The 57,671-nt window shown below is 72.0% G+C and carries 48 protein-coding genes (2 of these 48 cut by a window edge); 40 read left to right on the top strand and 8 right to left on the bottom strand.

Annotation, left to right across the window (positions count from 1 at the left end; genetic code table 11):
- Window positions 1-212, bottom strand: the beginning of a protein-coding gene (locus tag ACFVTX_RS13240; RefSeq protein ID WP_386900815.1) for an Lrp/AsnC family transcriptional regulator. It extends 271 nt beyond the left edge of the window; only the first 212 of its 483 coding nucleotides appear in the window; its start codon is at window positions 210-212; its stop codon lies beyond the left edge, outside the window.
- A gap of 153 nt (window positions 213-365) precedes the next feature.
- On the opposite strand from ACFVTX_RS13240, the gene ACFVTX_RS13235 reads away from it, so the two are divergent.
- From ACFVTX_RS13235 to ACFVTX_RS13175, 13 genes are all read left to right on the top strand, one after another.
- Entirely contained in the window at window positions 366-1,406 is a 1,041-nt protein-coding gene (locus ACFVTX_RS13235) for an FHA domain-containing protein (RefSeq protein WP_386900813.1), read from the top strand.
- A complete protein-coding gene (locus tag ACFVTX_RS13230) occupies window positions 1,403-2,242 on the top strand; it encodes a PP2C family protein-serine/threonine phosphatase (protein WP_386900811.1) in 840 nt (279 codons plus the stop codon). Before ACFVTX_RS13235 ends, ACFVTX_RS13230 begins: the two co-directional genes overlap by 4 nt.
- A 124-nt stretch (window positions 2,243-2,366) precedes the next feature.
- Window positions 2,367-3,767 carry a serine/threonine-protein kinase gene (locus tag ACFVTX_RS13225; RefSeq protein ID WP_386900809.1) on the top strand — a complete coding sequence of 467 codons (1,401 nt, stop codon included), beginning with the start codon at window positions 2,367-2,369 and terminating at the stop codon, window positions 3,765-3,767.
- On the top strand, window positions 3,767-9,643 hold the full coding sequence (locus tag ACFVTX_RS13220) for an Ig-like domain-containing protein (RefSeq protein ID WP_386900807.1): 5,877 nt from the start codon (window positions 3,767-3,769) through the stop codon (window positions 9,641-9,643). The genes ACFVTX_RS13225 and ACFVTX_RS13220 overlap by 1 nt, the downstream gene beginning before the upstream one ends.
- Complete coding sequence (locus ACFVTX_RS13215; RefSeq protein ID WP_386900805.1) at window positions 9,640-10,611, top strand: AAA family ATPase; 972 nt, start codon at window positions 9,640-9,642, stop codon at window positions 10,609-10,611. The genes ACFVTX_RS13220 and ACFVTX_RS13215 overlap by 4 nt, the downstream gene beginning before the upstream one ends.
- Complete coding sequence (locus tag ACFVTX_RS13210; protein WP_386900803.1) at window positions 10,608-11,921, top strand: DUF58 domain-containing protein; 1,314 nt, start codon at window positions 10,608-10,610, stop codon at window positions 11,919-11,921. Before ACFVTX_RS13215 ends, ACFVTX_RS13210 begins: the two co-directional genes overlap by 4 nt.
- Entirely contained in the window at window positions 11,918-14,206 is a 2,289-nt protein-coding gene (locus ACFVTX_RS13205) for a transglutaminaseTgpA domain-containing protein (RefSeq protein WP_386900801.1), read from the top strand. Before ACFVTX_RS13210 ends, ACFVTX_RS13205 begins: the two co-directional genes overlap by 4 nt.
- Window positions 14,203-14,835, top strand: coding sequence for a hypothetical protein (locus ACFVTX_RS13200; RefSeq protein WP_386900799.1), 633 nt, complete (start codon window positions 14,203-14,205; stop codon window positions 14,833-14,835). Before ACFVTX_RS13205 ends, ACFVTX_RS13200 begins: the two co-directional genes overlap by 4 nt.
- A 94-nt stretch (window positions 14,836-14,929) precedes the next feature.
- On the top strand, window positions 14,930-17,947 hold the full coding sequence (locus tag ACFVTX_RS13195; RefSeq protein ID WP_386900797.1) for an FtsK/SpoIIIE domain-containing protein: 3,018 nt from the start codon (window positions 14,930-14,932) through the stop codon (window positions 17,945-17,947).
- 129 nt (window positions 17,948-18,076) lie between these two features.
- Complete coding sequence (locus tag ACFVTX_RS13190; protein WP_386900795.1) at window positions 18,077-19,291, top strand: PotD/PotF family extracellular solute-binding protein; 1,215 nt, start codon at window positions 18,077-18,079, stop codon at window positions 19,289-19,291.
- A gap of 2 nt (window positions 19,292-19,293) precedes the next feature.
- Window positions 19,294-20,493 carry an ABC transporter ATP-binding protein gene (locus tag ACFVTX_RS13185; RefSeq protein WP_386900793.1) on the top strand — a complete coding sequence of 400 codons (1,200 nt, stop codon included), beginning with the start codon at window positions 19,294-19,296 and terminating at the stop codon, window positions 20,491-20,493.
- A 2-nt stretch (window positions 20,494-20,495) separates the two neighbouring features.
- Complete coding sequence (locus tag ACFVTX_RS13180; RefSeq protein WP_386900791.1) at window positions 20,496-21,407, top strand: ABC transporter permease; 912 nt, start codon at window positions 20,496-20,498, stop codon at window positions 21,405-21,407.
- Between the two features lie 119 nt (window positions 21,408-21,526).
- Complete coding sequence (locus ACFVTX_RS13175; protein WP_386901144.1) at window positions 21,527-22,309, top strand: ABC transporter permease; 783 nt, start codon at window positions 21,527-21,529, stop codon at window positions 22,307-22,309.
- Window positions 22,310-22,411: 102 nt separating this feature from the next.
- On the opposite strand, the gene ACFVTX_RS13170 is transcribed toward ACFVTX_RS13175, so the two are convergent.
- Both ACFVTX_RS13170 and gabT read right to left on the bottom strand, forming a co-directional pair.
- Entirely contained in the window at window positions 22,412-23,401 is a 990-nt protein-coding gene (locus tag ACFVTX_RS13170) for an asparaginase (protein ID WP_386900789.1), read from the bottom strand.
- A 3-nt stretch (window positions 23,402-23,404) separates the two neighbouring features.
- The gene (gene gabT / locus ACFVTX_RS13165; protein WP_386900787.1) at window positions 23,405-24,778 is read right to left on the bottom strand and encodes a 4-aminobutyrate--2-oxoglutarate transaminase; all 1,374 of its coding nucleotides are present in this window, start codon (window positions 24,776-24,778) and stop codon (window positions 23,405-23,407) included.
- Window positions 24,779-24,870: 92 nt separating this feature from the next.
- Between gabT and ACFVTX_RS13160 the strand changes: the two genes are divergently transcribed.
- Window positions 24,871-25,353, top strand: coding sequence for an OsmC family protein (locus tag ACFVTX_RS13160; RefSeq protein WP_386900785.1), 483 nt, complete (start codon window positions 24,871-24,873; stop codon window positions 25,351-25,353).
- An 11-nt stretch (window positions 25,354-25,364) separates the two neighbouring features.
- On the opposite strand, the gene ACFVTX_RS13155 is transcribed toward ACFVTX_RS13160, so the two are convergent.
- Together ACFVTX_RS13155 and ACFVTX_RS13150 are read right to left on the bottom strand one after the other, a co-directional pair.
- Window positions 25,365-26,315 carry a hypothetical protein gene (locus ACFVTX_RS13155; RefSeq protein ID WP_386900783.1) on the bottom strand — a complete coding sequence of 317 codons (951 nt, stop codon included), beginning with the start codon at window positions 26,313-26,315 and terminating at the stop codon, window positions 25,365-25,367.
- 46 nt (window positions 26,316-26,361) lie between these two features.
- Entirely contained in the window at window positions 26,362-27,126 is a 765-nt protein-coding gene (locus tag ACFVTX_RS13150; protein ID WP_386900781.1) for a lysophospholipid acyltransferase family protein, read from the bottom strand.
- An 83-nt stretch (window positions 27,127-27,209) separates the two neighbouring features.
- Between ACFVTX_RS13150 and ACFVTX_RS13145 the strand changes: the two genes are divergently transcribed.
- The 6 genes from ACFVTX_RS13145 (at window position 27,210) to ACFVTX_RS13120 (ending at window position 32,873) form a co-directional block, all read left to right on the top strand.
- The gene (locus tag ACFVTX_RS13145; protein ID WP_386900779.1) at window positions 27,210-27,848 is read left to right on the top strand and encodes a hypothetical protein; all 639 of its coding nucleotides are present in this window, start codon (window positions 27,210-27,212) and stop codon (window positions 27,846-27,848) included.
- 56 nt (window positions 27,849-27,904) lie between these two features.
- Window positions 27,905-28,999 carry a 1-deoxy-D-xylulose-5-phosphate reductoisomerase gene (dxr, locus tag ACFVTX_RS13140; protein ID WP_386900777.1) on the top strand — a complete coding sequence of 365 codons (1,095 nt, stop codon included), beginning with the start codon at window positions 27,905-27,907 and terminating at the stop codon, window positions 28,997-28,999.
- Window positions 29,000-29,044: 45 nt separating this feature from the next.
- Window positions 29,045-30,370 (top strand): M50 family metallopeptidase, encoded by a 1,326-nt coding sequence (locus ACFVTX_RS13135; protein WP_386900775.1) that lies wholly within the window; start codon window positions 29,045-29,047, stop codon window positions 30,368-30,370.
- Window positions 30,371-30,425: 55 nt separating this feature from the next.
- Entirely contained in the window at window positions 30,426-31,730 is a 1,305-nt protein-coding gene (locus tag ACFVTX_RS13130) for a sensor histidine kinase (protein ID WP_386900773.1), read from the top strand.
- Window positions 31,727-32,392, top strand: coding sequence for a response regulator (locus ACFVTX_RS13125; protein WP_386900771.1), 666 nt, complete (start codon window positions 31,727-31,729; stop codon window positions 32,390-32,392). Before ACFVTX_RS13130 ends, ACFVTX_RS13125 begins: the two co-directional genes overlap by 4 nt.
- A gap of 178 nt (window positions 32,393-32,570) precedes the next feature.
- Window positions 32,571-32,873 carry an SHOCT domain-containing protein gene (locus ACFVTX_RS13120; protein ID WP_386900769.1) on the top strand — a complete coding sequence of 101 codons (303 nt, stop codon included), beginning with the start codon at window positions 32,571-32,573 and terminating at the stop codon, window positions 32,871-32,873.
- Window positions 32,874-32,934: 61 nt separating this feature from the next.
- Here the strand turns inward: ACFVTX_RS13120 and ACFVTX_RS13115 are convergent, their stop codons facing one another.
- Together ACFVTX_RS13115 and ACFVTX_RS13110 are read right to left on the bottom strand one after the other, a co-directional pair.
- Entirely contained in the window at window positions 32,935-34,185 is a 1,251-nt protein-coding gene (locus ACFVTX_RS13115) for a low temperature requirement protein A (RefSeq protein WP_386900768.1), read from the bottom strand.
- A gap of 117 nt (window positions 34,186-34,302) precedes the next feature.
- Window positions 34,303-35,487: an acetyl-CoA C-acetyltransferase gene (locus tag ACFVTX_RS13110; RefSeq protein ID WP_386900766.1), complete on the bottom strand. Its 1,185-nt coding sequence runs from the start codon at window positions 35,485-35,487 to the stop codon at window positions 34,303-34,305.
- Window positions 35,488-35,623: 136 nt separating this feature from the next.
- Here ACFVTX_RS13110 and ACFVTX_RS13105 point away from each other — a divergent pair, with 136 nt between their 5' ends.
- The 15 genes from ACFVTX_RS13105 (at window position 35,624) to ACFVTX_RS13035 (ending at window position 49,052) form a co-directional block, all read left to right on the top strand.
- On the top strand, window positions 35,624-36,820 hold the full coding sequence (locus ACFVTX_RS13105) for a substrate-binding domain-containing protein (RefSeq protein WP_386900765.1): 1,197 nt from the start codon (window positions 35,624-35,626) through the stop codon (window positions 36,818-36,820).
- Window positions 36,821-36,926: 106 nt separating this feature from the next.
- Complete coding sequence (locus ACFVTX_RS13100; RefSeq protein WP_386900763.1) at window positions 36,927-37,682, top strand: ABC transporter ATP-binding protein; 756 nt, start codon at window positions 36,927-36,929, stop codon at window positions 37,680-37,682.
- Window positions 37,679-38,446, top strand: coding sequence for an ABC transporter ATP-binding protein (locus ACFVTX_RS13095; protein WP_386900761.1), 768 nt, complete (start codon window positions 37,679-37,681; stop codon window positions 38,444-38,446). Before ACFVTX_RS13100 ends, ACFVTX_RS13095 begins: the two co-directional genes overlap by 4 nt.
- On the top strand, window positions 38,446-39,321 hold the full coding sequence (locus ACFVTX_RS13090) for a branched-chain amino acid ABC transporter permease (RefSeq protein WP_386900759.1): 876 nt from the start codon (window positions 38,446-38,448) through the stop codon (window positions 39,319-39,321). The genes ACFVTX_RS13095 and ACFVTX_RS13090 overlap by 1 nt, the downstream gene beginning before the upstream one ends.
- Window positions 39,318-40,430 carry a branched-chain amino acid ABC transporter permease gene (locus ACFVTX_RS13085; protein ID WP_386900757.1) on the top strand — a complete coding sequence of 371 codons (1,113 nt, stop codon included), beginning with the start codon at window positions 39,318-39,320 and terminating at the stop codon, window positions 40,428-40,430. Before ACFVTX_RS13090 ends, ACFVTX_RS13085 begins: the two co-directional genes overlap by 4 nt.
- Complete coding sequence (locus ACFVTX_RS13080) at window positions 40,423-42,060, top strand: class I adenylate-forming enzyme family protein (protein ID WP_386900755.1); 1,638 nt, start codon at window positions 40,423-40,425, stop codon at window positions 42,058-42,060. Before ACFVTX_RS13085 ends, ACFVTX_RS13080 begins: the two co-directional genes overlap by 8 nt.
- Window positions 42,057-42,791, top strand: a complete 735-nt coding sequence (locus tag ACFVTX_RS13075; RefSeq protein WP_386900753.1) for a TetR family transcriptional regulator — start codon at window positions 42,057-42,059, stop codon at window positions 42,789-42,791. Before ACFVTX_RS13080 ends, ACFVTX_RS13075 begins: the two co-directional genes overlap by 4 nt.
- Entirely contained in the window at window positions 42,788-43,534 is a 747-nt protein-coding gene (locus ACFVTX_RS13070) for a 3-hydroxybutyrate dehydrogenase (protein WP_386900751.1), read from the top strand. The genes ACFVTX_RS13075 and ACFVTX_RS13070 overlap by 4 nt, the downstream gene beginning before the upstream one ends.
- Window positions 43,531-44,445: an alpha/beta hydrolase gene (locus tag ACFVTX_RS13065; RefSeq protein WP_386900750.1), complete on the top strand. Its 915-nt coding sequence runs from the start codon at window positions 43,531-43,533 to the stop codon at window positions 44,443-44,445. The genes ACFVTX_RS13070 and ACFVTX_RS13065 overlap by 4 nt, the downstream gene beginning before the upstream one ends.
- Window positions 44,442-45,215, top strand: coding sequence for a CoA transferase subunit A (locus tag ACFVTX_RS13060; protein WP_386900748.1), 774 nt, complete (start codon window positions 44,442-44,444; stop codon window positions 45,213-45,215). The genes ACFVTX_RS13065 and ACFVTX_RS13060 overlap by 4 nt, the downstream gene beginning before the upstream one ends.
- Before the next feature lies 1 nt (window position 45,216).
- Window positions 45,217-45,858: a CoA transferase subunit B gene (locus ACFVTX_RS13055; RefSeq protein WP_386900746.1), complete on the top strand. Its 642-nt coding sequence runs from the start codon at window positions 45,217-45,219 to the stop codon at window positions 45,856-45,858.
- Between the two features lie 73 nt (window positions 45,859-45,931).
- On the top strand, window positions 45,932-46,981 hold the full coding sequence (locus ACFVTX_RS13050; protein WP_386900744.1) for an alpha/beta fold hydrolase: 1,050 nt from the start codon (window positions 45,932-45,934) through the stop codon (window positions 46,979-46,981).
- A gap of 158 nt (window positions 46,982-47,139) precedes the next feature.
- Window positions 47,140-47,592, top strand: a complete 453-nt coding sequence (locus tag ACFVTX_RS13045; protein WP_386900742.1) for a GNAT family N-acetyltransferase — start codon at window positions 47,140-47,142, stop codon at window positions 47,590-47,592.
- 73 nt (window positions 47,593-47,665) lie between these two features.
- On the top strand, window positions 47,666-48,796 hold the full coding sequence (gene ispG, locus ACFVTX_RS13040; protein ID WP_386900740.1) for a flavodoxin-dependent (E)-4-hydroxy-3-methylbut-2-enyl-diphosphate synthase: 1,131 nt from the start codon (window positions 47,666-47,668) through the stop codon (window positions 48,794-48,796).
- A gap of 76 nt (window positions 48,797-48,872) precedes the next feature.
- The gene (locus ACFVTX_RS13035) at window positions 48,873-49,052 is read left to right on the top strand and encodes a hypothetical protein (protein ID WP_386900738.1); all 180 of its coding nucleotides are present in this window, start codon (window positions 48,873-48,875) and stop codon (window positions 49,050-49,052) included.
- Window positions 49,053-49,082: 30 nt separating this feature from the next.
- On the opposite strand, the gene ACFVTX_RS13030 is transcribed toward ACFVTX_RS13035, so the two are convergent.
- Window positions 49,083-50,513 carry an RNB domain-containing ribonuclease gene (locus ACFVTX_RS13030; RefSeq protein WP_386900736.1) on the bottom strand — a complete coding sequence of 477 codons (1,431 nt, stop codon included), beginning with the start codon at window positions 50,511-50,513 and terminating at the stop codon, window positions 49,083-49,085.
- 77 nt (window positions 50,514-50,590) lie between these two features.
- Between ACFVTX_RS13030 and ACFVTX_RS13025 the strand changes: the two genes are divergently transcribed.
- The 5 genes from ACFVTX_RS13025 to nusA form a co-directional block, all read left to right on the top strand.
- A complete protein-coding gene (locus ACFVTX_RS13025) occupies window positions 50,591-52,354 on the top strand; it encodes a proline--tRNA ligase (protein WP_386900734.1) in 1,764 nt (587 codons plus the stop codon).
- A gap of 360 nt (window positions 52,355-52,714) precedes the next feature.
- Window positions 52,715-53,446, top strand: coding sequence for a hypothetical protein (locus ACFVTX_RS13020; protein WP_386900732.1), 732 nt, complete (start codon window positions 52,715-52,717; stop codon window positions 53,444-53,446).
- Between the two features lie 269 nt (window positions 53,447-53,715).
- A complete protein-coding gene (locus ACFVTX_RS13015; protein ID WP_386900730.1) occupies window positions 53,716-55,806 on the top strand; it encodes a PhoX family protein in 2,091 nt (696 codons plus the stop codon).
- 165 nt (window positions 55,807-55,971) lie between these two features.
- Window positions 55,972-57,057, top strand: a complete 1,086-nt coding sequence (locus tag ACFVTX_RS13010) for a TIGR00730 family Rossman fold protein (protein WP_386900728.1) — start codon at window positions 55,972-55,974, stop codon at window positions 57,055-57,057.
- A 100-nt stretch (window positions 57,058-57,157) separates the two neighbouring features.
- Window positions 57,158-57,671, top strand: partial view of a transcription termination factor NusA gene (gene nusA / locus ACFVTX_RS13005; RefSeq protein WP_386900726.1) — the 5' portion only. 485 nt of this gene lie beyond the right edge of the window; 514 of the gene's 999 nt are visible here — the first part of the coding sequence; it begins with the start codon at window positions 57,158-57,160; its stop codon lies off the right edge, out of view.

Genomic DNA, 57,671 nt, shown 5'->3' with positions numbered 1-57,671 from the left:
TGCATCGGATCGGTGACCGCGACGATCTGCATCACGCCCGACTCGGTCAGGCGTTGCACCCGCTGGCGGACGGCGGCCTCGGAGAGACCGACGGCCTTGCCGATGTCGGCATAGGAGCGTCGGCCGTCGGCCTGCAGCTGTTCGATGATCGCCTTGGAGACGTCATCGAGCTGCACCGGCCGCTGCCCGTTGGAACGGCTTGCGTTCGTCATGCCCTCGATTGTGACAGTGAAGGATGCCTCTGGCAAGCGATTCCGTTGAATTCTGCTCTTCTCGCAACGGATTCCATGCATTCGAGCCCGAACCACCGTGCGGATCCGCGCGCGTCACCCCGCGGAGCCGGACGGAGTGGAAGACTGAACGACATGCTTCCAGGGTCGGTCACGAGCCGGGCGACCGCCGGTGAGCCCGCATGGGATGTGATCGTCGGCGAGCGTTTCATCGCGCTGCTCGGTGCGCCGGCGGAACGCGAGGTGCTCGACGCGCTCGCCGCGGCCGCCGCCGATCCGCGGCCGTCGATCGAGCGCCTCGTGTCACTCATCCCCGCCCCGCTCGACGAACCGACCGGATCGTTCGGCATCGTGTGGTGGGGCGGCGACGACCAGGAGGTGACGGCGGTCGTGCGCGGCGACGCCGTCGTCGACCTCGACTCGCCCGGCGGGAGCCGCCGCTTCGACGCGCGTGGCATCCGGCCCTGGCATCTCGCGGAGTTCCACGAAGTCACCGCACTCCGCCTGACCGCGGCCGGCTCACCGCTCGGCCCGCTCGGCGGTGGCGAGGTCGTCGGGCACGCACGGGCGAGGCTTCGGGCCTCCGCGATCGAATGGAGCTCCGCGCGGCGCGAGCACCCCGCGGCGGACGCGAGCACGGGGGAACCGCAGCGGCACGACGTCGACACGATGCTCTCGAGGCATCCGGTCGTCGACGTCGACATCGACACCGTGCTCACCGCCAGCGCGGCCACGTCCGCCGGGCCGCCGAGCGGACCGAACGCGGTCGTCCCGGTCGACCCGACGGCGGTGCTGCCGAGCGTGCGCATCGCCGGGGGCGACCCGTTCACCCCGTCGGCGCCCGTGTTCATCGGTCGGCGCCCCGCCGCACCGCGAATCGCCTCGGCGGCCGTCGTCGCGCCGCAGCTCGTGCGCGTCGACTCGCCGGGCAGGGTCGTCTCGTCCACCCACCTCGAGCTCCGCGTCGAGGGGGACCGCCTCGTCGCGAGCGATCTGCGGTCGACGAACGGCACCACGGTGTCCGGGCCGAACGGCACGCGCCGGATGCGCGCCGGCGAGTCGATCGTGGTCGTCCCGGGCATGAGGCTCGACCTCGGAGACGATACGATCGTCGAGATCCTCCCACCCCCAGGAGTCGATCCGACGATCAGAGCAGACGGCAGGCCGAACACGTGACGCAGATAGGCAACGGCAACGCCCGCCATCGGGTCACGCTGCCCGACGGCACCGACGTCACCCTCGCGTGGGCGGCCATCACCGACACGGGGCTCCGCCGCGAGGTCAACGAAGACAGCTACGTCGCCCAGGCTCCGGTGTTCGCCGTCGCCGACGGGATGGGCGGCCACGCCGCAGGCGACTTCGCGAGCGCCGCGGTCGTCACCCGGCTCGCGGAGCACGGCGGCAAGTCGGCGATCGGCACCCCCGAGATCGACGCCTCGCTGCACCACGCCGTGCAGGACATGGGGCGCGGCGCCGGGGTCACCGACGAGGGGAGCGGCACCACGGTGACCGGGGCAGCCCTCGGCACGATCTCCGACGAGCCCGCATGGATCGTGTTCAACATCGGCGACTCGCGCGTGTACCGGCTCGTCGGCGGGGTGCTCGAGCAGCTCACCGTCGACCACTCGATCGTGCAGGAGCTCGTCGACGCCGGGCAGATCACCCGCGAAGAGGCCGACACCCACCCGCACTCGAACGTCATCACGCGCGCGGTCGGGTTCCATGAGGCGCCGATCCCCGACTACCGGGCGATCGCGGTCGAGCCCGGGATGCGGCTGCTGATCTGCTCCGACGGACTCACCAAAGAGCTGACGAGCTACGGCATCCGGCACTTCCTGCTCGCCAACCCGAGCGCCGAGAAGGCGGCCGCCCAACTCGTCGACGCCGCCCTCGGCAACGGCGGTCGCGACAACGTCACCGTCATCGTGCTCGATGTGCTGAAGGTCTCGCGGCCCGAGCCCGCCACCGATCCCGAGCTCGACGGCGAAGGCGGCGAAGCGGCGCGCGCCTGATCCGTGCTCGAAACGTCATGACGGCGCCCGGGGCCGCGACGGCGCCGGACGCCTACAATGGGGCTCACCGGGCCCCCGTCTCCACGACCCCGCCGAAGACGCCCCGAGGAGCACAGGGAGGATCGTGACGCGACGTCTGCCGTCCACCCCGCCGACGCTGCCGGGCTTCGAGTTCATCCGCGTGCTCGGTTCGGGCGGTTTCGCCGACGTGTTCCTCTACGAGCAGAACATGCCGCGCCGGCTCGTCGCGGTGAAAGTGCTGCTCGCGGGCGTCGTCAACGACGACCTCCGGCAGATGTTCCAGGCCGAGGCGAACCTCATGGCCCAGCTCAGCTCGCATCCGTCGATCCTCACGGTGTACCAGGCCAGCGTCGCCGCGGACGGACGCCCCTACCTCGTCATGGAATACTGCTCGGCGTCGATCGGCCAGCGCTATCGCGCCGTACAGCTGCCCCTCGGCGAGGTGCTCTCGATCGGGGTGCGCATCGCGAGCGCCATCGAGACGGCGCACCGCTCGGGGGTGCTGCATCGCGACATCAAACCGTCGAACATCCTCACCACCGCCTACGGGCACCCGGTGCTCTCCGACTTCGGCATCGCGGCCACTCTCGGTCAGGCCGAGAGCGCCGATCCGGTCGGGCTCTCCATTCCATGGTCGGCTCCCGAGGTGCTGCGCGACGACGTCGCCGGTTCGGTGGCGAGCGAGGTCTGGTCGCTCGGCGCCACCGTCTACTCGCTCCTCGCGGGCCGGAGCCCGTTCGAGGTGCTCGGCGGAGACAATCAGGCGCAGGCCCTCATCACCCGGATCTCGAAGGGCAAACTGCCGCCGACCGGTCGTGTCGACGTGCCGCCGAGCCTCGAGCGGGTGCTCGCCCGATCGATGTCCAAGCAGCCGAAGGCGAGACAGAGCGGTGCGCTCGAGTTCATCCGCGACCTCCAGTCCGTCGAAGAGGAGCTCGGTCTCCCGCAGACGCCCATCGAAGTCGCGATGGACGACTGGGCCCTCGCGACCGCCGTCGACCTCGACGAACGCACCCGGGTGAACCCGGCCCGGCCTGCGGCCGACGTCGCGCGACGTCGTCGTCGCGCCGCGGCCCAGCGCACGGCGCCCTCGTCGCGATCGGGCCTCGCTGAGACGACCGGGTCCCGCGGGCGCAGCGCGCCGCCGACGGCACGGCGACTCGCCTGGGGCATCTCGATCGCGGCCGTGCTGCTCCTCGGCGTCGTCGGCGCCGGTCTCGTCACCGTCATCCAGAACACGCGTTCCATCCCGGTCGTCGCCGAACTCGTCGGGAGCGCCGTCGGCGCGGAGGTCACCTTCGAATGGGTCGACCCCGGCCTGCAGGCCGGTGACGCCTACATCGTCAGGGTCGACGGCGCCGCCTCGCCGTTGCAGCACGAGACCCGCTACTCCATCGACGCCGGCGACCGCGACCGCGTCTGCGCGAGCGTCACGGTCACGCGCGACGGCAAGTCGGGTGCGGCGAGTCCCGAGCGTTGCGTCGAGGTCGAAGGAGTCGGCTGATGCGGCTCGCGATCCCACGTCGTCACCGCTCGGCGGTCGTGACCGGTGTCGCCGTGGCCGCCACCGTCGCACTCGTCGGCACGATCGCCGTCACGAGCGGCGGGTACGCCGCACAGCGGGTCGACCTCGGCGACGCCGCCGTCTGGGTTGCGAACGTGGGCGTCCAATCGGTGGGCCGTGCGAGCACCGCGGCGCTCGAACTGAACTCCGTCGTCGAGACGGGCGGCGGCGCGACCATCGTCCAGCGCGGCTCGACGGTGTTCGTGCTCGACGCCGATCGCTCGAGCGTCGCGATCGTCGACGCGGCCACGAGCGAACTCACGCAGCCGGTCGCCGTGCCGCCCGAGGTCACGACGCTCGCGCTCGCCGGGTCGCAGCTCGTGCTCGCCGCGGGCGGCGACGTCTGGCGCACCCCGATCGACGGGTTCGCCGAGTTCTCCGCGGGTGAAGAGGCCTCGCTGAACTTCGGGGCCGACGCGGTGATCTCGGTCGACCCCGACGGGCTGATGTTCGCCGTCACCCCCGCGACGGGCGAGGTGGCCGAGGTCGACGCCGCCGAGTCCGCCACGGTGTCGGCCGAGTGGCGCATCGATCCGGCACCCGGCGACGAGGTGCAGGTGACTTCGGCGGGCGGGCGCTGGGCGGTGCTCGACGTCGACGCCCGTGCGCTCACCATCGAGAACCGACGGATCGACCTCTCGGACGAGATCGCCGTCGGCGACGAGCCCAGACTCCAGTCGGCGTCGTCGGCGCCCGGTGAGATCTGGATCGCGACTCGGCGCGGGCTGCTCGCCGTCGACCTCGACAACGGGGAGCTGCGGCGGGTGCTCGACGATCGCGCCGGGATTCCCGTCGCCCCGATCGTGCTGGGCGGATGCGTGCACGCCGCGTGGGTCGGCGACGGTGCCTGGCGCTCGTGCGGCGACGGCCCGGGTGAACGGTTCGAACTGGCGGGTGCGACCGGCGACGACCTCGCGTATCTGGCGAACGGCAGCGCCCTCGTGCTGAACGACCGGGGCAACGGGCGCACGTGGGCGGCCAGCCGCGACTACCAGCGCATCGACAACTGGAGCGACCTCGTCCAGGACGAGCGCGATGACGAGCAGCTCGAGCGCAACGACTCGGAGGACCGGCCGACGATCGAGAAGCGCAGCGTCGACCCCGTCGCAGAGGACGACGTCTTCGGCGCGCGCCCCGGGCGCTCGACGCTGCTGCCGGTGCTGCTCAACGACTACGACGCCAACGGCGACGTGCTCGTGATCGCGCCGTCCGACGAGCGGCTTCCCGAATGGGCCCGTCTCGACCTCGTCTCGGACAACCAGCAGCTGCAGCTCACCCTCGCCGAGGAGGCGACGGGCGTGCTCAGGTTCTCGTACTCCGTCGGCGACGGACGAGGCGGCACGGCGACCGCGGGGGTCGAGGTGACGGTCCACGGCATCGACGAGAACGCGCCCCCCGAGCAACGGCGCCGAACCCGCGCCGACGTCGCCATCGACGGCCGGGTCGCCACGCCGGTCCTCGGCGACTGGGTCGACCCCGACGGCGACCCCATCTTCCTCCGCGAAGCCTCGACCGACCTCCCCGACTCGGTCTCGTGGACGGCGGAGGGCGCCGTGGTGTTCCGCGAGCGACAGCGTTCGGCAGGGGAGCGGACGGTCGCGCTCCTCGTCTCCGACGGGCGGGACGAGGGCTCGGGCGCACTCGAGATGACGGTGCATCCACCAGGGGAGGTGCCGATCACCGCCGAACCGTTCATCGCGCTGGCGACCGCCGGCGAGGAGATCCGGATCGACCCCCTCCGCCATGTGCGCGGCGGGACCGGGCAGATCAAGCTGACCGCGGTGCCTGCGAAGGCCGACGTCAAGCTCACCGCCGACTACGCGGGCGGCACGTTCCGGTTCCTGAGCACCGTGGTCGGCACCCATCACCTCGAGTACACCGTGAGCGACGGCGGGCCGCCCGTGACCGGCATCCTGCGCGTCGACGTGCAGCCACCACCCGATCGCGACCCGACGCCGATCACGGTGCCGCACACGGCGTACCTCCGCGTCGGCGAGCCCGCCGACGTCGACGTGCTCGCCACCGACATCGACCCGACCGGGGGAGTGCTCGTCATCACCGAGGCCGGACAGGAACAGCAGGGCGTGCGCGTCGAGGTCGTCGAGCACCGCCTGCTGCGCGTGACGCTCACCGCGCCGCTCGAGTCCGGTTCGACGAGCTTCGCCTACCGCGTGAGCAACGGCCACGCCGATGCGGAAGGCGAAGTCACCCTCGTGCAAGTGCCCGAGCCCGTGCTCGCGCAACCGCCGATCGCCGCCGACGACGTCGTCTCGGTCCGCACCGGGGACGTCATCGACATCCCCGTCCTCGAGAACGACGAGCACCCCGACGGCCTCCCGCTGCTGCTGTCGTCGGAGTTCGACGAGGAGCCCGCTGCCGGGCTGCTGTTCGCCTCGGGCGGGCATCTGCGCTACTTCGCCCCGACGAAGCCCGGAACCTACACGGCGGTGTACCGGATCGACGACGAGCACGGCCAGTACGCGAACGCGACGGTGACGATCGCGGTGAGCGAGTCCGATCCCGACGCGAACACCGCCCCGGTGCCCGAGACGGTCGACGCGAGGGTGATCGCGGGCGCGACGGTGCGCATCCGGATCCCGCTCGGCGGCATCGACCCCGACGGCGACTCGGTGCAGCTGCTCGGGCAGCAGTCGAACAGCGAGCTCGGCAGCATCGAGGCGACGGGGCCGGACTGGCTCGACTACACCGCGGCCGACTACTCCTCAGGCACCGACACCTTCGCCTACGCGGTCATCGATGCGCTCGGCGCGCGGGCGGAGGGCACGGTGCGCGTCGGCATCGCGCCGGGCAGCGAGCGTCCGGCGGCCCCGGTCGCGGTGGAGGACGTCATCACGGTTCGACCCGATCGCACGATCACGGTGCCGGTGCTCGACAACGACTTCGATCCGGGGGGCGAAGCGCTCGAGCTCGTCGCGGTCGATTCGGAGGGCGCCGGCGATGCGCGCATCGTCGGCGACCGGGTGGAGATCGAGGTGCCCGCCGCGGAGGGCGACTACGGCTTCGCGTACACGATCGAGAACGAGTCGCTCGGCGAGTCGTCGAACTTCGTGCGGGTCGTGGCGAGGCAGGACGCGCCGCTGGCCCGCCCCGAGGCATCCGACACGGTGCTCACCCTGACCGACATCCTCGGCGAGGAGTCGGTCGTGGTGCCCGTGCTCCGCGGGGTGTTCCTCGCCGACGGCGACGAACGCGATCTCGGGGTCGACCTCGTCGACGGCTACCGGAGCGGGGCGACGGTGCTCGCCGACGGTTCGATCCGGGTCGAGGTCGGCGACCGCCGCCGCATCGTCCCGTTCGTCGTGTCGCATCCCGAGGACCCGTCGATCACCGCCTACGCGTTCGTGTGGGTACCGGGCCGCGACGACGCGCTGCCGCAGCTTCGCGCCGACGCCCCCGACGTGAAGGTGCCGAGCGGCGAGGAGATCGAGCTCGAGCTCGAGGACTTCGTGATCGCCGCCTCCGGGCGCCCGGTGCGCATCACCGACGCCGCGAGCGTGCTCGCGTCGCACAGCGACGGCTCCTCGCTCGTCGTCGACCGCGACACCCTCCGCTTCCGGAGCGAGCCCGGGTACGTCGGTCCCGCGTCGATCTCGTTCACCGCGACCGACGGCGAGTCGGCCGAGGACGTCGACGGCCGCACCGGCACGGTCGTGATCCCGATCGAGGTGCGATCGAACGACGACGCGCCGCCGGCGTTCGCCGGGGGCGTCATCGACTTCGAGCCGGGCGAGCGGCGGACGCTCGACCTGATCCGGCTCACGCGCTCGTCCGGATCCTCCGGTTCGATCGATCCCGACGAGGTCAGCTACGAGGTGCTGCCTCCCGCCGCCGAGGGGTTCGACGTCGAGCTCGACGGCTCCGACCTGACGGTCACGGCTCGCAGCTCGACCGCCCTCGGGAGCTCGTCGACCGTGACGATCAGCGTCGTCGACGAGGCGGGCGAAGGCACCGCCGGGCGCATCGTGCTGCGTGTGGTGCCCTCGACGAAACCCGTCGCGCGGCCCGGCGACGACACCGCCGTCGCCGCCCGCGGGCGCACGACGACGATCGACGTGCTCGCGAACGACGAGGCGACCAACCCGTTCCCCGACGTTCCGCTCCGGGTCGTCGACGTCGAGCTGGGCACGCTCCCGAAGGGCGTCACGATCTCGCCGAGCTCCGACCGGTCGACGCTGACGGTGACGGTCGCGGGCGATGCGGCACCCGTCAACTCCACGGTTCGATACCAGGTCGAGGATGCCACGGGCGAGCCCTCGAGGCGCGCGTGGGCCGCTGTCACGGTGTCGGTGCAGGACCGCCCCGAGCCGGTGCTCTCACCGATGCTCACCGGGTTCGGGGACCGCACGATCGACGTCGCGTTCGCCGCAGGCGGGTTCAACAACTCGCCGATCTCGGGCTACGAGCTCACGCAGATCGATCCGTCGACCCGCGAGACGCTGTCGACGACGCTCTGCGCGGCGACGAGTTGCACGGTCGCGACACCCGGCAACGGGCAGGTGAACGCGGTGCTCGTCGAGATCCGTGCGCGCAACGGCATCGGGCTCTCCGATCCGGTGCAGGTGCCCGGGTCCGTCTGGTCGGACGTCGTCCCGCCGCCCCCCGAGGGGCTGCGCGCGCTCCCGCTCGACGGCAGGCTCCGTCTCGAATGGCGCCCCGTGGGCGCCGGTTCGGGCAGCCCGGTCGGGTCCTACATCGTGACCGTCGCCGGCGTCGCGGGCGAGGTCTCCGCCGCATCGGCGTGCACCGCGTCGCTCTGCAGCACCGACTCGCCGCCGCTGGCCAACGGCAGCCGGGTGCCCGTCGCCGTGAGCGCCCGCAATCAGGCCTACCCCGCGCTCGCCGCATGGACGGAGGCGACGAGCGAGGGCACTCCGTTCGGTTCGCCGGTCGCCGGCGGCATCGAGGTCGTCGGGGATGCCGCGGCCGGCACCGTGACCGTGTCGTGGGCGCCGTTCTCGGGCAACGGCGACCCGATCGCCGGCTACTTCGTGCAGCGGCTCGTGGTCGGCGAGGAGTCGGTGCCCGGGGGTGCGCAGGCCTGCTCAGTGACCGCACCGGCACCGGGTACGGTCGTGCCGCCCGCGACGGGCGGCACCGTCGCCGAGACCGTCGGTGTGGGCCCCGACACCTCCAGCGTCCGCTTCTCCGGGACGGCGACCGAGTCGGCGCGGTACACCTTCGTCGTCTGGGGGTACAACCGGGCCGGATGCGCGAACACCGCGGTGGCCGGGACGGTGGTGCGGCCGGCGCCCGGGGGCGTCGGCGGCGTCGACAGCGGGATGGCATGGAACGGGACGGAGACCTGGGATCGCTACGTGGCCGGCGTCGACGTCAAGGCGCCGCGCGTCGAGATCGTCGCGGTCGATGAGAACGGGGTGCAGATCGCGGGTTCCATTCGTGAGTTCCGCGGTTCGGGATGGTTGCGCGAGCTGCTCGGCGGGCGCTACGACTTCGGCGAGACCGGCCGCTTCCAGGTGCGCGGCTGCAGCCCGTGGGGGAGCTGCGGCGCATGGTCGGACGTGCTGCCCTCAGGGGCCTCGCCGTCGCTGACCTTCGCGCTCCCGAGCCGGATCTGGGACGACCGGAGCGCCGCATGGTCGTGGACGAGCCCGCCCGACAACTCGGGGCTGCCGGCGACGTTCAGCTGCGGGGCCGACGGCGACAGCGGTCGACGCGCGCAGACGGCCACCAGTTGTCAGATCCCGGGCGTCCGCCCCGGGCAGCAGGTCTGGTTGGATGTTGAGGTCGCCGGCGTCACCGCCCGGTACCTGGCGACGAGTAAGGAGCCGTCATGACGATGTCGACCGATGAGGCCGCGCGGTTCGCCGCGACCCTCGACCGCCTCGTCGGGGCCGTGGAGGAGGTGCTGCTCGGCAAGAACCGGGTCGTGCGCCTCGCGTTCACGGCACTGCTGAGCGAGGGCCACCTGCTGCTCGACGACGTCCCGGGCACGGGCAAGACCTCGCTCGCGCGGGCCATGGCGCAGTCCGTCTCGGGTTCGAGCAACCGGGTGCAGTTCACCCCCGACATCCTTCCGGGCGACATCACCGGGGTCACCGTCTACGATCAACGCTCCGGGCTCTTCGAGTTCCATGCGGGCCCGGTGTTCGCCAACATCGTCCTCGCCGACGAGATCAACCGCGCATCGCCGAAGACGCAGTCCGCACTGCTCGAGGTGATGGAGGAGGGGCAGGTCACCGTCGACGGGCAGACCCACGAGGTGGGGCATCCGTTCATGGTGATCGCGACGCAGAACCCGGTCGAGCAGGCGGGCACCTACCGGCTGCCCGAGGCGCAGCTCGACCGCTTCCTGATGCGCACCTCGATCGGCTACCCCGACCATGCCTCGACCATCCGCATCCTCGAGGGAGCCGACCAGCGCGCGCACCACCACCGCGTCGAACCGCAGATCGACGCAGCCGAGGTCATCGAGCTCGCGGCGCTCGCGCGCACCGTGTTCGTCGACCCCACGATCCACGACTACGTCTCGCGTCTCGTCGACGCGACGCGCACCGCCCGAGAGGTGCGCCTCGGGGTGAGCGTGCGCGGAGCGCTCGCCCTCATCCGGACCGCGAAGACGCACGCCGCCGGACGCGGCCGGCACTACGTGGTGCCCGACGATGTGAAGGCGCTCGCCGAGCCGGTGCTCGCACACCGGCTCATCCTCGACCCCGAAGCCGAGTTCGACGGCGTCACCGCGTCGAACATGATCGCCCAGGTGCTCATCGAGACGCCGCCGCCCTCGACGAGGCAGGTGGTGTGACCCTCAGCCAGACCCGCACCACGATCCCCGAGGAGGCCCGCAATGAGGGTGTGCTCGCGGTCGTCATCGGGCGCGCCGTCCGCGGCGCCGCGGCCGCGGGGGCCTTCGTCGCCCGTGCCGCGCGAGCCGTGCAGGGCGTCGTCACCCCGCTCGGGTGGTGCGTGCTCGCCGCCGGGGCGATCGCGTTCACGACGGGCTACGCCTTCGGCCTGTTCGAGGTGATCCTGCTCGGGTGGGCGTTCCTCATCCTCATCGCGGCGGCGGCGTTCTGGCTCGTCGGCCGTGGGGCCGGGCAGGTGCGGCTCGTGCTGCCGACGCCCCGCGTCGTCGTCGGCGAGCACGCCGAGGCGCGACTCGTCGCAGTGAATCCCGGTCGGCGCAGGTTCGGCGGGGTGCAGCTCGAGCTTCCGGTCGGTTCGGCGGTCGTCGAGCGCGTCCTGCCGGGCCTGCCGCGCGGCGGCGAGTACGAGGTGCAGTTCCGCATCCCGACCGACCACCGCGGCATCGTCCCCATCGGACCGGCGCGGACCGTGCGTGCCGACCCGATCGGGCTCATGCGCCGTGAGATCGTCTGGTCGGAGACCGCCGAGCTCAAGGTGCATCCGCGGACCGTGCCGATCGCGGCGCTCTCGAGCGGGTTCATCCGCGATCTCGAGGGCTCGCCGACCCGCGATCTCACGACGAGCGACATCGCCTTCCATGCGCTGCGCGAGTACGTCCCGGGCGACGATCGCCGCTTCATCCACTGGAAGAGCTCGGCGAAGACCGGCACCTTCATGGTCCGCCAGTTCGAGGAGTCCAGGCGGAGCCGCCTCATGGTGGTGCTCGACCTCGATGCGGGGGCGTACGCGGACGACGCCGAGTTCGAACTGGCCGTGAGCGCCGCGGCGTCGGTCGGCTCGCGTGCGATCCGGGACGCACGCAGCGTCTCCTTCGTCATCTCCGGTCGTCAGTCCGGGCGGACCGGGGCGATGCGCGAACTCCCGACGGTCTCACGCGACCGCCTCGTCGATGCATTGTGCGTCGTCGAGCGCGACGAGCACGTCGTACCCCTGGCCGACGTCGCCCGCAGCGCCGCGGAGTCGCTCCACGGGCTCTCGCTCGCAGTGCTCGTCACCGGCACGGCGCGCGGCATCGCGCCCCTGCGCTCGGCCGCGAGCCGGGTCCCGCCAGGGGTCGACGTCGTCGCGGTGCAGTGCGCCCCCGAGGGCGAGCCGACCGCGCGCACCGTCGCGGGCCTCACCGTCTTCGGGATCGGGTACCTCGAAGACCTCCGCGCGATGCTCGCGAGATCGGCGTCGGTCGCATGAGTCGCGTCGAGCCGAACCGGGTGCTGCGACTGTGGCCGACGGTCATCAGCACGGGTCTCGTCGTCGCGATGCTCGCGGCGGCGATGATCCCGTGGTGGTCGACGTACGAGAGCCCGGCGTTCTTCATCGCGGCGGGCACCGCCATCGCGGCGGGTACGGCGATCGGCGTCGTCGGCGCCCGCTTCGTGTGGCCCGCATGGATGGTCGTGCTCGCGGTCGTCGCGGCGTATCTCGTGCTCGGCGTGCCGGCGGCCGTGCCCGATCGCGCGCTGTTCGGGGTGCTCCCCACACCCGCGGGGCTCGTCGAGCTCGTCGCGGGCGCCGCCCTCTCGTGGAAGCAGCTCGTCACGATCGCGGTGCCGGTCGGCTCGTATCAGGCGCTCCTCGTGCCGCCCTTCCTGCTCGGCCTCGTCGCCGCGACGAGTGCCGTCACGATCGCGCTCCGATCCCGTCGACCGGCGTTCGCGGTGCTGCCGCCCGCGGTGCTCCTCATCGCGGGCGTCGCGCTCGGGACGGTGCACGCGACGTTCGCCCTCGAGGCCGGCCTCGCATTCTTCGTCGCCGCGGTCGCCTGGCTCGCACGGATCCGGATCGCGCAACGTCGTCGGATCCCGAGCGGCCGCCCCGTCGAGGCGACCCTCGCCGACGCGCGGCGCGTGGTCGGGGCATCCGCCCTCATCGCCGTGGCCCTCGTCGGCGCGACGGCGGCCGCCTTCGTCGTGCCCATGCCGCCGCGCACCGTGGTGCGCTCCGAGTTGCAGCCTCCGTTCGAACCGCGCGAGCACGACAGCCCGCTCGCCGGGTTCCGCACCGCGTTCGCGGACGAGGTCGCGGAAGAGCCGATGCTCGAGGTGCGCGGACTTCCCGCGAAGGCGGGCCTTCGGGTCGCGGTGCTCGACAGCTACGACGGCATCGTCTACTCGGTGGGCGGCGACGACGGCAACGGGGTCTCCGGACGATTCAGCCGAGTGCCCTACCGCCTCGATCAGCCGGCCGACTACGGCGAGCAGCTGCTGATCGAGGTCGCCGTCCTCGGCTACGACGAGGTGTGGGTGCCCGGCCTCGGGCGGCTCGAACGCATCGACTTCGCCGGCCCTCGCAGCGACGAGCTCGCCGAAGGCTACTTCTACAACGACGTCACCGGGACGGGCGCGGTGCAGCAGGGGCTTCGCGAGGGGGATCGGTACACGATGCTCGCGATGGTGCCGGATGCGCCGCGCGACGTCTCGACCCTGCGGCCCGGCACGAGCGTGCTGCCGCCGATGCCCGAACTCCCCGACGAGCTCGAAGACCTGCTCGACGAGTGGGCGCCGCCCGCCGATGCCGAGGGGGTGCGGCTCGCCGCCATGATCGAGGGCCTCCACGGGGGGTTCGTGAGCCACGGCCAGGACGGCGAGCAGAGCCGGTCGGGGCATGCGCTCGACCGGATCGCGGAGCTCGCCGCCGAACGGCCCATGGTCGGCGACGGCGAGCAGTACGCGGTCGCCGCGGCGCTCATGGCTCGTCGGATCGGCTTTCCGGCCCGAGTCGTCGTCGGGTACCTCCGCCAGCCCGGGACGGACATCGACGCGGAGGCCGGGATCGTGCGCTTCCGCAGCGAGGACCGTCAGGCGTGGATCGAGGTGCAGACCGCGGACGGCGAGTGGGTCGCGATCGACCCGAACCCGCCGCTGCGACCCATTCCCGAGAAGGAGCCCGACCAGCCGCAGAGCATCTCCCGGCCGCAGTCGGCCCTGCCGCCGCCCGCCGAGCCCACCCCCGTCGACGAGGACGCGGCGCGTCCCGACGCGAGCGGCGACGACCGACCCGACGACGAGCCCGACTGGCTCGCCGCGCTCTTCGGCGTGCTCGAGATCTCGGGGGTCGTGCTCCTCGGGCTCGCCGCGCTCATCAGCCCGTTCCTCGCGGTCGTGCTCGCGAAGCTGCGACGCCGTCGGCTGCGGCGCCGGGCCGCCACCGCCGTCGAGCGCATCGAAGGCGGGTGGAAGGAGTTCGCCGACTCGGCCAGCGATCACGGTTACGTGATCGAGCCGAACGCGACGCGCGCCGAGCAGGCCGCGATGGTCGGCGGGCTCGGCCCGCTCGTGCTCGCCTCGGTCGTCGACCGGGCGGTCTACGCGCCCGGCGGGCCCGACGACGGCGACGACCGCCGCGTGTGGGCGACGGTCGACGAGCTGCAGCGGCGGTTCGATGAGACGCGCGGACCGATCGATCGGCTGCGGGCGGCGATCTCACTGCGCTCGCTCGGCGGGTACGCTGTCACGCGGAGAGGAGCACGAACGTGAGGTGCCGGATCTGCGAGGCGGAACTGCCCGCCGAGGCGATGTTCTGCGGCGAATGCGGCAGTTCGACGAGCGCGACGCCCGAGTCGCGCCGACGCGCCGACCCGCGTCCCGGCGACACGACCGTGCTCGACCGGCTGCGGGTCGCGCAGCGCAACAGCGGCGTGATCAGTGTGCCCATCGAGGGATTCGCTGCGCCGGTGCCGATCCTCGACGCGCCGGCCGAACCGGCGGCCGGATCGCCGTCGGTCGCGGTCGAGACCCCGGCGGCCGCAACGCCCCCGCTCGCTGCCCAGTCGCCCGCCGCTCCGCGGTTCACCCTGCAGTTCAGCACCGGTGAGACGCTGACCGTCCACGGCACGGGTCTCGTCGGCCGGCGCCCGCTGCCGCAGCCCGGCGAGGAGTTCGACCACCTCGTGCAGATCGCCGACCGCACGCTCTCGGTCTCGAAGACGCACCTCGAGTTCGGCGAGCACGACGGCACCCTCTGGGTCGCCGACCGCTTCTCGGGCAACGGCACCGTCGTGCGCCGCCCCGACGACGGAGCGCTGCGCTGCGAACCGGGTCGGCGCTATCTCGTGCCGCGCGGCAGCCGCGTCGAACTGGCCGAGCAGTACTTCGTCGTGGCCTGAGCTCTCCTCCTCCACAGGAGCGGCGCGGCCGGTGCGGCGCACGGAGCCGGCGTCCACGGCCCGTCCGCCGTGAACGGGGTGGTCGGATGATCCGGTGCATCCACTCGACGACGCCGACCCGAGCTCGCTGCAGCTTCCGCTGTCGCTGCCCCCGGCACCGCCCGAACCCGAACGGCCCGGCTTCCCGCTGCTCGCGACACTCGCCCCGGTCGGCGGGGCGCTCGTGCTCTGGGGCATCACGGGCTCGCCCTTCTCCCTGGTCTTCGCCGTGCTCGGCCCGGTCGTCGCGATCGGCTCGATGCTCGACACCCGGCGCCAGCTGAAGCGTCGGATGCGGCGCCTCGGCGCCGAGCGCGAGCAGCGCCTCGACGAGCTGCGCGCCGAGATCGCCGCGCGCCACGACGAGGAGCGCCGGGCCGCGTGGCGGGTGTCGCCGGCGCCCTCGGCGATCGTGGCGGCGACGGCGCGTCCTGCCTGGTCCGATCCGGCTCCGTCGCCCGTCGTCGTCGGCGCCGGCGACCGGCGCAGCTCGGTGCGCGTCGACGGTGCACCCTCCGATGCCGACGACCGCCTGGTGCTCGAACGGGCGGCACGCCTCGCGGGAGCGCCCGTGCTCGCCGAACTCCCCGCCGGAATCGGATTCTTCGGGCCGCTCGCACTGGCACGTTCGGCGGCACGGGCCGCCCTCGTGCAACTCCTCGTGAGGGCCGACCCGCGGGCGGTCTCGGTCACCGCGTCATCCGGGGCCGAGTGGGACTGGGTGCGGCGGCTGCCGCATGCCCGGCCGGGGGGAGCGGGCGGTCCCGGCGAGGTCGGCGTCGTCGTCATCGACACGGTCGCCGAAGCGGATGCCACGGCGCGGGCGCCTACGGTCGGCGGCGCCGCCTCGGGCACGGTCCGCCCGGCGCAGCTCGGCGGGGCGACGGCGGCACGCCGTCCGGGTCGTGGCACGCCGAACCGGCCCCGCGAACCGCTGCGGATCGTCGTCGCCGCCGAGCTTCGGCACCTTCCGCCCGGCCTCGCGACGGTGATCAGGCTCACAGGCCCGCGCGCGGCGGTGCTGCACCGCGACGGCGCGGCGCCCGCAGCGATCGAACCGGCGCTCGTGGGCCTCGCCGAGGCGAACCGTTGGGGCGATGCGCTCGCCGAGATCGCCGAGCGGCTCGATCTCGCGGGCGACGCCGGGATCCCGCGGCGGGTGGCGCTCGCCGAACTGCCCGCGGCGATCGACGGGGCCCATCCCCGTACCTCGCTCGCCGTCGTCGTCGGCCTCGCGGCCGACGGCCCGCTCGCGATCGACCTCGTCGAGCACGGTCCGCACGCGCTCGTCGCCGGCACGACCGGCAGCGGCAAGAGCGAGTTCCTCCTCGCCTGGCTCGCCGCACTCGCTCGGGCGTATCCGCCGGCACTCGTCTCCTTCCTGCTCGTCGACTTCAAGGGCGGTGCGGCATTCGAACCGATCAGAGAGCTTCCGCACGTCGCGGGCATCGTCACCGATCTCGACGAGGCCGAGGCGCTGCGCGCGGTCGAGAGCCTGCGCGCGGAGCTCCGCCATCGCGAGTCGGTGCTCGCCGCTGCGGGAGCGCGCGACCTCCGCGAGCTCGGAGACGAGGTGCCGCTCGCGCGGCTCGTGATCGTCGTCGACGAGTTCCAGGCGATGATCGAGCGGTTCCCCGAGCTCGGCGGGGTCATCGCCGACATCGCGGCGCGCGGCCGGTCGCTCGGAGTGCATCTCGTGCTCGCCTCGCAGCGCCCGAACGGCGTCGTGCGCGAGCAGGTCACCGCGAACTGCGCGATCCGCGTCTCGCTTCGGGTCATGCAGCGCGTCGACAGTCTGGCGGTGGTCGGCACCGAAGAGGCGGCCGAGATCCCGCCGGATGCCCCGGGGCGGGCGATCGTCGATCGCGGCGACGGGCGCCCGGTGCGGTTCCAGTCGGCGATCGCCGACGAGGCGGCGGTGCTCGGCGCCCGGGTGGCCTGCGCCGCGCTGTCGCGGGCGCGACGGCCGTGGCTCGATCCACTGCCGACGCGGGTCGCGCCCGATGATCTCGCGCGTCTCGCGGGCGATGCCTCGGCGGTCGGGTTCGGACTCGTCGACGAGCCCGAGCAGCAGCGGCGCTCCGCCGCACGCTGGGATCCGGCGGTCGACGGGCATCTGCTCGTCGCCGGGATGCCGGGCAGCGGCCGCTCGACCGCGCTCGAAGCGATCGCGGCCGCCGTGCGCGCGAGCCACGGCGACGCGACCGTCCTCCGACTCGACGGGCCGCGCAGCGCGGTCTGGGATGCGATCGAGCGGCTCGGCGCGACCGCGCGAGCAGATCGACCGGATGCCTCGGGGAGGCCGCCGCACCCGCGACTGCTGCTCATCGACGACCTCGACGCGCTCTTCCGATCATGGCCCGACGACTACCGCGCCCTCGCCGTCGAACGCCTCGAGACGGTGCTCCGCGAGGGGCGCTCGCGCGGGCTCGCGGTCGCGGCGTCGACGGCCCAATGGCTCGGGGTCCCGCATGCGCTCCGCGACGGGTTCGGCAGCCGGCTGCTGCTGCGGCACGCGACGCGCGCCGAACTGGCTCAGGCCGGGGGAGCGGGGGAACTCTGGCGGGCGAGCGAGGTGCCGGGCTCGGGGCAGTGGCACGGGCGACGGGTGCAGATCGTCGAGGCCCGGCGCACGGCGCGGCCGGTGGGCGCGTCGCTCGCGTCGCCGCGCCTCGAGCTCGCCGCGGTCGCGCGGCTCGCGCTCGTGACGGCGAGCCCCGCGGCCGACGCCGAGCGACTGCGCCGGCTCGGACTCGCCCCGCGCGTGCTCGGCACGGCGGCCGACGTGGACGTGATCGCCGCGCTCGCCGACCCGGCGGCCCCGGTCGTCGCCGTCGGCAGCGCCGAGGCATGGGCGGCGCAGTGGTCCCTCGTGCCCACGATCCGGGAGAGCGCGACGATCCTCGTGCGCGGCGGGGCATCCGAGTATCGTGCGCTCGTCGCCGATCGTGCACTGCCGCCGCTGCTCGACGAGGGCGCTGCGCAGCTCTGGCGGCGCGATCCGGGCGCCGCGACCGCTCGATATAGCTGGCCGACGTCGCTCGCGCAACCGATTCCGCCGTGCGAGGCCTGATCCGGAACGGATTCCGTACAGAACGTTCCAAGAAATTAACGATTCGGACATCACTGGGTGCAGGAGCGCCCTGCAGTGTGTCAGTATCTTCCCACCCCGCATGCGCTTGCAACCGAAATGGAGTCCCTCGTGAGCACTCGGCCCCTGCCTCAAGACCCGATGATCCGCTCGCTGATCGCACAGGCGCGCCAGTCACAGCTGAATCGTCGCACCCTCCTCGCCGGCGCCGGTGCCGGCGCGACCGCCCTCGCGCTCGCCGCCTGCTCCACCGGCGGCGGACAGGCGAAGCCCACCCCCGCGGCTGACAAGTCCGAGACCGACAAGACCCTCAACTGGGCCAACTGGGCCGCCTACATCGATGAGGATGAAGACGGCAACTACCCGACCCTCGTGCGTTTCACCGAAGAGACCGGCATCGAGGTCAACTACGAGGTCGCCGTCGACGACAACAACACGTACTACGGCAAAGTCAAGGACCAGCTCGCCCTCGGCCAGGACATCGGCGCCGACACCGTCTGCCTCACCGACTGGATGGTGGGCCGTTGGATCCGCTTCGGCTACACGCAGGAGCTGAACCACGACAACATCCCGAACCTCGCCAACCTCACCCCTGCCCTCGCCGACCCCGACTTCGACCCCGGCCGCAAGTTCTCGGTGCCGTGGCAGGGCGGCTTCGCCGGCATCGCCTGGAACAAGGAGGCGATCCCCGGCGGCCTCTCGAGCGTCTCCGACCTGTGGGACTCCTCGCTCAAGGGTCGCGTCGGCGTGCTCTCCGAGATGCGCGACACGATGGGCTGCATCATGCTCGACATGGGCGTCGACATCGCCGGCGACTGGGGCGACGAGGAGTACACCGCCGCCATCGAGGTGCTCCGCCAGCAGGTGGAGGACGGCCAGGTCCGCAACATCAAGGGCAACTCCTACCTCGAAGACCTGAAGAGCGAAGACACCCTCGCCGCGATCGTCTGGTCGGGCGACATCACGGTGCTGAACGCCGAGGCCGGCGACAAGTGGGAGTTCGCCCTTCCTTCCGCGGGCGGCACGCTCTGGAACGACAACTTCCTCGTGCCCGTCGGCTCGCCCCGCAAGACGAACGCCGAGACGCTCATCAACTACTACTACGAGCCCGAGGTCGCAGCCGAGGTCGCGGCGTGGGTGAACTTCATCACGCCCGTCATCGGCGCGAAGGAGGCCGCAGCGGCGATCGATCCCGAGCTGGCGGAGAACCAGCTCATCTTCCCGAACGAGGAGACCCTCTCGCAGGCCCACATCTTCCGCACGCTCTCGGGCGCCGAGGAGCAGAAGTACCAGGCCGAGTTCCAGAGCATCCTGCTGGGCGCGTGACGATGTCGGTACGCGAATTCGCCGAGCGTGGCGCAGATCTCGAGCTCGTCGGCATCCAGAAGCGCTTCCCGGGCTTCACAGCGATCGAAGAGCTCGACCTCACCATCCCCGCCGGGTCGTTCTTCGCCCTGCTCGGCCCCTCCGGCTGCGGCAAGACGACGACGCTGCGACTCGTCGCGGGCCTCGAGGAGCCGAGCGCCGGCCGCATCCTGATCGGCGGTACCGACGTCACCGCGACGAAGGCGCACCAGCGGCCGGTGAACACGGTGTTCCAGAGCTACGCGCTCTTCCCGCACATGTCGATCCTCGAGAACGTGGTCTTCGGCCTCAAGCGTCGGCGCATCGCCGACGCCGAGGCGCGCGCGCACGAGGCGCTCCGGCTCGTCGAGCTCGACCACCTCGCGCAGCGCCGCCCGGCGCAGCTCTCGGGCGGTCAGCAGCAGCGCGTCGCGCTCGCCCGTGCGATCGTGAACCGGCCGGCGCTCCTGCTCCTCGACGAGCCGCTCGGCGCGCTCGACCTGAAGCTCCGTCGCCAGATGCAGCTCGAGCTGAAGTCCATCCAGGAAGAGGTGGGCCTCACCTTCCTCCATGTCACGCACGACCAGGAGGAGGCCATGACCATGGCCGACACCGTCGCGGTGATGAACAAGGGCGCGATCGAGCAGATGGGTGCGCCCGAAGAGCTCTACGAGCTGCCCCGCACGGCGTTCGTCGCGAACTTCCTCGGGCAGTCGAACCTCTTCACGGGCGAGGTCGTCGGCACGACCGACACGGCGATCACGGTCGACGTGCAGGGTTCGCCCCTCATCGTGCCGACGGCACGCGCCGCACGGCATCAGGGCGAGGTCACGGTGGGCGTGCGCCCCGAGAAGGTGGCGCTCCACCGCGAGGCGCCCGCCGCCTCGTCGTCACGCAACCTGATCGGCCCCGGCCGGGTCGTCGACGTCTCGTTCTCGGGCGTGAGCACGCAGTACCTGGTCGCGATCCCCGGGCTCGGCACCGTGTCGGTGTTCGCCCAGAACATCGGCTTCGGGCCGGTCGCCGCCGAGGGGGCCGAGGTCTGGATCAGCTGGGAGGTCGAGCACGGCTTCGGCCTGGAGGACGAGCCGGGCGACGCCGCACGGTTCCCGGCCGACACCGACACCCGGTCGATCGCGGCGCAGCGGCGCGATGCGCTCGTCGCGGAGCTCGAGGAGCACTGACCATGGCCTTCGCAGCGTTCGCGACGGCGGAGGCGCAGCCGCAGGCACCCAGGAAGAAGAGCCGTATCGCGCTCTTCCTCCTGCTGCCCGGCATCCTCTACCTCGTGCTCTTCTTCCTGACGCCGCTGGTGTCGCTCGTGCTGACCTCGTTGCAGGCGCAGAGCGAGTTCGCCGACATCGGCCAGTACGACTACGCGTTCAACTGGCAGAACTACGTCGACGTCATCGAGGCGTACTGGCCGCACATCCTGCGCTCGTTCGGGTACGCACTCGCGGCGACCGTGTTCGCGCTGGCGTTCAGCTACCCGCTCGCGTACTTCATCGGCGTGAAGGCCAGGCGGTGGCCGCTCCTGCAGAGCCTCATGCTCGTGCTCGTGATCGCCCCGTTCTTCATCAGCTTCCTGCTGCGCACCCTCGCGTGGAAGCAGCTCCTCTCCGACGAGTCGTTCATCATCACCTCGCTGAAGGCGCTGTCGCTGATGGCGCCCGACGCGCACTTCACGGGCACGCCCTTCGCGGTCATCTTCGGTCTGACGTACAACTTCATCCCGTTCATGACCCTGCCGCTCTACACGACGCTCGAACGCCTCGACCTCCGCTACCTCGAGGCGGGCAGCGACCTGTACGCGAACCCGTTCACCGTGTTCCGCAAGGTGACGATCCCGTTGTCGATGCCGGGCATCGTCGCCGGCACGCTCCTCACGTTCATCCCGGCCGCGGGCGACTACGTGAACGCGAGCCGCGACTTCCTCGGTGGGCCCGACACGCAGATGATGGGCAACGTGATCGAGGCGAACTTCCTCGTGCTGCTGAACTATCCGGCGGCGGCGGCCCTGTCGATCATCCTCATGGCGGCGATCCTGGTGCTCGTCGGCGTCTACGTGAAGCGCTCCGGAACGGAGGACCTGCTGTGAGCGGGGAAGTCCAGGCGGCCGCCGTGCTCGGCGGCCTCAGCGAGAGCGAGCAGCAGCTCGATGCGAAGCGCAAGAAGGGCGGCCGGGTCAGGTCGGGCCGGTTCGGCCTCGGCGACTGGCTGCTGCCGGCCTACACGGTCATCGCGTTCGTGTTCCTGCTCATCCCGATCGTGTACACCTTCGTGTTCTCGTTCAACGACTCGATCAAGTCGAACATCGCCTGGCGCGGGTTCACCTTCGACAAGTGGCTGAACGTCTGCAACGTCGAGGGCGGGGCGGTCTGCGAGGCGTTCGGCAACAGCATCGTGATCGGCCTCGTCGCGACGGTCATCGCGACGACCCTCGGCACGATGATCGCGATCGCGATCGTGCGCTACCGGTTCAGGGCGCGTTCGGCGATCAGCCTGCTGCTGTTCCTGCCGATGGCGACCCCCGAGGTCGTGCTCGGTGCAGGTCTCGCCGCGCAGTTCCTCGCGGTGGGCGTGGCGAAGGACATGACGACGATCATCCTGGCGCACACGATGTTCTGCATCAGCTTCGTCGTGGTGACGGTGAAGGCCCGCGTCGCGAGCCTCGACCCGGCGCTCGAGGAGGCGGGTCGAGACCTGTACGGCTCGCCGGCGCAGGTGTTCTGGCGGGTCACGTTCCCGTTGCTCATGCCCGGCATCCTCGCCGCGGCGCTCCTGTCGTTCGCACTCAGCTTCGACGACTTCATCATCACGAACTTCAACTCGGGCGCCGTCTCGACGTTCCCGAAGTACATCTACATCTCGGCGTCGCGCGGCATCCCGGCTGAGGCGAACGTCATCGCCTCTGCGGTGTTCCTCTTCGCGCTCGTGCTCGTCGTCGCCGCCCAGGTGTCGCGTGCGGCGCGCGCGAAACGGCTCGCGAAGCTCAGCTGAGCGGTTCGGCCCGAAGACACGGATGCCTCGGCGGGAGTGATCCCGCCGAGGCATCCGTGTCGGGGAGCCGAACCGGCACCGCGCGCTCGGCGCGGAGGTCGCTCAGACCGTCGCGCGGATCTCGCCGACCCGGCGGTCGCCGCCCATGACCCAGAGGTCGAGCTCGGTCTGCACCCCGTCGATCGCCGAATCGTCGAGGGCGCCGGCCGCCGCGAGCAGCCGCAGGCCGATGATCGTCGAGGCGCGCGACGAGCCGTCGAGCACCTTGAGCGCGGTCGTCGTGCCGTCGGGCGCCGACATCACCATGACGCCCTCGGCGCCGAACTTCGCGAACACGCCGAGCCGATCGATCGCGACCGTGTCGGGCTGGCCGGGGCCCGCCACCGCCCACGCGTGCTCGCGCGCGGCCGAGGTGAGCGCCGCCGACTCGCGGTAGAGGGCGAAGGGCGAGCCTGCCTGCGCGGTCGTGATCTTGTGGACGCCGCGGGCGAGCGCCGTGAGCGTGATCGCGTGCACGGGCGCACCGCAGCCGTCGATCGCGGAGGCCGCGGGCCGCTCGCCGGTGAGGCGCTCGAGCACGTCGAGGATGCGCTTCTGCAGCGGGTGCTCGGGGTCGAGGTACCCCTCGACCGGCCACTCGTTCGCGACGCAGGCGTTGAGCATGGCCGCGTGCTTGCCCGAGCAGGTCATGTACCCGCGGCGCTTCGACCCGCCGCGGCGGATCAGCTCGTCGCGGGCGACCCGGTCGCCGGGGGCCGACGCGGGGCAGCCGAGCGCCGCGTCGGTGAGCCCGACGCGGGCGAGCAGCCCGTCGACGAGGGCGACGTGGGCGGCCGTGCCCGAGTGGCTCGCCATCGCGATCGCCGCGTCTTCGCCGCGGAGGTTGACGCCGCTCGTCATGACCGCGACGGCCTGGAACGGCTTGAGGGCCGAGCGCGGGAACACGGGCGTCACGACGTCGCCGAGCGCACGTACCACCTCACCCTCAGGGGAGAGCACGACGGCGGAACCGGCGTGCCTGGACTCGATGAAACCACTTCGTTCGACCACGGCGAGCTGGACGGAGTCTTGGACGGAGAACGTCTCGGCCACGGCTCAGCCGAGGGCCGCGAGGCCGTCGTCGAGCACGCGCAGGCCGTCGTCGATCAGGGCGTCGCTCATCGCGAGGCTCGGCAGGAAGCGCAGCACGTTGCCGTAGGTACCGGCGCTGAGGAACAGCACGCCCTGCTGCGCCGCGTACGCGACGAGCTGCGAGACCGCCTCGGGGTTCGGTGCCTTCGTCGTCGCACCGGTGCCGGGCTGGACGAGCTCGATCGCGATCATCGCGCCCTTGCCGCGGATCTCGCCGATGAGGTCGTAGCGCTGCTTCAGCCGCTCGAGCCCCGTGACGAGCGCTGCCTCGATGCGGCTGCCCTCGGCGAGGAGGTCGTGCTCCTCGATGGCCTCGAACACGGCGATCGCGGCGGCGCACGCGACGGGGTTGCCGCCGAAGGTGCCGCCGAGGCCGCCGGCGTGCGCGGAGTCCATGATCTCGGCACGGCCGGTGACGGCGGCGAGCGGCAGACCGCCCGCGATGCCCTTGGCGCTCAGCACGAGGTCGGGCTCCCACCCGAAGTGCTCGCTCGCGAACCAGCGGCCCGTGCGGGCGAAGCCCGACTGGATCTCGTCGGCGATCATGACGACGCCCTGCTCGGTGCACCACGCCTGGAGGGTGGGCAGGTAGCCGTCGGCCGGCACCACGAAGCCGCCCTCGCCCTGGATGGGCTCGACGACGAGGCAGGCGAGGTCGGACGCGCCGACGACCTTCTCGAGGTACGCGATCGTGCGGGCCGCCGCGTCGACGCCCGAGAGGCCGTCGCGGTAGGGGTACGAGTTGGGGGCGTGGTAGACATCGCCCGCGAAGGGGCCGAAGCCGGTGCCGTACGGCATCGCCTTGTAGTTCATCGCCATCGTGAGGTTCGTGCGCCCGTGGTACGCGTGGTCGAGCACCGCGACCGCGCGGCGGCCGGTGTGCTTGCGGGCGATCTTCACGCCGTTCTCGACGGCTTCGGCGCCCGAGTTCACGAGCACCGACTTCTTCGCCCAGTTGCCGGGGGTGTGCTGCGCGAGCAGCTCGGCGACCCGCACGTACTCTTCGTACGGCGTCACGGTGAAGAGGGTGTGGATGACGTCGCCGAGCTGCTCGCGCGCCGCGGCGACGACGCCGGCCTCGGTGTGGCCGACGGTGGTCACGCCGATGCCGGCGCCGAAGTCGAGGAACTGGTTGCCGTCGACGTCGACGAGGACGGCGCCGTTCGCGCGCTCGATGAACACGGGCAGGGCGCTCGAGACGCCGGCCGAGACGACCTCGAGGCGTCGGGCCTGCAGCTCCTGCGACCTGGGGCCGGGGACGGCGGTGACGATCTTGCGCTCCTGCGGCACGGTGTACGCCGGCGCGACGGCCTGGGCGGAAATCTGGGAGTCAGTCATGGTGCCTCCACCTTATCGCCGTGGACGCGGCAGAATCAGGGGAGGACGGGTGTCGCGACGAGGTCGGCACCGGCCTGCGAGGAGGCGATGGGATGCTCGGCACGCACCACTACGAGGTCGCGATCGAGTGGCAGGGCGATCGGGGCACCGGCACGAGCGGGTACCGCGACTACCGCCGAGGCCACGTGGTGCGCGCGGCCGGGAAGGAGCACGAGATCGCGGGTTCGAGCGACCGCGTGTTCCACGGCGACCGCGAACGGTGGAACCCCGAGGAGCTGCTCATCGCCGCGCTCGCGCAGTGCCACATGCTCTCGTACCTGCACGTCGCCACCAACCACGGCGTCATCGTCCGCGGCTACACGGACGCTCCGCGCGGCACGATGGTGGAGGACCGCCACGGCGGCGGTGCGTTCACCGAGGTCGTGCTGCGGCCGAGGGTCGTCGTCGCGGATGCCACGATGCTGGCGCTCGCGGAATCGCTGCACCACGAGGCATCCGAGAAGTGCTTCATCGCCGCCTCGGTCGCGTTCCCGGTGCGCCACGAGGCGACCGCGGTCGTGCTCGGCGAGGCCTGAGACGCGACCGCTCAGGCGCGGGGACGCGCGGGCAGCGTCGGCCCGGGCGGGCAGCTGTGGCCGCCCACGAGTCGGCTGCACTCGGGCAGGAAGCCCGGGTAGCGCTCGTCCTGGGGGTCGCCGAACCAGCGGTGCCAGAGGCGCCAGAAGTTGAGGTTGCCGAACGCCGAGCAGTCGTCGCCCGTCTCGGGGGCCGCGAGGGTGGCCGCGCTCGGCTGGTACGGCGTGTAGTTGTAGAGGTTCGCGGTGGCCTGGTTGCGGATCTCGACCTTCGTCGCCCCGCACGCCGCATCGGGGTGGAACTGCACGTCGACCGCGCCGATCCGGTACTGCCGCTCGGGTTCCTCGGTGTACTGCCGGAACTGCCAGGCCGCGTTGTACACCTGGTTGAAGAAGCCGAAGTACTTCGTGTCGCAGTCGGCCGTGTCGGGGCAGCCGTAGCCGGTGGCGCGCAGGTAGCCCGATTCGCTCGGCCTGGTGAGCAGCGACTGCTCCTTCTGCAGCAGCACGAGCAGGGTGCGCGGGCTGATCCCGCACGCCTCGGAGACCTTCTCGATGATGCGGCTCGCCCGCTCGCGGGTGGCGCCCTCGTAGGCGGCGCAGTGGCGTCCGCCCTGCGCGGGCTGCGATCGGGTGGTCTCGCGGTAGTCGGAGAGGCACGGCACGTCGTCGACGGGTCGGCAGTCGAGGCCCTCGAGGAACAGCTGGATCTCGGCCGCGTTCATCGCGGTCGCGTCGTAGAAGGCGTCGTCGCTGACGATGAGCCCTGGGTCGAACTCGCCGCTCGCCGCGGGGATCTCGAACTCGGGCGTCGGCGCGATGCGCACCGCGGCGCCGCCCTGCCACCGCTCGCCCTCGCCCGCATCGCCGGCGGAGTCGGTCGAGCCGGGTGCGCAGCCGGCGAGCATGAGCAGGGCGGTCGTCGCGAGCGCGGCGACGGCGGCGAGCTTCGGGAAGGACATCGAGGAGACCCTATCGGGCGATGCGGGGTGCCGGCTGGGAGCCCGGTCAGACCCGCTCGCGCGGCACGACCTTGTCGGCGAGCCGGGCGAGGGCGCCCTGCGGCGGCACCTCGTTGTAAGCGCCTGCGAGCTCCTGCCCGGTGAGGGCGTGGATCGCGTCCATGATCTCGTCGGTGGCGGCGCGGCGCGCGCGCCCGCTCGTGGCCGGGCCGTGGTGGCTGAGGTCGAGCGGCTCGCCGAAGCGCACCGTGACGGGTCGCACGCGCGGCATCTTCGCGCCCACGGGCTGGATCTCCTGCGTGCCGATGAGCCCGACGGGCACGACCGTGGCCCCCGTCGTGAGCGCGAGCCACGCGACCCCCGTGCGGCCGCGGTAGAGCCGGCCGTCGGTCGATCGGGTGCCCTCGGGGTAGATGGCGAAGGCCTCGGACTGCTCGAGGATGCGGCGGCCGGCGTCGAGCGCCTCCTGCGCGGCGGCGCCGGCGCCGCGTTCGACGGGCACGGCGCCGATCGCACCGAAGAAGGTTCGGGAGAGCCAACCCGAGAACCCGGTGCCGGTGAAGTAGCTCGACTTCGCGAGGAACTGCACGGGCCGCGGCGAGGCCAGCGGGATCACGACGCTGTCGACGAAGGACAGGTGGTTCGAGGCGAGGATGACGGGCCCGCGCTTCGGGATGTGCTCGGTACCCGTGATGGTCGGCCGATACACCAGGAGGGCGATCGGCCGGAGCATTCCGCGGAAGATGCGATACGCGGGGCCCCGCTTGACCGCGGGGGCGGGAACGGCGTCGGCCTCGATCTCACTCACCATCCGACCCTACGAGCGGCGATATGCGAACGGCGGAATATCCGCGGCCTGCCGCGGACCCCGCCCGATGGGGGAGGATTGTCGGCATGGATGCGGTCGCCGACGGCGAGATCGTCGAACTGCCGGGCGGGGACGCCCGGGCGGTGCTCGCCACGCGCGGCCGGCGGGGCCCCGCGCCCGAGTTGCTGCTGCGCCGACTCGTCGGGGCGGGCGCCGGCGTGCCGGCGGACGACGTCGAGCTCGTGCAGGCGTGCGAGACGTGCGGCGGTCGGCATGGCCGGCCGAGGGTCGGCTACCCGACGACGCCGTCGGGCGCGCAGTGGTTCGTCGATGCGGGCGGCGCAGGCGACCTCGTCGTCGCCGCGGCGGCGACGAGGCGGCGGGTCGGGGTCGGCGTCGAACTCGTCGGGGGCACTGCGCTCGAGGCCGTCGACGAGGCTGCGCTGCACCCGAGCGAACGCGAGGCGCTCGCCGCTCTCGACGCTCCAGGGCGGGCCCGGGCGCGGGCGACGCTGTGGGCGCGCAAGTCGGCGCTGCTGCGGGCGATCGGGCACACCGAGTTCACCGAGCCCTCGACGCTCGCCCTCACGATGCCGGGCGACGACGAGGGCATCGGTCGCATCGCGCGCACCGTGCCCGAGTTCGGGCCGGGCTGGCGGGGCATCCGGTTCCACGACCTCGCGGTGCCGGGGGCGGTCGTCGCGACGGTCGCGGTCCTCGTCTGAGCTTCACCGAACACTCCGGGCGGATGCCACGGCGCTCCGCGCCATACAGTGGTCTCGTGCGCAAGATCATCATCCTCGGCTCATCCGGTTCGATCGGCACGCAGGCGCTCGACGTCATCCGGGCCAACCCCAGGCGTTTCGAGGTGGTCGGCCTCGCGGTCGGGTCGAATCGGGCGCTGCTCGACGAGCAGGCCGCGGAGTTCGGGGTCGAGCACACGGCCGTCGGCATCGACGAGGCGGTGCAGCTCGTGCAGGGCGTCGACGCCGACGTCGTGCTCAACGGCATCACGGGCTCGGTGGGGCTCGGCCCGACGATCGCGACCCTCCGACGGGGCATGACGCTCGCCCTCGCGAACAAGGAGTCGCTCATCGTCGGCGGCGACCTCGTGACGCGGCTCGCGAAGCCCGGGCAGATCGTGCCGGTCGACTCCGAGCACTCGGCGATCGCGCAGGCGCTGCGCTCCGGCACCGACGAGGAGGTGCGCCGTCTCGTGCTCACCGCCTCGGGCGGGCCGTTCCGCGGTCGCAGCCGCGACTCGCTCGTCGGGGTGACCCCGGCCGAGGCGCTCGCGCACCCCACCTGGGACATGGGCCTCGTCGTCACGACGAACTCGGCGACGCTCGTGAACAAGGGTCTCGAGGTGATCGAGGCGCACCTGCTCTTCGACGTCGACTACGACCGCATCGACGTGGTGGTGCACCCGCAGTCGATCGTGCACTCGATGGTCGAGTTCGTCGACGGCTCGACGATCGCGCAGGCCTCGCCGCCCGACATGCGGCTGCCGATCTCGCTCGGCCTCGACTGGCCGAACCGGGTCGCGGCGGTCGGGCGGCCGCTCGACTGGACGCAGGCGCAGAGCTGGACCTTCGAGCCGCTCGACGAGGCGGCGTTCCCCGCGATCCGCCTCGCGAAGCAGGTGGGCCGTGCGGGCGGCGAGTATCCCGCGGTCTTCAACGCGGCGAACGAGCAGGCCGTCGCGGCGTTCCATGCGGGCCGCATCGGGTTCCTCGACATCGTCGACACGGTGCGCGACGTGGTGGAGCAGCACGAGGCATCCGGTTCGCTGACGCTCGACTCGCTCGCGGCGGCCGAGGCGGGCGCCCGTCGCACCGCGGACGCGCGCATCGAACGCCGTTCAGCCGATCGATAGGCGACGCCCAGCGGGCACCCGGCGAGCGGCAGTACGCTGTCCGACGTGGAATCCGTGCTCCCCTTCGTGATCGGCGTGGTCGTCGTCGTCCTCGGCCTAGCCGTGTCGATCGGCCTGCACGAGATCGGCCACCTCGTTCCGGCGAAGCTCTTCGGCGTCAAGGTCACCCAGTACATGATCGGCTTCGGGCCGACGATCTGGTCGCGCCGCAAGGGCGAGACCGAGTACGGCGTGAAGGCGATCCCGCTCGGCGGGTACATCTCGATGATCGGCATGTTCCCGCCGGCCAAGGGCGAGCAGGCGCACGAGGACTCGACGGGCTTCTTCCGCGGGATCGTGCAGGACGCCCGCGATTCGAGCGCCGAGTCGATCGCCCCCGGCGACGAGGACCGCGCGTTCTACCGGCTTCCGGTGTGGAAGCGCATCATCATCATGTTCGGCGGGCCGTTCATGAACCTGCTGCTCGCGATCGTGCTGTTCGCGGTGCTGCTCATGGGCTTCGGCCAGGCGCAGGCCTCGACGACGGTCGGCACGGTCTCGGCGTGCGCGCTGCCCGCGACGAGCGAACGGCAGACGTGCGAGCCCGGCGACCCGGCCGCGCCCGGCGCCGCGGCGGGCATCGAGCCCGGCGACCGCATCGTGCAGGTCGCGGGCGAACCCATCGAGTCGTGGAGCGAATCGACGGCGATCATCCGCCAGCACCCCGACGACGCGGTCGTCTTCGTCGTCGAACGCGACGGCGAGGAGGTCGAGCTCACCGTCACGCCCATGCTGAGCACCCAGTACGCGCTCGGCGAGAAGGGCGAGGTCATCACGGATGCCTCGGGCGAACCCGCCACCGTCGACGTCGGCTTCGTCGGCATCAGCCCGGCGACCGAGGTCGTGCAGCAGCCCGCCTCGGCCGTGCTGCCGGCCGTCGGCGAGCAGGTCAGCGGGGTCGCGGGCATCATCTTCAACCTCCCGCAGCGCATGGTCGATGTCGCTGAGGCCGCGTTCGGCCCCGAGGAGCGCGACCCGAACGGGCCGATGTCGGTCGTCGGCGTCGGCCGCGTGGCCGGTGAGATCGCGAGCCTCGACGAGATCCCGGTCGCCTCGAAGGTGCAGGGCCTCATCGGCCTCATCGCGAGCCTCAACGTCGCGCTGTTCGTCTTCAACCTCATCCCGCTGCTGCCGCTCGACGGCGGCCACATCGCCGGCGCCCTGTGGGAGGCGATCCGCCGCGGCTTCGCGAAGTTGTTCGGCCGCCCCGACCCGGGTCCCGTCGACCTCGCGAAGCTCATGCCCATCACCCTCGGCGTCGTCGTCATCTTCGGCGCGATGAGCGCGTTGCTCATCTACGCGGACCTCGTGAAACCGGTCTCCCTGTTCTGATGCGTTGCCTGTTGGACGGCCGGGGGGCTGCCGACTACTTCCGGGGGAGTACGCGATGAGTCGCCCGCGGGCCGACGAGCGCGGGGTGCTCGAGCGCTACCATCGGGGGATGCCCGAGTCGAGCAGGCGCGGTGCGCCGTCGCGGGGCGGGCCGCCATGGGGCGGGCCGCCGCAGTGGGCCGTGCAGTCCGAGCTCGAACGTCGACGCCCGCCCGCGGTGTTCGTGCTCGTCGCCCCCGTCGTCATCAGCCTGCTCGTGCAGGTGCCCGCCGCGATCGGCATCGCGCTCTGGCAGCACGTCGGCTGGCCGCTCGGCCTCCTGCACGTCGCGCTCGCCGCCGCAGGCCCGCTCGCCCTGCTCGGGGCACGTCGCTACCCGGGGCCGACGGTCGCCGCGGTGTCGCTCGCGGCGCTCGCCGACTTCCTGTTCGCTCCCGACGTCGGCCCGCCGTACGTCGCGCTCCTCTTCGCGATCGTCCTCGCCGTCGCCCGCGGCGCCGCGATCTGGGCGGCCGCCTCGGTGGCGGCGGTGTGGGTCGCCGCGGTCGTCACGGGCGCGATGATCGGCATCACCTGGTCGCCGCTGCGCATCGCCTTCACGACGCTCGTGCTCGGCGTGTGCTTCGGCATCGGCTGGTTCGTGCGCACCCGGCGTGCGCGGCTCGCGGCGTACCGCGCCGAGGCGCTCCGCCGCCGCGAGTCGGCAGAAGAACGCGAGCGCATGCGCATCGCCCGCGAGCTGCACGACGTCATCGGTCACGCCCTTTCGCAGATCAACGTGCAGGCGAGCGTCGGCCTCCACCTCATGGACCGTGACGCCGAGCAGGCGCGCAGCGCCCTCGCGCACATCAAGGAGACCTCGAAGACCGCCCTGGAGGAGGTGCGGAGCGTGCTCGGCGTGATCCGAGACGGGGAGGCGCCGCTCGTGCCGCAGGCCGAGCTCGCCGAGCTTCCCCGGCTCGTGCGAGGTCTCGCCGCCCCCGGCTTCACGGTGCACCTCGGCGACCGCCTCGCGGCGCCGCCCGGCCGCGCCGTGCAGTTCGCGGCGTACCGGATCGCGCAGGAGGCGCTGACGAACGTCGTCCGCCACGCGGAGGCGAGCCGCGCTGAGGTCGTGCTCGAACGGGTCGGCGACGACCTCGTCGTCACGGTCGACGACGACGGGACGGGGCCGGGCCCGATGGGCAGCGACCTCGCCGACGGCCCCGTCGCAGACCTCGACGTCGCCGCGACGGAGGGCCGTGGCATCCTCGGCATGCGCGAACGCGCCGCTCTGCTCGGCGGCGCCGTCGAGATCGGCGCCTCGCCCCTCGGCGGCACCCGCGTCAGCGCGCGGCTCCCGTGGAGCGACGCCGTATGATCCGGGTCGCGCTCGCCGACGACCAGCTGCTCGTGCGGGCAGGGTTCCGTGCGCTCGTCGACGCCGAGCCCGACCTCGAGGTCGTGGGCGAGGCATCCACGGGCGAAGAGCTGCTCGACCTCGTGCGCCGCGAAGCGGTCGACGTCGTCCTCATGGACATCCGCATGCCCGGCGGCGACGGGCTCTGGGCGACCGAGCAGATCGCCGCCGACCCGGCGCTCTCAGGCGTGCACGTCGTCATCGTCACGACCTTTGAGCTCGACGAGTACGTCGCGCGCGCCGTACGGGCGGGCGCGGCCGGGTTCCTCGTGAAGGACACGGAGCCCGTCGACCTGCTGCGCGCGATCCGCGTCGTCGCGGCCGGCGACGCGCTGCTCTCGCCCGGCGTCACGAAACGGCTCCTCGAACGCCTCGCCACGGGCCTCCGCGACGCTCCCGACGAGGCGGCGCTCGCCGTGCTCACCGAACGCGAGCGCGAGGTGCTGCAGCTCGTCGGGCAGGGGCTCACGAATGACGAGATCGCCGCCAGGCTCGTGCTCAGCCCCCTCACGGCGAAGACGCACGTCTCGCGCATCATGCAGAAGCTGCACGCCCGCGACCGGGTGCACCTCGTCGTCGTCGCCTACGAGTCGGGCCTCGTGGCGCCCGGCTGGCAGGACTAGCCCGCCCCGGGAGGAGCCGGCCCAGGGAGACGCCCGCCCAGGGAGTCCCCGGCGTCGGCCATGTGCTCCCGCGGGAGCAGTCGAAGTGCCTCCGCCGGGCGGATTCGCCGCCGCCCCGTCCCGACGAGACTCGGACTCGACGGTCGAGACGCGACCGCACGACACCACAGGAGTCCTCATGCTCACCACCGCCGCCCTCGCCACCGCGGCCGCCCACGCCGGCCCGTGGGCCGCCGGATACGGCTGGCTCTTCTTCCTCGTGCCGCTGTTCTGGTTCCTCGTGATCGGCACGCTCATCTTCTTCGTCGCACGCGGCCGCCGCCGCTACTGGGCGCAGGGGCCCGAGGGCTACGGCCCGCCCTGGGCTCGCGGCGCGAGCGCCGAGCAGACCCTCGGCCAGCGCTTCGCGAACGGCGACATCGACGAGACCGAGTACCGCGCCCGCCTCGAGGTGCTGCGCGCGAACCGGCCGAACGCCTGACCCCGAGCAGCGATGCGGATGCCCCGGCCGAGCGCCGGGGCATCCGCGTCGTGCCGCGCGCTCAGCGCAGGATCTCCTCGAGCGCGGCCCGCTGATGCCGGTGTCCGACGGTCTCGTAGCCGACCACGACGACGATCGGCGAACACGCGGCGATGACGATGCCGACGGGCAGGCTCGCGCCGGCCGCGACCGCGACGATCGCGATCGCGAGCACGGCGATGCTGCCGATGAAGAGCCCGATGTGGAACGGGTCGAAGCGCGCCATCAGGAAGCTGTAGAGCGTGAACAGCGCCGTGAGGAAGATCGCGACGGGCACGACGACCGTGCCGAGAGCTGCGACGTCGTCGATGTGCGCCTCGTCGGTGATCGCGTTCGCCGCGACGTGGAGGCCCGCCCCCGTCGCCGCGAGCGAGCCGAACACGATCATGTGCCCGTAGCCCCAGACGTACGAGCGGCGGCGGAACCTGGCGAGGAGCTTGCCCGACGGCATCGTGAAGTAGGTCCACCACAGGCCGAACGCGAGCAGGGTGCCGCCGAACGCGACGAGGCCGGCATCGATCGACCAGTGCTCCTCCTCGACGACCGCGGAGATCGCGAGGATCGTGCCGAGCACGACCTCGCCGAGGGTGATGATGACGAGCAGCCCGTAGCGCTCGGCGATGTGGTGCGGGTGCCACGGCGTCGTGCCGCCGCGACGCTCGGCGAGCGGCGGGATCGCCATCTCGCAGATGCCGAGCAGGAGCCAGAGCCAGAGCGTGAGCGCGAACGGCAGGTTCACGAAGATGAGCACGATCCAGGCGAGCTGCACGACACCGAGATAGCCCGCGTACCGGAGCGCCGTGCGGCGGGACGCCGGGTCGTGCCGGGCGATGCGCAGCCAGAGGGCGATCGTCGACAGGCGCATGATGACGTAGCCCGCGATGATGACGGCGTTGTCGACGTGCTCGCCGCCGTCGATCGAGTGGAAGAACTCGGGCATGCCGAGCGCCATCACGAGCACGCCGACCATCTGCACCATGGTCGCGACACGCACGTAGACGTCGTCGTTGTCGTACGCGCTCGCGAGCCACGTGTAGTTGATCCACGCCCAGCAGATCGCGAACACCGCGAGCGAGAAGGCGACGATCGCCGCGCCGAAGTGCCCGAGCTCGAGCAGGTGCGCCGCCTGCGTGCCCGCCTGGCTGAACGCGACGACGAAGGTGAGGTCGAAGAGCAGTTCGAGCGGGGTGGCGGGGCGGTGCGACTCGCTCGGGTCGCGCCCCACCATCCGGCGGAGGCGGTGGTCGAGCGGCGGGTGCGCTGACGTCGTCATGCGCATATCGTCGCATGGCCGGACGGTCGAGTGGCGCGACGACGGAGCGCGGATCGAGACCTGCCGTGGCAGTGGTCTCGATCCGCGCATCGCGCTCCGCGACCGACTCGAACGGGATCAGCGCGAGAGCAGCAGCGCCTCGCCCTGTCCGCCGCCGCCGCAGAGCGCGACTGCGGCGTTGCCCGAGCCGCGGCGCGCGAGCTCGAGGGCCGCGTGCAGTGCGAGACGGGCACCGGACGCGCCGATCGGGTGGCCGAGGGCGATCGCCCCGCCGTGCGCGTTGACCTTCTCGAGGTCGAGCGAGAGGTCGCGGGCCGACTGCAGCGACACGGCGGCGAAGGCCTCGTTGATCTCGACGACATCGAGGTCGGATGCCGCGAGCCCGCCCTTCTCGAGGGCCGCCGCGATGGCGTTCGAGGGCTGCGAGTGCAGCGAGTTGTCGGGGCCGGCGACCTGACCGGCGGCGCCGACGAGGGCGAGCCAGGGGAGCCCGCGCGACTCGGCCCACTCGCGGCTGGCCACGACGACCGCCGCGGCGCCGTCGGAGAGCGGCGAGGAGTTGCCCGCGGTGATGGTGCCTTCCGCGGTGAACGCGGGCCGGAGCTTCGCGAGCACCTCGACGGTCGACTCGGGGCGCACGCCCTGGTCTTCGGCGACGACGACGGGGTCGCCCTTGCGCTGCGGGATCTCGACGGGCACGATCTCGTCGTCGAAGACGCCGGCGGCCTGGGCGGCGCCCGCGCGTACGTGCGAGGCGGCGGCGATCTCGTCCTGCTCTTCACGGCCGATGCCGTATCGGCCGTTGAAGCGCTCGGTCGAGGCGCCCATCGACTCGCGGTCGAAGGCGTCGGTGAGGCCGTCGTGCGCGGCGTGGTCGAGGAGTTCGACGCTGCCGTACACGTGGCCGGCGCGGGAGCCGGGCAGCAGGTGCGGGGCGTTGGTCATCGACTCCTGGCCGCCGGCGACGACGACGTCGGCCTCGCCGAGGCGGATGAGGCGCGCGGCGTCGGTGATGGCGACGAGGCCCGAGAGGCAGACCTTGTTGAGGGTGGTGGCGGGCACCCGCCAGGGGATGCCGGCGGCGACGGCCGACTGCTTGGCGGGGTTCTGGCCTGCGCCGGCCTGCAGCACCTGGCCCATGATCACGGCGTCGACGTCGTCGGGCGAGACGCCGGCCTTCGCGAGCGCGCCGCGGATGGCCGCCGTGCCGAGTTCGACCGCGCTCTGCCCGGCGAGATTGCCGTTGATGCGGGCGAACGGGGTGCGTGCCCCCGCGATGATGACGACGTCGGGGATGCTCATGTCTCCTGGACTCCTTCGTACGGGTTGCGAGCGTTGCGCTTCGCAGCCTATTGTACTTTCCTGAGACCTGAACCATCTGTCAGGTTCTCCCGGAAGCATCACATTCCCAGCCATTCACAGTTGAGAGGCAGAACCCATGCGGGCTACGAAGAAGTACCTCGCGACGGCCATCATCGCCGCCGCTTCCCTCGCACTCGTCGGCTGCGCGCCGACCGCCGGTGCCGACCCAGTCGCGAGCGAGGCCGGCGCCCCGGTCAAGGTCGCCATGCTGACCTCGCAGACGGGCCCCCTCGCCGCCTACGGCGAGGCGTACACGGCCGGCTTCGAGGCCGGTCTCGACTACGCGACCGACGGCACCGGCACCGTCGACGGCCGCGAGCTCGAGATCGAGTGGGCCGACGACCAGGGCAACCCCGACACCGCCGTCGCCAAAGCGAAGGACTTCATCGGCCAGGGCTACCAGATCCTCGCCGGCACTGCCGCGTCGGGCATCGCCACCGCGCTCGCCGAGCAGGCCGCCCAGAACAAGATCCTCTACATCTCGGGCCCCGCGGCCGCCGACGCCCTCACCGGCATCAACGAGTACACCTTCCGCTCGGGCCGCCAGACCTTCCAGGACGTCGCGACGGCCGGCACCTTCATCGGCGACCCGGCCGGCAAGAAGGTCGTCGTCTTCGCGCAGGACAACGCGTTCGGCCAGGGCAACCTCGCCGGCGTCCAGGCGGTGCTCGGCAGCAAGGGCGCCACGGTCGAGGGCGTGCTCGTCGCCGAGGATGCCACGGAGTTCACGCCGTTCGCGCAGCAGCTCGTCAGCGCCGCGCCCGACCTCGTCTTCGTCGCGTGGGCCGGCGCCTCCTCTGGCGCCATGTGGACGGCGCTCTCGCAGCAGGGCGTCTTCGACGCCGTGCCCGTCGTCACCGGCCTCGGCGACGTCGCCACCTACGGCGCCTACGGCGAGGCATCCGCCGACATCTCCTTCCTCAACCACTACTTCGGCGGGGCCGCGGGCACCGACGCCGAGGCCGCGATGATCGAGCACCTCGAAGCGGCCGGCGCGAAGGCCGACCTCTTCTCGCCCGACGGCTTCGTCGCCGCGCAGATGATCGTGCAGGCCGTGCGCGAGGGCGGCGACACCGTCGACGGCATGATCGCGGCCCTCGAGGGCTGGACCTTCGACTCCGTCAAGGGCGAGATCACCGTCCGCGCCGAGGACCACGCCGTCATCCAGCCGATGTACCAGGTGAAGCTCGTGCAGGACGGCGACGCCTGGGTGCCCGAGCTCGTCGACACGGTCGACGCCGAAGAGGTCGCACCGCCGGTCGCCGGCAAGTGATCCTCGGGGTCGGCGGCCACGACACCCGACCCGGCGGCCACCGACCCCGCCACCACTCGAGCGACCAGCTCGCCCCCTCGACGCGACCCCTCGACCGAAGGCAGTGATGACCGACCACCCGATGCTCAGCCTCGAGCAGATCGGCCTCCGCATCGGCGGCGCCCGCATCCTCGACGGCGTCTCGCTCGACGTGCCGGCCGGGCAGATGCTCGGCGTCATCGGCCCGAACGGCGCCGGCAAGACGACCCTCTTCAACGTGGTCTCCGGCGTCGTCAGGCCGACCGCGGGGCGCGTGCTCCTCGACGGCACCGACGTCACCCGCGAACCGATCCACCGCCGGGCGGCAGCTGGTCTCGGCCGCACCTTCCAGACCTCGAGCCTGTTCCCGGCGCTCAGCGTGCTCGAGAACGTGCGCCTCGCCGCCCAGGCCCACGCCGGGCACGCCACGAGCCTCGTCCGCATCCCGCGCCGCAGCGACGCCGCGAGCGAGCGGGCCCTCGAATGCCTCGCCGAGGTCGGGCTCGGGCATCGGGCCGACGCCGAGGCATCCGGCCTCGCCCACGGCGAGAAGCGCAAGGTCGAGATCGCCATGCTGCTCGCCACCGACCCGAAGGTGATCCTCCTCGACGAGCCCATGGCGGGCGTCGCCTCGGGCGACGTGCCCGCACTCACCGAGGTCATCCGCGGGCTGCACCGCGGCGGTCGCACCGTGCTCATGGTCGAGCACCACATGGAGGTCGTCCTCGGCCTCGTCGACCGCGTCGCGGTCATGCACCACGGCGAGCTCCTCGCCGTCGACACCCCGGAGGCCGTGATGGCGAACCCGACCGTGCAGTCCGCCTACCTCGGGGAGGCGATGTGAGCGCGCCCACCACCGGCGAGCCCATCGGCAGCGAGCCGACTGCCGGCGTCACCGGCGAGCCCATCCTCGTCGTCGACCGCCTCTCGGGGCGCATCGCGGGCCAGCAGGTCATCGAGGACGTCGCCTTCGAGGTGCCCGCGACGGGCGTCACGGCGCTCCTCGGCCGCAACGGCGTCGGCAAGACCTCGACGATCAAGTCGATCATCGGGCTCATCGAGCGCACCGGCGAGGTGCGCCTCGCGGGCGAGCGCATCGACGCGCTGCCCACCCATCGCATCGTGCAGCGCGGCGTCGGCTACGTGCCCGAGGACCGCGAGGTCTTCGGCCAGCTCACCGTCGCCGAGAACCTCCGCCTCGCCGAGCGCGACGCCGCACCCCGGCGCGAGCTCGTCGACCGCCTCTTCCCCGACCTCGTCGCCCGGCGGGCGCAGCGTGCAGGCACCCTCTCGGGCGGCCAGCAGCAGATGGTGTCGCTCGCCCGGGCGCTCGTCAACGAGAACCGGCTGCTCCTCGTCGACGAACCGACGAAGGGCCTCGCGCCCCGAATCGTCGACGAGGTCGCCGCGGCGCTCGCCGAAGCGGCGCAGACCGTCCCCATCCTCCTCGTCGAGCAGAACCTGCGCGTCGTGCGGCGCCTCGCCGAACGCGTCGTGGTGCTCTCGGGCGGCCGGGTCGTGTACACCGGCACCGCCGCCGGGTTCCTCGACGACGAAGAACTCATCCACCGCCACCTCGGCGTGCACGACGCGAGCGAGGCCGCCTGATGTCGACGATCGTCCTGCTGCTCATCACCGGCCTCGGGCTCGGTGCGCTGTACTTCCTCGTCGCGAGCGGGCTCTCGCTCATCTACGGGCTCATGGGCGTGCTGAACTTCGCGCACGGCTCCTTCCTCACCATCTCGGCCTTCCTCGGCTGGGAGGTCGGGCGCCGGGTCTCCGACGGCACCTGGTGGGGGCTCGCGATCTCGGCCCTCGTCGGCATGGCGGTCGGCGCGATCGTCGCCGCCCTCACCGAGTACCTGCTCATCCGCCGGCTCTACGAGCGGCACATCGAGCAGGCGCTCGTCACCGTCGGCCTCTCGCTCGCGACCGTCGCCCTCTTCGAAGGCATCTGGGGCACCGACCCGATCTACACGGCCCGCCCCGACTGGCTCACCCAGACCACCGAGATCCTCGGCGCGAAGATCCCGAACGACCGCTTCCTCCTCATCGCGTGCGCCCTCGTCGTGCTCGGCGGCATCGTGCTCTTCCTCAAGCGCACCCGCTACGGGCTCATCATCCGGGCGGGCGTCGAGAACCGGCAGATGGTCACCGCCCTCGGCATCGACGTGCGCCGCTCGTTCACCCTCGTGTTCGCGATCGGCGGCGCCGCGGCCGGTCTCGGCGGCGTGCTCGCCTCGGTCTACTACGGCTACGTCTCCGCGCACCTCGGCAGCGTGCTGCTCATCTTCGCGTTCATCGTGACCGTCATCGGCGGGCTCGGCTCGCTCACCGGGGCCGCCGTCGCCTCCGTGCTCGTGGCCGTGCTCCAGCAGTTCGCCAATTACTACCTCGGCGGCACCGGCGACCTCGTCGTCGTCGTCGCGCTCGCCGCGGTGCTGCTCGTCCGCCCTCGAGGACTCATGGGGAAGATCGCATGACCGGCAAGCCCATCGGCATCGCCCGCAACCGGACCCTCTGGCTCGTCGGCGGCGGCATCGCCCTCGTCGTCCTCCTCGCGATCCTCCCGCTCCTCGCGATCGACATCCCGGGTGTGCTGCCCGGCCCGACGTACACGCCGGGCACACTGCAGCTGCTCGCCTACGCGATGCTCATCGGCGCCCTGGCGCTCAGCTACCGCATGATGTTCGGCCTCGCCGGGCTCCTCTCATTCGGGCACGCGCTCTTCTTCGCGGCGGGCGCCTACGGGCTCGGCATGACGCTCGACGCGTTCGGACCGGCCGAGTGGCCGAGTGAGCTCATCTTCCTCGGCTCGGTCGTCGTCACCCTCGTCGCGGGCTTCGTGCTCGCAGCCACGGTCGGCGCCCTCGCCCTACGGGTGACGGGCATCTCCTTCGCCATGGTGACGCTCGCCTTCGCGCAGGCCGGATCGGTGCTGATCCGCCGCAACCCGGGCGGTGCGACCGGCGGCGACGAGGGGCTCTCGCTCGACATCGAGCACGTGCCCGACGCCCTCGTCGGGGTGCTCAACACCCGCAACCTCTACTGGGTCGCGCTCGGCGTGCTCGTGCTCGTCTACCTCGTGGTGCTGTGGGTCGAGCAGAGCCGCGCCGGCCACGTCGCCGCCGCGACGCGCGAGAACGAGCTGCGCGTGCGGGTGCTCGGCCTCCGGCCGTACAACGTGAAGCTGCTCATCTTCATCGTCGCCTCCGTGCTCGCCGCGGTCGCCGGCATGGGGTACCTGCTGCTGCAGTCGGGGGCCGCGCCGCGCGTCGCGACGGCCGACTTCACCCTCACCCTCCTCGTCATCGTCGTGCTCGGCGGAGTGGGGTACCGGTGGGGCGCGATCGTCGGCGGTATCGTCTACACACTGCTCGATCAGCGGCTCACGGCGCTCGCGGGCTCCGACTTCATCGCGGGGCTGCCCGCGGTCCTCCGGGTTCCGCTCAGCGAGCCGCTGTTCATCCTGGGAACGCTCTTCATCCTCGTCGTGCTGTTCCTCCCCGGGGGGATCGCGGGCATCCCGCAGCGCATCCGCTCGGGGCGCGCGAGCCACCCGGCCGAATCCGAAGAGGTGGCGGATGCCTGACGGACGGCACACCCTCGGCCGCTGGACGGGCGACCGTGCCCGCGCGACCCCCGAACGCATCGCGATCGACGACCGCGGCGTCGTCGTCAGCTACCGCGAGCTCGACGAACGCGCCGAGCGGCTCGCGACGGCGCTCCGCCGCGCGGGCTACGCGGTCGGCGACCGCATCGCGACGATCACGGGCAACAGCGCCGACCACGTCGTGCTCTTCTTCGCCTGCGCGAAGGCCGGGCTCGCGCTCGTGCCGCTCTCGTGGCGGCTCGCGCCGCGCGAGCTCGCCGCGCAGCTCGAGATCGCCGAACCCGCGCTCCTCCTCGTCGAGAACGAGTTCGACTCGCTCGGGCGGGCGACTCTCGCGCGCCTCGCCCGCCGCATCCCGAGCACCGCGCTCGGTGCCCACGGCATCGAGGCCGAGGTGCCCGCGCCCGGGCGCGTGCCCGAGCCCGGTCGGCTCGCCGCGGGCGGCGAGGGCGGCGCCGTGGCATCCGCTCGCACCGACGTGCACGATGACGACGCCCTGCTCATCATCTTCACCTCGGGCACGACCGCGACCCCGAAGGGGGCGGTGCTCACCCACGCGAACTGCTTCTGGACGAACCTGTCGTTCTCGCGCATCGCCGAGCTGCGGGCGACCGACACGGTGCTCGCGGTGATGCCGCAGTACCACGTCGGCGGGTGGAACATCCAGCCGCTGCTCGCCTGGTGGACGGGCGCGACCGTCGTGCTCGAGCGCACCTTCGACCCGGGCCGGGTGCTCCACCTCATTCAGGAGCGGCGCATCACGACCATGATGGGCGTGCCCGCGAACTACCTCTTCCTCGCGCAGCACCCCGCGTTCGCCGACACCGACCTGTCGAACCTCGAGCACGCGATCGTCGGCGGGGCGCCCATGCCGCCCGCGCTCCTGCGCACCTGGCATGCCCGCGGCATCGCCCTCACGCAGGGCTACGGCCTCACCGAGGCCTCGCCGAACGTCCTCTGCCTGCCCGACGAGGACGCCCTCCGCCGTGCGGGCTCGGCCGGCAAGCCGTACCCCCACGTCGACGTCGCCGTCGCCGACCCGGTCACGGGGGAGCACCTCGACGGCGCCGCCGCAGGCGAACTGCTCGTGCGCGGGCCGGGCGTCTTCGCCGGGTACTTCCGCGACGAGGCGGCGACCGCGGCCGCCCTCCACGACGGATGGCTGCACACCGGCGACCTCGTGCGCCGCGACGCCGACGGCTACTTCACGATCGTCGACCGGCTGAAAGACCTGTACATCACCGGCGGCGAGGGCGTCGCCCCCGCCGAGGTCGAGGCCGCGCTCATGGCGCACCCCGCGGTCGCCGACGTCGCCGTCGTCGGCGTGCCCGACGATCGCTGGGGCGAATCGGGCGTCGCGTGGGTGGTCGCCGCCCGCGGTCGGGCGACGGATGCCACGGAGCTGATCTCCTTCGCCCGGGACTCCCTCGCCCACTTCAAGGCGCCCCGCGAGGTGCGCTTCCTCGACGAACTGCCCCGCTCGGCCGCCGGCAAGGTGCTGCGCAGGGTGCTCATCGAGCGGGCCGTCTCCACGGCACCCGCCGTGGCCGCCGCACCCGACGCGACCGTCGCATCCGACCCGATCACCGCACCCGAGGAGGCCAGATGAGCGCCGCACCCCGCACCGCCCGCGGCGAGAAGACCCGCCGGCGCCTGCTCGAGGCGGCCGAGCACGTGTTCGCCGCGCACGGGTACCACGAGGCATCCGTCTCGCGCATCACCGAGCGCGCGGGCGTCGGCCAGGGCACGTTCTACCTGTACTTCGCCACGAAGCTCGACGTGTTCAACGAACTCGTCGAAGACCTGAACCACCGGGTGCGCCAGGCGATGAGCGAGGGCTCGCGCGGCGCGACGAACCGCATCGAGGCCGAGCGCGCCGGGTTCGCGGCGTTCTTCCGCTTCACGGCCGAGCACCCGGCGCTCTACCGGGTGGTGCGCGAGGCCGAGCTCGTCTCGCCCGACGCGCTGCGCCTGCACTACTCGCGCATCGTCGAGGGCTACATCGACGGGCTCCGCGACGCCGCCGAGGAGGGCGAGATCGGCGACATCGACCCGACCGTCGCCGCGTGGGCGCTCATGGGCGTCGGCGAGATGATCGGCATGCGCTGGGTGCTCTGGGGCGACGGCGACGCCGCCCCGGGCGACCCGGCCGATCCCACCGCGAGCGGCACCCGCGAGGTGCCGCCGCACGTGCTCGACGAGATGATGCGTTTCATCGCGGGCGCGCTCGGGCGTCCGGCGCTCGTTGCGAGCCCGACGCCGGCGCCGACCCCGAGCACCGCACCCGCAACCGACCCGCGCCCCGCCGCGGACCACCCAGACCACCAGGAGGAATCGTGACCGATCTCGAAGGACGACGCGCGATCGTCACCGGGGGAGCGAGCGGCATCGGCGAGGCCTGCGCCCGCGCCTTCGCCGCCGCGGGCGCCCACGTCGTCATCGCCGACCTCAACGCCGAGGCCGCGAGCCGGCTCGCCGACGAACTCGGCGGCGAGGCCTGGGCGGTCGACCTCGGCGACACGGCCGCGCTCGCCGAGGTGTCGCTCGACGCCGACCTCCTCGTGAACAACGCCGGCATCCAGCACGTGCGCCCCATCGAGGAGTTCGAGCCCGAGCGCTTCGCCCTGATCATGCGACTCATGCTCGAGTCGCCCTTCCTCCTCATCCGCGCGGTGCTGCCCGGCATGTACGAGCGCGGCTTCGGCCGGATCATCAACGTGTCGAGCGTGCACGGGCTGCGCGCCTCGCCGTTCAAGTCGGCGTACGTCGCCGCGAAGCACGGCCTCGAGGGCCTCTCGAAGGTCACCGCGCTCGAGGGCGGTCCGCACGGCGTCACCTCGAACTGCATCAACCCCGGCTACGTGCGCACCCCCCTCGTCGAGAAGCAGATCGCCGACCAGGCGCGCGTGCACGGCATCCCCGAATCCGAGGTGCTGCCGAAGGTCATGCTCACCGAGTCGGCGATCAAGCGGCTCGTCGAACCCGCCGAGGTCGCGAGCCTCGCGCTCTGGCTCTCGAGCCCCGACGCGGGCATGGTCACGGGCGCGAGCTACACCATGGACGGCGGATGGAGCGCACGATGACCACGGCTTCCCTCGCCGCTTCGACCTTCTCGGTGCCCGTCGCAGGCGGCGCGCTCGCCGGCGGTCAATGGCACGCGGATGCCACGGGTCTCCCCGTGCTCGCGGTGCACGGCATCACGGCGAGCCACCGCAACTGGGACCTCTTCGCTGCGGCGCTTCCCGAACGCCGCATCGTCGCCCCCGACCTCCGCGGCCGAGGCCGCAGCAACGGGCTGCCCGGCCCCTACGGGCTCGTGCAGCACGCCGACGACCTCGCCGCGCTCCTCGACGGGCTCGGCATCGACCGCGCCTACGTCGTCGGCCACTCGATGGGCGCGTTCGTCTCGGCACGGCTCGCCGAACGCCATCCCGACCGGGTCGCGGGCCTCGCGCTCGTCGACGGCGGGCTGCCCGTGCCGAGCCCCGAGGGCATCGCGCCCGAGGAGCTGCCGAAGGTGCTGCTCGGGCCCGCGCTCGAGCGGCTCTCGATGACCTTCCCCGACCGTGCGGCGTATCTCGCCTTCTGGCGGCGGCATCCGGCACTCGGCCCCTACTGGAACGACGCCATCGAGGGCTACGTCGACTACGACCTCGACGGCCGCGCACCCGAGCTGCACAGCTCGGCGAAGGCCGATGCCGTCATGGTGAACGCCGTCGAGCTCGACGGTCGCGACGGCTACACGGGGGCGCTCGAGGCCCTGCCCGGGCCGGTCGACGTGTTCCGCGCGCCGCGCGGGCTCCTCGATGCCGCGCCCCTCTACCCCGAGGCCCTCGTCGCCGAGTGGGCCGCGCGCGTGCCGGCCCTCGTCAGGCACGAAGTTCCCGACGTGAACCACTACACGATCCTCATGACCGAGGGCGGCACAGGTAGCGTGATCCCTGTGATCCGCGCCCGCATCGAGGCCGCAGACACACAGGAAGGTGCAACGTGACACTCGACAAAGTCGTCGGGTCCGCTCAAAAGGCGGTCGCCGACATTCCCTCCGGAGCCAGTCTCGCCGTCGGCGGATTCGGTCTCTGCGGTATCCCGATGGTGCTCATCCAGGCGCTGCTCGACGCCGGGGTCGACGGGCTCTCCGTCGTCTCGAACAACTGCGGCGTCGACGACTGGGGGCTCGGCGTGCTGCTCGCGAAGCAGCGCATCGCCAAGATGACCTCCTCGTACGTCGGCGAGAACAAGGAGTTCGAGCGCCAGTACCTCACCGGCGAGCTCGAGCTCGAGCTCACCCCGCAGGGCACACTCGCCGAGAAGCTGCGCGCGGGCGGCTCGGGTATCGCCGCGTTCTTCACGCAGACCGGCGTCGGCACCCAGGTCGCCGAGGGCGGGCTGCCCCGCCGGTACCACGCCGACGGCACGATCGCCGTCGCGAGCCCCGTGAAGCCCGTGCAGACCTTCGAGTTCGCCGGAGAAGCCCGCGAGTTCGTGCTCGAAGAGGCGATCACGACCGACTTCGCCCTCGTGCACGCGCTCAAGGGCGACCGGCACGGCAACCTCGTCTTCGACAAGTCCGCCCGTAACTTCTCGCCGCTCGCGGCGATGGCGGGGCGCGTCTGCATCGCCCAGGTCGAGGAGCTCGTCGAACCGGGCGCCATCGACCCCGACGCGGTGCACCTGCCGGGCGTCTACGTCGACCGCGTCGTCGTGGTCGGCCCCGACATCGAGAAGCGCATCGAACGCCGCACCGTGCGGGAGGAGAACTGACATGGCCCTCACCCGACTCGAAATGGCGGCCCGCGCCGCCCGCGAACTCACCGACGGCTCCTACGTGAACCTCGGCATCGGCCTGCCCACCCTCGTGCCGAACTACGTGCCCGACGACATGACCGTCGTGCTGCAGTCCGAGAACGGCATCCTCGGCGTCGGCCCCTACCCGACGGAGGCCGCGGTCGACCCCGACCTCATCAACGCCGGGAAGGAGACGGTGACGGTGCTGCCAGGCGCCGCCTACTTCGACTCGGCGCTGAGCTTCGGCATGATCCGCGGCGGCAAGATCGACGCCGCCATCCTCGGCGCCATGCAGGTCTCCGCCTCGGGCGACCTCGCCAACTGGATGATCCCCGGCAAGATGGTGAAGGGCCCCGGCGGCGCGATGGACCTCGTGCACGGCGCCCGCAAGGTCATCGTGCTCATGGAGCACGTCGCGAAGGACGGCACGCCGAAGATCGTGAACGAGTGCTCGCTGCCGCTCACCGGCCGCCGCGTCGTGCACCGCATCATCACCGACCTCGCCGTCATCGACGTCACCCCCGACGGGCTCGTGCTCGTCGAATGCGCGCCGGGCGTCACCGTCGGGGAGGTCGTCGCGGCCACCGAGCCGCCGCTCGACATCTCGTCGGTCGAATAGCGCAGCGTATCGAGACCACGGCCCCGTCGGTCGAGTAGCGCAGCGTATCGAGACCCAGTTCGAAGGAACCAGCATGATCACCACCCACCTCCCAGGCATCGAGTCCGAAACGGTGCAGACGCCGCGTCTGCGCGCGGGCATCCTGCGTCGCCGCTCGGATGCTCCCGCCAAGACCGTCGTGTTCGTGCACGGCAACGTCTCCTCCTCGCTGTTCTGGCAGCCCGTCATGCTCGACCTGCCCGCCGAGGTCGACGCCGTCGCGATCGACCTCCGCGGTTTCGGGGCGAGCGAGACGCTGCCCGTCGACGCGACCCGCGGCGTGCGCGACTTCTCCGACGACGTCGCGAGCGTGATCGACGCGCTCGGACTCGGTGCCGTGCACCTCGTCGGATGGAGCATGGGCGGCGGCGTCGTCATGCAGCTCCTCCTCGACCGGCCCGAGCTCGTCGCGAGCCTCACCCTGCAGGCGACGGTGTCGCCCTACGGCTTCGGCGGCACCGCGCTCGACGGTTCGCTGCTCGTCGCGGATGCCGCGGGCACGGGCGGCGGGGGAGCGAACCCCGACTTCGTGGCCCGGCTCGACGCGGGCGACCGCAGCGAGGAGGCCGGCACCTCCCCGCTCGCGGTGTACCGCTCGAGCTACGCCGCACCGGGGTTCGCCTCGGAGTACGAGGCGATCTGGGTCGAGTCGATGCTGTCGACCGCGACCGGGCTCGACAACTACCCGGGCGACGCGACGGCATCCGAGAACTGGCCGGGCTTCGCGCCCGGCGGTCGGGGAGTGCTGAACACCATGGCGCCGACGAACTTCGACACCTCGGCGATCGCCGAGCTCGCGGTGAAGCCGCCCGTGCTGTGGATCCACGGCGCCCAGGACGCGATCGTCGGCGACGCCTCGTTCTTCGACCTCAACCAGCTCGGGGCGGCCGGCATCATCCCCGGCTGGCCCGGCGAAGAGATGGCACCGCCGCAGCCGATGATCTCGCAGACCCGCGCCGTCCTCGCCCGCTACGCGGCGGGCGGCGGCGCCGTCACCGAGCTCGAGCTCGACGAGTGCGGCCACTCGCCGCACCTCGAGCACCCCGAGGCGTTCCGCTCGGCGCTCCTGGAGCTCATCGGATAGACCGCTCGACCGGGAGGGGAGCGCACGCGGATCGCGCCGTGTGCGCTCCGGTCCAATTCCCGGCCGCGTCGTGAGCGAATCGTGATGATGCGCAGCCCGCGCGATCGTCCGAACTCCGGTCGTCGAGACGGGCTGCGCCGGTGACCTAGCCTGAGGGCATGGACTGGACGCTGCGCCCGAGCACCGCGGGCGACGCCGCCTGGATCGCCGAGGTGAAGGCGCGGGTCATGCGGCCCGACCTCGAGCGCCTCGGCCGCTACGACGAGGTTCGCGTGCGACGGCGGTTCCTCGACGCGTTCGAGCCGGCGTTCACCCGCGTGGTCGTCGTCGACGGCGAGGCGATCGGCTCGATCGCGGTGCGCCCCGAACCCGATGCGCGCTGGATCGAGCACTTCTACCTCGACTCGGCGTTCCACGGTCGCGGCCTCGGCGGCGCGGTGCTGCGGCACGTGCTCGCCGAGCCCGATATGTCGACCGAGGGCGAGCCTCGGCCGTTCCGCCTCGACGTGGTCCAGGGCAGCCCGGCACGGCGGCTCTACGAGCGCCATGGGTTCATGCTCGAGTCGGAGGATCCGATCGACGTGATCATGGTCCGGCCGGCCGCGGCCTGAGGCATCCTGTCGTCGCAGCCGGCACCCGGCCGCACGCAACTACACTTGAGACGTGCCTGCAGTGAATCTCGGAATGCCGAAAATCCCCGAAGTCCTGGCCCCGCGACGCAAGTCCCGTCAGATCAAGGTGGGCAAGGTGCTCGTCGGCGGCGACGCCCAGGTGAGCGTGCAGTCGATGACGACGACGCCCACGACGAACATCAACGCGACCCTGCAGCAGATCGCCGAGCTCACGGCCTCCGGCTGCGACATCGTCCGCGTCGCCGTGCCGAGCCGCGACGACGCAGAGGCGCTGCCGATCATCGCGAAGAAGAGCCAGATCCCGGTCATCGCCGACATCCACTTCCAGCCGAACTACGTCTACGCCGCGATCGACGCGGGGTGCGCCGCGGTGCGCGTGAACCCCGGCAACATCCGCAAGTTCGACGACCAGGTCGGCGAGATCGCCCGCCGCGCGAAAGAGGCGGGGGTCTCGCTCCGCATCGGCGTGAACGCCGGTTCGCTCGACCCGCGCCTGCTGCAGAAGTACGGCAAGGCGACGGCCGAGGCGCTCGTCGAGTCGGCCGTGTGGGAGGCCTCGCTCTTCGAGGAGCACGACTTCCACGACTTCAAGATCTCGGTGAAGCACAACGACCCCATCGTCATGGTGAAGGCGTACCGCATGCTCGCCGAGCGGGGCGACTGGCCCCTGCACCTCGGCGTCACCGAGGCGGGCCCTGCCTTCCAGGGCACGATCAAGTCGGCGACCGCGTTCGGCATCCTCCTCGGCGAGGGCATCGGCGACACGATCCGCGTCTCGCTGTCGGCCCCGCCCGTCGAGGAGGTGAAGGTCGGCCTCCAGATCCTCCAGTCGCTGAACCTCCGCGAGCGCAAGCTCGAGATCGTCTCGTGCCCGTCGTGCGGCCGCGCGCAGGTCGACGTGTACAAGCTCGCGAACGACGTCACCGACGGGCTCGAGGGCATGAGCGTGCCGCTCCGCGTCGCCGTCATGGGCTGCGTCGTCAACGGCCCGGGCGAAGCCCGCGAGGCCGACCTCGGCGTCGCCTCGGGCAACGGCAAGGGCCAGATCTTCGTGAAGGGCGAGGTCATCAAGACGGTGCCCGAGTCGGAGATCGTCCAGACGCTCATCGCCGAGGCGAACCGCATCGCCGACGAGATGGGCGCCGACGCACCGGTGGGAACGCCGACGGTCGTCACGCCGTAGCCGCGGGCGCCGGTCGCGAGTAGGGTGGGCGCCCTCGGATGCCGCGTGGGCACCCGGTCGGCGGGAGGAGACCTTGATGAGCGGCGACGGCACCGAGTTCGAGTACCCCGACACGGCGGGCTACCCCGACGGCATGGGCACCCTTCACGAGGGCACCCAGGACGAGAATGACGAGAACGACGAGGCCGCCGAGGCGACCGCCGACGACCTCGACACGTTCGCGATGAGCGACGAGGAGGACGTCGAGGGCGTCTGAGCGATCGCCGCTCCGGCGACACCGCGCGGGTCAGACCGCGCTGAACCGCACCGAGCCCACGGCGATGTCGGCCGCTTCGAGCACGACCTCGATCGCGCCGCCGGCCCTCGCACCGGCGGGGGCCGGGCAGCTCGCGGTGACCGCGGGCGTCTCGAGCTGGAACACGGCGCGCTCGCCGTGCTCGCCGCGGAGCTCGAGCACCGTCGCGGTGAAGCGCTCGCCGATCCGGTCGTGGAGGAGCGCGGCCTCGACGCGGGCGATCGAGCCGCCCTCGAGCTGTGCGGCGCGCAGCGCCGAGGCCGCCATGATCGGCGGGAGCTCGGTGAGCGATTCGCGCGCCCAGCCGGGCACCTCGCGCCCCGCGGCGACGGCCTCGCACACGACGAGCCCCCACCGGTCGACCAGCCGGCGGATCGGCGCCGTCACGTGGGCGTACGGTGCGGCGAGCGCGGCCTGCTCGGCGTCCGCGGGCTGAGCGCCGTCGAAGGCGAGGTAGCCCGCACCGCGGAACAGCCCGCTCGCCGCCTGCAGCACGGCGAGCGCGAGCGGGTCGCTCCGGTCGAGGCCGCGCAGGAACTCGCCGTAGGGTTCCGCATCGGGCCAGGGGCATCCGAGCGCCGCAGTCTGCCGCCGGAATGCGGCGAGCTGCTCGTCATCGGGCGCGGGCATGGTGCGGAGCACGCCGACGCCCGCGTCGAGCATCAGCCGGGCCGCGGCCATGCCGGTCATGAGCGAGAGTTGGGCGTTCCAGTCCTCGACGGGCGGCGGCGTGCGGCGGTGGAGTTCGTAGCCGTCGTCGCCGCGCACGACCTCCTCGTCGGGCGTGTTGAGGCTCGCGCCGCCGCGCAACCGCTCCTGCTCGATGCGCGCTCGACCGATCTCGCCGAGGAGCGCGACCGGCGTCGCCGTGTCGCCCGCGTCGATCAGCCGCTGCGCCTCGGGGTAGTCGAGTCGGGCGCGCGAACGCACGAGGGCGCGTTCGAGGCCGCTCGCGACCACCGCCCCGTCGGCGGCGAGCTCGAAGCGCCACACGTACGCGGTCCGGTCGACGCCGGGCAGGAGCGAGGCCCGATCGTCTCCGATCACGGGCGGGTGCAGCGGGATGCGGCCGTCGACGGCGTAGAGCGTCTGCCCGCGCTCGCGCGCCGCCCGGTCGACGGCGCCGCGCGGCACGACGAACCCGGGAACATCGGCGATCGCGTAGTGCACGAGGTAGCCGGATCCTCGGCGTTCGAGGTGCATCGCCTGGTCGAGGTCGGTCGAACCCGCCGGATCGATCGTCGCGAACGGCAGCTCGCGCAGATCGCGCTCGGGCGGGGGAGCGGTCGCCGTCTCGGCCTCGGCGAGCGCCTCGGGCGCGAAGCGCTCGGGCAGCTCGAGGGAGGCGCGCAGCGCCGCGAGCGATGCCGCCAGCTCGCTCTGCGCGACGGACTGCGTGAGATGCGGGCGGCGGGCTGGCATGCGCTCAGCCTACGAGGCGCCGGTCATCCGAACGGGAGAGGGCACGTGGCATCCGCGCCGCTCAGTAGAATCGACGGGTGCCCACACGCCTCTCGAACTACTTCCTCCGTACGCTCCGCGAAGACCCCGCCGACGCCGAGGTCACGAGCCACAAGCTGCTCGTGCGCGCCGGCTACATCCGCCGGCAGGCGCCGGGTGTGTTCGCGTGGCTGCCGCTCGGCCTCCGCGTGAAGGCGAAGATCGAGCGCATCGTCCGCGAAGAGATGGAGAACGCGGGCGCGCACGAGGTGCACTTCCCGGCGCTGTTGCCGCGCGAACCCTACGAGGTCACCAACCGGTGGACGGAGTACGGCGAGGCGCTCTTCCGCCTCCAGGACCGCAAGGGTTCCGACTACCTGCTCGCGCCGACGCACGAAGAGGTCTTCACCCTGCTCGTGAAAGACCTGTACAACTCGTACAAGGACCTGCCGCTGTCGATCTACCAGATCCAGGACAAGTACCGCGACGAGGCGCGCCCCCGCGCGGGCCTCCTGCGCGGTCGCGAGTTCACCATGAAGGACGCGTACTCCTTCGACATCGACGACGCCGGGCTGGATGCCTCGTACCAGGCCCAGCGCGACGCCTACGAGCGCATCTTCACGCGCCTGGGGCTCGAGTACGTCATCGTCAAGGCCGACGCCGGTGCGATGGGCGGCTCGAAGTCGGAGGAGTTCCTGCACCCGACGCCCGTCGGCGAGGACACCTTCGTGCGTTCGGCCGGCGGCTACGCCGCGAACGTCGAGGCGTTCCAGACGCTCGTGCCCGAGTCGCTGCCGATCGACGGCCAGCCCGAGCCCGTCGTGTTCGACTCGCCGAACACGCCCACCATCCTGAGCCTCGTCGACCACGTCAACGAGCACGAGGCGCGCACGGACCGTGCCTGGCACGCGGCCGACACGCTGAAGAACGTCGTGCTCGCGCTCACCCACCTCGACGGCACGCGCGAGCTCGTCGTCGTCGGCATGCCGGGCGACCGCGACGTCGAGATGAAGCGGGCCGAGGTGGCCTTCGCGCCCGCCGAGGTCGAGGCCGCGACCGAGTCGGACTTCGCGAAGCACCCCGCACTGGTCAAGGGCTACATCGGGCCGTGGTCGCCCGAGGGCCCCGTGCTTGGTGAGGAGTCCGCGAGCGGCATCCGCTTCCTCGTCGACCCCCGCGTCGTCGACGGCACCGCCTGGGTGACCGGAGCGAACCTGCACGAGAAGCACGTGCTCTCGCTCGTCGCGGGTCGCGACTTCGTCGCCGACGGCGTCATCGACATCGCCGACGTGCGCGCCGGCGACCCCGCGCCCGACGGCTCGGGCCCGGTCGAGCTCGCCCGCGGCATGGAGATCGGCCACGTGTTCCAGCTCGGCCGCAAGTACGCCGAGGCGCTCGGGCTCAAGGTGCTCGACGAGAACGGCAAGCTCACGACCGTCACGATGGGGTCGTACGGCATCGGCATCACCCGCATCCTCGCGATCATCGCCGAGCTCAACAACGACGACAAGGGCCTCATCTGGCCCGCCACCGTCGCGCCGTTCGACGTGCACGTCGTCGCCACCGGCAAGGACCAGGCCGTCTTCGACGCATCCGAGCGCGTCGTCGCCGAGCTCGAGGCAGCGCGCTACGAGGTGCTCTACGACGACCGCCCGAAGGTGTCGCCCGGCGTGAAGTTCGGCGACGCCGAGCTCATCGGCGTGCCGAAGATCGTGATCGTCGGCCGCGGCGTGGCCGACGGCGTCGTCGAACTGTGGGACCGCGCCACCGGCGAGCGCACCCAGGTGCCGCTCGACGGGGTCGTCGCCGCGCTCCAGGGCTGAGCGCTCCCGCCTCCGCTCCCGCCTCCGCTCCCGCCCCCGCTCCACAATCGAGTGGGCAGAGATGAACGTTCGTGGCTCGCCATGGGTTCATATCTGCCCACTCGATTGCCCTGAAGGCAGCGCTGTGGAGAATCGCGGTCGTGCGAGCTCATCCCTCGCCATGCTGGGCGGGTGAATCGTCGAGTCCCAATTCCCAGACGACTGCAACGCCGTGCCTTCGCCGTCACCGCCGAGGGCGCGCATGGCCTCGGCGTGAGCCGCCTCCGCGGCGCGGACGTCGAACGACCGTTCCACGGAGTGCGCAGCATCGGCGTCGACCTTCGCGACCTGCGCGGGAGGTGCCGTGCCTACCTGCCGAGGATGCGAGCGTCAGAGGTGTTCAGCCACTCGACGGCGGCGCTCCTCTACGAGATCCCGCTGCCGGCAGAACTCGAGACCACGACGATTCTGCACGTGTCGTCGGCCGACGGCGGGCGACCGCGCGTGGTCGGCGTTGTCGGGCATCGCATCAGGCGGATGCTCCGTCGCGACGACCGTGGGTTGCCGCTCGCCTCGCCCGCCGACACCTGGTGCCAGCTCGCGACGCAGCTGTCGCTCGACGATCTGGTCGCGGCCGGCGACGCGTTCGTCTCGGGCAAGCTCGTGGCGCGCGGCATCCGCGTCGTACCGCTCTGCACGCGCGATGAGTTGCGTGCGGCGATCGATCGACACCGACCCGCCCGCGGCACCGCGAAACTCGACGAAGCACTCCCGCTGGTGAGAACCGGAGTCGATTCGCGACGCGAGACCCTGACGCGACTCGTGATCGTGCGAGCTGGGCTGCCCGAACCCGTGATCGCGGCGCCCGTCGCAGTGCTGGGCGGGGTCGTCCTCCACCCCGATCTCTCGTACCCCGAGCTCAGGATCGCAATCGAGTACGAGGGCGAGGAGCATCGTCTCGACGTCGCGCGCTGGCGTGACGACATCGCCCGACGGCGTGCGCTCGAGGCCGCCGGGTGGGTGGTGATTCGCGTGACGATCGCTGACCTACGGGCTCCCGAAGGCTTCCTCGCCGACATACGCGCGCAACGACGCCGTCGCCTCGCCTTCTGAATGCTCGCGCGGCCCGTTCTCCGGCCCCGTGGAGATCGAATGGGCAGAGATGAACCTACGGCGGGCTCCTTGGGTTCATATCTGCCCACTCGATCGGAGAGGGAGTAGGGGATGAAGGGAGAGGTGATGGAGGGCGAGTGCGGTCGCGTGCCGAGTACGCGCGGGCATCGTTCCCGCGCGCGACACCTCCCGTTCACCGGGGTGTCCCGCGCGCGTCGCCGCGTCGCGACACGCTCGACGCGACACCGCCGAGAGTGAGGACGCCCCCGATGACCCTGGCCGACCCGACCCGCCGATCGCTGCCGATCGTCGACCACGCGCGCGGCAAGCGCTCGCCCGTCACGTGCCGCCTGAAGTGCGCCGACGCGTGCCTCGGGCCCGAGTGCAACACCTCGGGCAACCCCGAGTTCCGTTCGCTCGCCTCGGCTGCGCTCAGCCGTCGTGCGCTCCTCGGCCTCGGTGCGGCGGGCGCGTTCACGCTCGTCGCCGCTGGTGCGCTGAAGCCGGCGCCGGCGCAGGCCTCCGCGTTCGGCGCCGCAGGCGCGACCGGCGTCGCGGCCACGGGCAAGGGCGCCGCCGTGGCATCCGGTCTGCCCTTCGAGGCGATCACGCCGGTCTCGCACCTCGTCGACGAGTTCACGGTGCCCGCGGGCTACCGCTGGCAGGCGCTCGTGCGCTGGGGCGACCCGATCTTCGCCGACGCGCCCGCGTTCGACCTGCACGACCAGAGCGTCGCGGCGCAGTCGCGGCAGTTCGGCTACAACAACGACTACCTCGACGTGATCGCCGACGCCGGTGGCCTCACGGGCGTGCTCGTCACGAACCACGAGTACGTGAACCCGGGGATCATGTTCCCCCCGTCGAGCGACCCGGCGGAGCTGCGTCGGCGCAGCGAGATCTACAAGGTCGCGCAGGGCATGTCGGTCGTCGAGGTCGCGCGCGACCGGGTCGGTGGTCCGTGGCACATCGTCACGGGCGGTGCTCGCAACCGACGCATCACCGTCGAGAGCGAGTTCGCCTTCACCGGCCCCGCGGCGGGCTCGACGCTGCTGCAGACGGCGGGCGACCCGGGCGGCACGGTCGTCAACGGCACGCTCGGCAACTGCGCGGGCGGCACGACCCCGTGGGGCACGGTGCTCTCCGGCGAGGAGAACTTCAACGGCTACTTCCGCGCCGCGCCCGACACGGCGGCGCGCAAGCGCTACGGCTTCGCCGACGCGGCGACCTCGACCGGGTGGGAGACGTGGGACCCGCGCTTCGACGGCTCGGCGACCGGGTACGAGAACGAGGGCAACCGCTTCGGCTACATCGTCGAGATCGACCCGCAGGATCCGACGTCGACGCCGGTGAAGCACACCGCGATGGGCCGTTTCAAGCACGAGGGTGCGAACGTGCGCGTCGGCGAGGACGGCCGCGTGGTCGCGTACATGGGCGACGACGAGCGCGGCGACTACCTCTACAAGTTCGTCTCGAAGCACAAGTACAACCCGAAGGACAACCCGGGCGCCCGCAAGCAGAACCGGCGGCTCCTGAGCGAGGGCGATCTCTTCGTCGCCCGCTTCTCGGGTAACTCGCCGGCCGCCGAGATCGACGGCACGGGCAAGCTGCCGAGCGACGGCGCCTTCGACGGTTCGGGGGAGTGGGTGGCGCTCACCCGCAAGGGCGCGAGCGTCGTGCCCGGCATGTCGATCGAGGAGGTGCTCGTGAACACCCGTCTCGCGGCGGACCTCGTCGGCGCGACGAAGATGGACCGCTGCGAGGACGTCGAGCCGCACCCGACGAGCGGCCGCGTGTACGTCGCCTGCACGAACAACACGCAGCGCGGCACCGCGGGCCGCCCGCCGGTCGACGAGGCGAACCCGCGCGCGACGAACCGCGACGGGCACGTCATCGAGCTGACCGAGCTGCGCGGGCAGTCGGGCGAGCGCTTCGCCTGGAGCATCCTGCTGCTCTGCGGCGACCCCGCCTCGATCACGCAGACCTACTTCGCCGGCTACCCGAAGGAGCAGGTCTCGCCGATCTCGTGCCCCGACAACGTCGCGTTCGACACCGAGGGCAACCTGTGGATCTCGACCGACGGCCAGCCGTCGACGATCCGCAAGAACGACGGCCTCTTCAAGGTGCCGCTCGAGGGCCCCGAGCGCGGTCATGTGCAGCAGTTCCTCTCGGTGCCGCGCGACGCCGAGACCTGCGGCCCGGTGATCCGCGCCGAGGAGGGCGTCGTGTTCGTCGCCGTGCAGCACCCCGGCGAGGAGGGCAGCTTCGCGGCTCCGACGTCGCTGTTCCCCGACTACGGTTCGCAGGCGCCCGGCGCGGTCGCAGCGCCCCGCCCGTCGGTCGTGCAGGTGTGGCGCGGGTAGGCCGGGTCACCGCCGTGTTCCACGGCGATGGGGGCGGATGCCGCGTGGGGGCGCGGCAACCGACCGGCCGCGTGGGGGCGCGGCCGTGAAGAACGGATGCCGCGCGGCGGGGGCCGCGCGGCATCCGCTTGCCGTTCGCGGCGGACGACGTGCAAGGGTGGAGGCATGACTCCGACGAATCGCGCACCCGAGACGCTCCCGGCCGATCTGCTGGTCGAGGTCGACGCGCTCCTCGACACGGCGGGCATCCGCGAGAACCGCGCGCTCGTCGAACGGATCCTGCTCACGGGCCTCCGGCTCGGCACCGACGGCACCCGGCGTCTCGACCTGAAGATCACGGCGTCCGCGCTCGAGGAGATGCGCGACGCGTTCCGCCTGTTCGAGCCGTACTCCAAGGTGCCGAAGGTCTCCGTGTTCGGGTCGGCGCGCACCTCGCCGGCCGACCCGCTCTACCGGCAGGCGCAGGACGTCGCCGGCGCGCTCGCCGCGGACGGCTGGATGGTCGTCACCGGGGCGGGGCCCGGCATCATGGAGGCCGCCACGACGGGGGCGGGCCCTGGGCAGGCGCTCGGCGTCTCGATCCGGCTGCCGTTCGAGGAGGCGCCGAGCGAGGCGATCGCCGCCGCCAGCCGCGTCGCGATGAAGTACTTCTTCACCCGCAAGCTCATGCTCGTGAAGGAGTCGCGCGGCTTCGTGTGCCTGCCCGGCGGCTTCGGCACCCTCGACGAGACCTTCGAGCTGCTCACCCTGCAGCAGACCGGCAAGGCCGAGCCCGTGCCGATCGTGCTACTCGACGCACCGGGCGTCGGGTACTGGGAGGGGCTGCGCCGCTTCGTCGACGAGTCGCTCGTGCCGGCGGGGCTGATCAGCCCCGACGACCTCGACCGGGTGCTCATCACCGACTCGGTCGAGGCGGCCGCCGCCGAGATCACGGGCTTCTGGCGCAACTACGACTCGCTTCGATGGGTCGGTTCGCGGCTCGTGATGCGGCTCAACGCGGTGCCGAGCGACGACGAGCTCGAGCAGCTCAACGAGCGCTTCGGCGGGCTGCTCGCGAGCGGCCGGATCGAGCGCACCGAGCCGCTCCGCCCCGAGCGGGAGGACGCCGACGTGCTCGAGCTGCCCCGGATCATCCTCACCCCCGACCAGCACCGGGTCGGAGAGCTGCACCGGCTCATCCGCGCCCTGAACGCGCTGCCGTCGGCGCCCGCCGACGCGACGCCGCCCGTGGTGCCCGCCGCGGGCGGGTGACGCACGCCGCGTCCGGCTGTTCGGAGGCCCCGGCATCCGGTACCGTAGAGTGTCCGCCCCGAGGGGTGGCGGATTGAGAGCTGAATAGAGGAGGCCGGAGATGGATATCGACCTCAGCATGCTTCGCATGGTGGAGCGCGAGAAAGAGATCCCGTTCGAAGAACTGGTGCAGATCATCGAGCAGGCGATCCTGATGGCCTACCTCAAGCACCAGAACCCGACCCAGCACGGCCACGCGAACCCCCAGGGTGCCCGCGCCGTGCTCGACCGCAAGAACGGTCACGTCGCGATCTTCGTGCCCGAGCTCGACGAAGAGGGCAACGTCATCGGCGAGGCCGAAGACACCCCGAGCGACTTCGGCCGCATCGCCGCCTTCGCGGCGAAGCAGGTCATCATGCAGCGCCTGCGCGACATCGCCGACGACGCCGTCCTCGGCGAGTTCCGCGGGCGCGAGGGCGACATCGTCGCCGGCATCATCCAGCAGGGCCCGAACCCGCGCATGGTGCACGTCGACCTCGGCACCGTCGAGGCGATGCTGCCGCCCGAAGAGCAGGTCCCCGGCGAGGAGTACCCGCACGGCCAGCGCATCCGCGTGTACGTGACGAGCGTCTCGA

Source organism: Agromyces sp. NPDC058136, assembly GCF_042884375.1.
Classification (GTDB): Bacteria; Actinomycetota; Actinomycetes; order Actinomycetales; family Microbacteriaceae; genus Agromyces.
Note: the sequence above shows the minus strand (reverse complement) of the source record. Positions and strands in the feature narration are given on the sequence as shown.

Bases quoted from the DNA above. Each gene is read 5' to 3' on its own strand.
- ACFVTX_RS13105 (WP_386900765.1), top strand. From the start codon at position 35,624: ATGCGGGCTACGAAGAAGTACCTCGCGACGGCCATCATCGCCGCCGCT.
- ACFVTX_RS13180 (WP_386900791.1), top strand. From the start codon at position 20,496: ATGGCCTTCGCAGCGTTCGCGACGGCGGAGGCGCAGCCGCAGGCACCC.
- ACFVTX_RS13155 (WP_386900783.1), bottom strand. From the start codon at position 26,315: ATGTCCTTCCCGAAGCTCGCCGCCGTCGCCGCGCTCGCGACGACCGCC.
- ACFVTX_RS13010 (WP_386900728.1), top strand. From the start codon at position 55,972: ATGACTCCGACGAATCGCGCACCCGAGACGCTCCCGGCCGATCTGCTG.
- ACFVTX_RS13235 (WP_386900813.1), top strand. From the start codon at position 366: ATGCTTCCAGGGTCGGTCACGAGCCGGGCGACCGCCGGTGAGCCCGCA.
- ACFVTX_RS13075 (WP_386900753.1), top strand. From the start codon at position 42,057: ATGAGCGCCGCACCCCGCACCGCCCGCGGCGAGAAGACCCGCCGGCGC.
- ACFVTX_RS13045 (WP_386900742.1), top strand. From the start codon at position 47,140: ATGGACTGGACGCTGCGCCCGAGCACCGCGGGCGACGCCGCCTGGATC.
- ACFVTX_RS13020 (WP_386900732.1), top strand. From the start codon at position 52,715: ATGCGAGCGTCAGAGGTGTTCAGCCACTCGACGGCGGCGCTCCTCTAC.
- ACFVTX_RS13080 (WP_386900755.1), top strand. From the start codon at position 40,423: ATGCCTGACGGACGGCACACCCTCGGCCGCTGGACGGGCGACCGTGCC.
- ACFVTX_RS13100 (WP_386900763.1), top strand. From the start codon at position 36,927: ATGACCGACCACCCGATGCTCAGCCTCGAGCAGATCGGCCTCCGCATC.
- ACFVTX_RS13035 (WP_386900738.1), top strand. From the start codon at position 48,873: ATGAGCGGCGACGGCACCGAGTTCGAGTACCCCGACACGGCGGGCTAC.
- ACFVTX_RS13215 (WP_386900805.1), top strand. From the start codon at position 9,640: ATGACGATGTCGACCGATGAGGCCGCGCGGTTCGCCGCGACCCTCGAC.
- ACFVTX_RS13130 (WP_386900773.1), top strand. From the start codon at position 30,426: ATGAGTCGCCCGCGGGCCGACGAGCGCGGGGTGCTCGAGCGCTACCAT.
- ACFVTX_RS13090 (WP_386900759.1), top strand. From the start codon at position 38,446: ATGTCGACGATCGTCCTGCTGCTCATCACCGGCCTCGGGCTCGGTGCG.
- ACFVTX_RS13085 (WP_386900757.1), top strand. From the start codon at position 39,318: ATGACCGGCAAGCCCATCGGCATCGCCCGCAACCGGACCCTCTGGCTC.
- ACFVTX_RS13015 (WP_386900730.1), top strand. From the start codon at position 53,716: ATGACCCTGGCCGACCCGACCCGCCGATCGCTGCCGATCGTCGACCAC.
- ACFVTX_RS13205 (WP_386900801.1), top strand. From the start codon at position 11,918: ATGAGTCGCGTCGAGCCGAACCGGGTGCTGCGACTGTGGCCGACGGTC.
- ACFVTX_RS13145 (WP_386900779.1), top strand. From the start codon at position 27,210: ATGGATGCGGTCGCCGACGGCGAGATCGTCGAACTGCCGGGCGGGGAC.
- ACFVTX_RS13110 (WP_386900766.1), bottom strand. From the start codon at position 35,487: ATGAGCATCCCCGACGTCGTCATCATCGCGGGGGCACGCACCCCGTTC.
- ACFVTX_RS13220 (WP_386900807.1), top strand. From the start codon at position 3,767: ATGCGGCTCGCGATCCCACGTCGTCACCGCTCGGCGGTCGTGACCGGT.
- ispG (WP_386900740.1), top strand. From the start codon at position 47,666: ATGCCGAAAATCCCCGAAGTCCTGGCCCCGCGACGCAAGTCCCGTCAG.
- ACFVTX_RS13185 (WP_386900793.1), top strand. From the start codon at position 19,294: ATGTCGGTACGCGAATTCGCCGAGCGTGGCGCAGATCTCGAGCTCGTC.
- ACFVTX_RS13065 (WP_386900750.1), top strand. From the start codon at position 43,531: ATGACCACGGCTTCCCTCGCCGCTTCGACCTTCTCGGTGCCCGTCGCA.
- ACFVTX_RS13160 (WP_386900785.1), top strand. From the start codon at position 24,871: ATGCTCGGCACGCACCACTACGAGGTCGCGATCGAGTGGCAGGGCGAT.
- ACFVTX_RS13050 (WP_386900744.1), top strand. From the start codon at position 45,932: ATGATCACCACCCACCTCCCAGGCATCGAGTCCGAAACGGTGCAGACG.
- ACFVTX_RS13030 (WP_386900736.1), bottom strand. From the start codon at position 50,513: ATGCCAGCCCGCCGCCCGCATCTCACGCAGTCCGTCGCGCAGAGCGAG.
- ACFVTX_RS13150 (WP_386900781.1), bottom strand. From the start codon at position 27,126: ATGGTGAGTGAGATCGAGGCCGACGCCGTTCCCGCCCCCGCGGTCAAG.
- ACFVTX_RS13115 (WP_386900768.1), bottom strand. From the start codon at position 34,185: ATGACGACGTCAGCGCACCCGCCGCTCGACCACCGCCTCCGCCGGATG.
- ACFVTX_RS13055 (WP_386900746.1), top strand. From the start codon at position 45,217: ATGGCCCTCACCCGACTCGAAATGGCGGCCCGCGCCGCCCGCGAACTC.
- ACFVTX_RS13125 (WP_386900771.1), top strand. From the start codon at position 31,727: ATGATCCGGGTCGCGCTCGCCGACGACCAGCTGCTCGTGCGGGCAGGG.
- ACFVTX_RS13120 (WP_386900769.1), top strand. From the start codon at position 32,571: ATGCTCACCACCGCCGCCCTCGCCACCGCGGCCGCCCACGCCGGCCCG.
- gabT (WP_386900787.1), bottom strand. From the start codon at position 24,778: ATGACTGACTCCCAGATTTCCGCCCAGGCCGTCGCGCCGGCGTACACC.